Source organism: Embleya sp. NPDC050154, assembly GCF_044460165.1.
In the GTDB taxonomy this organism is placed as follows: Bacteria; Actinomycetota; Actinomycetes; order Streptomycetales; family Streptomycetaceae; genus Embleya.
This window is the reverse complement of the sequence record NZ_JBITJP010000024.1, coordinates 1-56538: the sequence shown is the minus strand read 5'-3', so window position 1 is coordinate 56538 and position 56538 is coordinate 1. Positions and strand designations below refer to the sequence as shown.

The following is a 56538-nucleotide window of genomic DNA, read 5'->3' as shown; positions in this document are numbered from 1 at the left end:
AAGGACCCCGACGGCCTCGAGTTCGAGGTCATGTGGCTGGTCCCGCCCGCGTATTGGGGCGACGAGGAGCACGAGGCGATCATCCGGCCGCTGGACCTGGACGCCGAGCGCGAGCGCTTCGCGGCCCTGGCGGGCGCGTAGTGCCCTTGCGGGCACCGGGGGACCGGATCCCGTTCGCCAAGGTCGCGCGCCGCACGATCTCCGAGGAGGTCCGTGACGCGCTCCTGGCGAGCGTGCGCGAGGGCGACCTGCGCCCCGGCGCCCAACTGCCCCCGGAACGAACCCTGTGCGAGCAGTTCGGGGTGGCCCGCACCTCGGTGCGGGAAGCGATCCAAGGACTCGTCTCGCTGGGTTGCCTGGTCAAGCGAGGCAACCGGTTCTACGTTGCCGAGCGACTGCCCGGGGTGTCCTTCGACGAGGACGACGGCCGCAAGCTGCGCGTGTCCGAACTGTTCGAGGTACGGCAGGTGACCGAGGTGGCCATCGCCCGCCTCGCCGCCATCCGGGCCGCACCCGACGAACGGGCCGAGATCAGCGAACTCGCGGCCGGCTTCGACGCACAGATGACCCTGGAGGCGTTCCGCCTCCAGGACCGCCGCTTCCACGCGGCGCTGGCCCGCGCGTGTGGCAACACCACACTGCGTGAGCTGTACGCGAAGGTGCTCGACGCGGTATTCGCGTCCGGCGACTTCGCCTCGCTCCTCGACGCCGAGGGCAACGCCGAGGCGGTGCGCCAGGTGATCGCCGAGTCCTGCCGCTCACACCGCGGCATCGCCGAGGCGGTCGCGGCCCGCGCCCCCGACGCCGCCGCACGCGCCGCCGCCGACCACCTCGGCGAGGTCGAGCGGCAGATGACCGCCCGGATGTTCTAGGACACGCCCTGGCGCGGTCGGCACGACGGCCGGCCCGTCCGAGGGAGCAATTGCGCGCATCTACCGGAGAGGACGGTCCTGACATGAGCGAGGTACAACGCGTCTGGGCCTTCGACGACAGCGAGTTCGTCGAGGTCAAGCCGGGATTCCGGCGCCGGGTCTACACCGGCGACGAGATGATGCTGACCCTGTGGCGGATCCGCGAGGGCTGCGGTCCCACCCCCTACGACGACCATCCCGAGCACGAGCAGTACGGCATGGTGCTCAAGGGCAAGCTGGACTTCCGGATCGACTCGGACGAGCGGCAGGTGCTCGGCCCGGGCGACGTCTACTGGGCGCCCAAGGGCTGCGATCACGGGGACAGCCTGTTCATCGGCGACCCCGAGCACGGCGAGACCTGGATCCTGGATATCTTCACCCCGCCGCGCGACGAATACCGCAACGGCTGATCCACGGCAGCGATCGCGGCACCGCACCCTCGCGGGATCGCGAACAGGCAACTCGGCACCACCACACCACTGTCGGACGGTAGCGGTCGCCCCAGGCGCCGCGCACCGACCCCCACCCGCTTCCGGGCCGCAATCCCCCGCGCAACCGGAACGGGCCCCTCCGCCGGACCGACATTCCACAACCCCGGCCCGCGGCACCGAACACCCGAGCCCGGCACGCCCACCGTGCCCGCCCGGGCCGCCGCGCACCCGTCGGTCCGTGTCGAACCAACGCGCCCTGATTCGTCTGGAGACCTTCCGATGAAGAACATGGTTCGAGTCATCGCGGCCTCGGTCATCATACCGGGACTGCTCGTCACCGCCTGTGGCGGTGGCTCCTCTTCCTCCTCCACCTCCGCCGGGGCGCCCGCCTCGGCCGGTGCGCCCGGCGCCGGCACCCTTCCCGCCAACGAACCCGACGTCAACAAGGACAAGAAGGTCGTCATCGGGGTGATGAGCCCCGGCGACACCAAGGACAAGGGCTACTACCAGAGCTTCGTCGACGAGGCGAACGGCTATGCCGACGCCAACGGGTGGAAGCTCGTCGTGGTCGACAAGATCAACCCGGCCAACGCGGTCCAGCAGGCCCGCAACCTGTGTCGGCAGAAGGTCGACATGATCGCGATCGGCGCCAGCGAGCTCAAGGACGCGCTCAGCGCGGCCAAGGAACCGCAGTGCAAGGGCATCGCCTGGTACATCAGCGGCGGCCAGGGCGTGACCCAGACCCCCGAGTTCACCCAGTCCCTCGACTACATCAACGAATCGCTCTACGTGGCCGGTTACGCGGCCGGCCTGATCCTCAAGGAGAACGGCGGCAAGAAGGCCGGCTACATCACCGGCCCCGACCTCCAGTTCGCCCGGGACGTGGCCAAGGCCTTCGAGGCGGGCATCAAGAAGGTCGTCCCGGACGCCGAGATGGTGCAGACCTACACCGGCGACTTCAACGACTCCGGCAAGGCCAAGGAGGCCGCCCAGGCGCAGATCAGCCAGGGCGTCAAGGTGATCTACCCCTACCTCGGCGGCGCCACCGACGTGGTCACCCAACTCGCCAACGAGAAGGGCGTCCCGGCGCTCACCCCCGGCACCGACCGCTGCTCGACGCCGGGCGCGCAGTACGCGGTGTCGGTGATTTTCAGCCCCGGCGCCTACTTCGCCGGCGCGCTGGAGGACTTCAAGAAGGGCACCCTGCGGATGGGCGTGGCCCGCGAATGGCACCTGGGCAAGGACCCGGTGCCCACGGTCAAGCTCTGCAAGCCCACCGGCGACCAGGAGCAGCAGCTCAAGACCCTGATCCAGGACATCGGCAGCGGGAAGGTGAAGGTCGATGAGGCCGTCGCCGCAGGCAAGTGACACCGCCGTGACCACCCCCGACCCACGACCCCGGGCCGCCCCCGAGCACCCGGCCGCGCCGTCCGTGCTCACCGTCCCCGTCGTGCAACTGCTCGGCATCGGCAAGCGGTTCGGCGCGGTGCGCGCGTGCGAGGACGTCTCGCTGCGGGTGCAGGCCGGCGAAATCCACGGCCTGCTCGGCGAGAACGGCGCGGGCAAGAGCACCCTGATGAAGATCCTGCTCGGCCTGGTCGTGCCGGACACCGGCCGCATCCTGCTGCGCGGCGAACCCGCCACGATCACCGACCCCTCGGCCGCCGCGGCACACGGAATCTCCATGGTGCACCAGCACTTCAGCCTGGTGGACCGGCTCAGCGTCTGGGAGAACGTGGTGCTCGGCGACCGGGGCCGGGTGGACCGGGACCGGGCCCGTGCGCTGGTGCGTGACGTGGGCGGGCGCTACGGCCTGGAGGTGGACCCCGACGCGTGTGTCGAGGACCTGTCCACCGGCCAGCGCCAACGCGTCGAGATCGTCAAGTGCCTGCGCCGCGACCCCGGTGTGCTGATCCTGGACGAGCCGACCTCGGTGCTGACCCTGGAGGAGTCGCGCGAACTGTTCACCGTGCTGCGCCGGGTGGTCGCCGACGAGGGCAAGGCGGTGATCCTGATCAGCCACAAGCTGGACGAGATCGTGCACGCCACCGACCGGGTCACCATCATGCGCCAGGGGCGCGTGGTGGCCCGGCGGGCCACCGCCGACACCGATGTGCGCTCACTGGCCCGGGAGATGGTCGGGCGCGAACTGTCCAAGTGGACCGCCGCGTCGGCGGTCGGCGCGCTGGACGCGCTGATCGAGCCCGGCACCGGCACCCCGACCGGCGGGGAAGCGCTGCTGGACGTACGCGAACCGGCCGCCGAGCCCGTCCCGGAGCCCAGGCCGCCGGCCGGCGAGGTACGGCTGCGGATCAGCGACGCGCACGCGAGCACCACCGACCGACGCCCGCTGCTGCGCGGGCTGACCCTGGAGGTGCGCGCCGGCGAGATCCTGGGCATCGCCGGCGTCGAGGGCAACGGCCAAGCGGCGCTGGGCGATCTGCTCTCCAGCCTGCTTCCGCTCAGCGCCGGCCGGGTGGAGGTGTGCGGCGCGCCGGTGGCCGCCGGCCGGCCCGGCGCGATGCACGCCGCCGGGGTCGGCATCGTGCCCGAGGACCGACACGTGTCCGGTTGTGTGCTGGACATGAGCGTCGCGGAGAACCTGGTCCTGGCCGACCTGGCCTCGGTCACCCGCAAGGGACTGCTGAGTCGGCGCCGGATGGCGGCGCGGGCCCGGCAGTTGATCGAGGAATTCGAGATCGCCACCCCCTCTCCGGACACCCCGATGCGACAACTGTCCGGCGGCAACCAGCAAAAGGTGGTGCTGGCCCGCGAACTTGCTGCCCAACCAGCGGTGTTGGTTGCCGCACAACCGACCCGCGGTCTGGACATCGGCGCGATCGAGTACATGACCGAACGGCTGCACGCCGCGGCGCGTTCCGGCATCGCGGTGCTGCTGCTGTCCACCGAACTGGGCGAGATCCTCACACTCTCGCACCGCGTCGCGGTCATCCACCGAGGCGCCGTCGTCGGCGAGATGGACCGCGCCGACGTCGACACCGAGCGATTGGGCCTGCTGATGGGAGGCCAGGCGGCATGACCTCGACCCTGACATCCGAACGCGCCCCGGCCGTCGCCGCCCCGTCGGCCGGCCCTCGTCGCCGACCCCGGATCGCCGATCTGGGCACCCCGCTGCTGTACGCGGCGTCGTTGTCCACCGCACTCGTCCTGGCCGGCCTGCTCATCGCACTGGTCGGCCAGTCCCCGTGGGACGCGGCGAGCGCGATGTACGACGGCAGCCTGGCCGACGGCGCGGCCATCGGGCAGAGCATCGACCAGGCCGCACCGCTGCTCCTGGTCGCGATCGGCTCGGTGATCGCTGCCCGCGCGGGCATCTTCAACATCGGCCAGGAGGGCCAACTCCTGGTCGGCGCGAGCGTCGGCGCCGCGATCGCCCTGTTCACCCCCGGCCCCGGCGCGCTCGTGCTGATCCTGGCCCTGCTCGGCGCGGCGGTCGGCGGCGCCCTGTGGGCGGCCATCGCGGCCCTGCTCTTCTACTGGCGCGGCGTCGCCGTGGTGATCAGCACCCTGCTGCTGATCTTCGTGGCGAACCAGGCCGTCTCGTACGCGGTCAACTCGCCGTCGTTGCTGCGCGAGAAGGCGGTGCCCGGCCAGGTCACCACGTCGCAGTCGGACATGCTGGCGGAGTCGGTCTGGTTGCCCCGGATCGGCGAGTACCCGAACTTCAACATCGGCGCGGGCATCTTCATCGCGCTCGTGCTCGCGGTCGGCACCTCGGTGGTCCTGGTGCGCAGCCGGCTCGGCTTCCGGGTGCGGATGCTCGGGCTCAACCCCAAGGCCGCGCATCGGGCCGGTGTCGGCGCGGTGCTGATCGGCGGCGGCGCGCTGCTCGCCTCGGGCGCGTTCGCCGGCCTGGCCGGCGGCGTGATGCTCACCGGCAGCGGCCACCGCATGCAGGACGGCTTCGCCGACAACGTCGGCTTCGACGGGCTGCTGGTCGCGCTGGTGGCCCGGGACAAGCCGATGCTCGCCGTGCCCGTCGCGCTGTTCTTCGGGGCACTGCGCGCCGGCGGCGGCTTCCTGTCCGCGACCGGCGTACCGCGCTACATCGTCGCCGTGGTCACCGCGCTCCTGGTGCTGGCCACGGTCTTTCCCGCCGCCTACGCCGAGGTGCGCCGCCGGCGCGCCGTCGGTGCGGCCTGAGACCGGGAGGTTGACATGATCGACGACCTTGCCATGGTCCTTGCCAGTTCGGTCCGCCTCACCGTGCCACTGGCCTTCGCCGCGTGCGGCGAGTACATCGCCGAACGGGCCGGCACGATCAACATCTCGGTCGAGGCGATGATGCTCGGCGGCGCGTTCAACGCCGTATGGGGCGCCTCGTTGACCGGATCCGCGTCCTTCGGACTGGCGTTCGGCATGGTCGCCGGACTGGTCATCGGGTTTGTGCACGCCGAGTTCAGCCACCGCCTGTCGGTCAACACCTACGTGGTCGGGCTCGCCCTGAACGCGCTCGTGCTCGGCCTGACCAGCTTCCTGCTCGACTCGGTCGATCTGACCGGGCATCAGGTGGACGCGGTGAACATCCCGATCCTGTCCGACCTGCCGCTGCTGGGACCGGTGTTGTTCGCCCACCGCTGGCCCGCCTACCTGCTGGTGGGGGTGATCCCGCTGGTGTGGTGGCTGGTCCAGCGCAGCCGATTCGGTCTGGAACTGCGCGCCGCCGGGGAGAACCCCCAATCGGCCGACGTGACCGGGATCGACGTGCGTCGCCGGCGCCGGCAGAGCGTGCTCCTGTGCGGCGTGCTCGCCGGACTCGGCGGCGCCTACCTCGCGGTCGGCGAAGTGGGCGCGTTCAACCAGAACATGACCGCGGGTCGCGGCTTCGTGGTGATCGCCGCGGTGATCTTCGGCGGCTGGACGCTGCGCGGCACGATGGCCGGCTGCCTCGTGTTCGGTGCCGCCGACGCGATGCGGCTGGCGCTGCCCGCGCTGGGCGTGCACCTCAACTCGCAACTGCTGATCGCCGCGCCCTATCTGTTGGCGTTGCTCGCGATGATGTTCCTGGCCAAGACGCACCGTCAACCGGCCGCACTCGGGGCCCCGTTCGTGCGGGGGATCGTGTGAGGGCCGTTCTACACCGGGGACACGGCGGCCCCGAGATCCTGGAAGCTGCAGCACTGCCCGATCCCGAACCGGGCCCGGGCGAAGTGCTGATCGCCGTCCGCGCCGCCGCGGTGAACCGGCTCGACCTGTTGCAACGCCGCGGTCCCGGCCTGCTGCCCGGCTTCACCCTTCCGCACGTGCCCGGGATGGACGTCTCCGGCGACGTGCTCGCCATCGGTGAGGGGGTGCGCGAACGCCGGGTCGGCGACCGGGTGTTGGTCAACCCGGCGCTGCACTGCGGTGGATGCGCCGCGTGCCGGGCGGGGGAGGACGCCTGGTGCGCGGCACTGCGTGTGGTGGGCGGCAACCGACCCGGCGGCTACGCCGAGTTGATGGTGGTGCCCGCCGGCCGCACCCACCCGATCCCGGCGCGTTGGGAACACGAGGCCGCGGCGAGCCTGCCGACCGCGTATGGCATGGCCTGGCAGGGCCTGGTCGTGCGCGGCGGCCTGCGCGCGGGCGAGACGCTGATGGTGCACGGCGCGGGCAGCGGGGTCAGCATCGCCGCGGTGCAGCTGGCCCGGGCCCTGGGCGCCCGCGTCGTGGTCACCTCCGGCTCCCGGGCCAAACTGGACCGGATGGCGGCGCTGGGTGCCGACGTGCTGATCGATACCCGCAGTTCGGATCCGGTTGCCCAGGCCCGGGCGGCGACCGGCGGGGCCGGTGTGGACCTGGTGCTCGACCATGTCGGCCCGGCGCTGTTCCAGGCGTCGCTGCACGCGCTGCGCCCGCGCGGCCGGTTGGTGTTCTGCGGGGACACCACCGGCACCGAGGCGACGTTCGACCTGCCGCACGCCTTCCACACCGGGGTCACGCTGCTGGGCGCGGGCTCGTGCGGCGCGGCGGACTTCGAGACCATGATCGGGTTCTGTCTGGAGCGGGGGCTGTTCCCGGTCCCGGACACCACCTACCCGCTCGCTGACGCCGCCGAGGCGCATCGCCGGCTGGCGGGCGGCGCCGCGTTCGGCAAGATCACCCTGCTGCCCGGCAGTTCGGCATGAGCCCCGCCGAGGCCCTGCTCGTGCTCGTGGCGGGCCTCGGCGCGGGCACGGTCAACACCGTGGTGGGCTCCGGCTCGCTGCTCACCTTTCCCGTCCTGCTCGCGCTCGGCTACCCGCCGGTGGTGGCCAACGTGTCCAACACGGTCGGGCTCACCCCCGGCTCGATCAGCGGCGCGCTCGGATATCGGCGCGAACTGGCCGCGCAGTCGGCGCGGTTGCTGCCGCTGTCGATCGCCGCGGTGCTCGGCGGGGCCAGTGGCGGCCTGCTCCTGCTCGGCCTGCCACCGGGCGCGTTCCGCGCGGTGGTACCGGCCCTGATACTGCTCGCCGCGCTGTTGATGGCCGTCCAGCCGTGGTTGTCCCGGCGCCTGCGCGCCCGTCGCGAACGACACGCGGACCCGGAGCACGACACGGGCACGGGTACCGGCGTCGGCCCGGCCCTCTCCGCCGCGGTGTTCACGGTCAGCGTGTACGGCGGCTACTTCGGCGCCGCGCAGGGCGTGTTGCTCCTGGCACTGCTGGCCACGGTGCTCGACGAGGACCTGAACCTGCTCAACGGTCTGAAGAACCTGCTCCAGGCCCTGGTCAACCTGGTGGCCGCGCTCCTGTTCACCCTCACCGCCGACGTGGCCTGGATCCCGGTCCTCCTGCTCGCCCTGGGCTCGGTGGCCGGCGGCCGCCTCGGCGCACTCCTCGGCCGCCGAGTCCCGGCCCCGGTCCTCCGCACCCTGGTGGTCGTAGTCGGCACAACGGTAGGCATCGCCCTGCTGCTCACCTGACCCCCAAACCCTTCCCCTTCACCCACCCCCCAGCCACATCCACCCGCCCGACCCGCCCCCACAAGGCTCCCGCCGCCCACGACACGCCCTCGCCCATAACCCGACCCGCCCGCCCGACCTCTCGCCCTCGCGAGCCGATCCGCCCCGCGCGCCCGACCCGGCCCCCACAGGGCTCCCGCCGCCCACGACACGCCCTCGCCCATAACCCGCTCCACCCCGCCGCCCGACCTCCAGACGCACCCGCGAGCCCATTCGCCCGTCCACTCCCCTTCCGACCCCATCCCACTCACCCGGGCCACCTCGCCTGCTCGAGCCGCCCACCCACCACGCGCCCCACCCACCACGCGCCCCGCCATTCACGATGCACCCCGCGACGACGCGCCGCGCCCACAACGCGCCCCGCCACCCGTAACGCTCACACCCCCCGCCCGCCCGACCTCTCGCCCCCACGAGCCCATCCGCCCCGCCCCCCGACCCGGCCCCGACAAGGCTCCTGCCGCCGACGACACGCTCTCGCCCGCAACCCGCTCCGCTCCGCGTGACGCGCACCCCCTGCCGTCCGACCGATCCGTCTCCCTGAAAGAAGGACTCCCATGCTCCGCTGGCTCACCGCAGGTGAATCGCATGGACCCGCGCTCACCGCCGTCCTGGAGGGACTGCCCGCCGGGGTGGAGATCTCCTCCGCCGATCTGGCCCGGGCGCTGGCCCGGCGCCGCCTGGGCAATGGTCGGGGTGCGCGGATGCGGTTCGAACGCGACGAGGTCGAGTTCAACGGCGGCGTCCGGCACGGGGTGACCCAGGGCGGCCCGGTCGCGCTGCGTGTGGCCAACACCGAATGGGCCAAGTGGGCCGAGGTGATGGCCCCCGACCCCACCGACGCCGACGGCCGGCGCTACGACGAACCGGGTCGGCTCCCGGACCGCGGTCGCGGCGCCGCGCTGACCCGGCCCAGGCCCGGGCACGCCGACCTCGCCGGCATGCAGAAGTACGGCTTCGACGACATCCGCCCGGTACTGGAGCGGGCCAGCGCGCGCGAGACGGCTGCCCGGGTGGCCATCGGTGAGGTGGCGCGCGCGTTCCTGGCCCAGACGCTGGGCGTGGAGATCCTCAGCCACGTGGTGCGGATCGGCGCGGTTGCGCTGCCCGGGGCGCTGGTGCCCGAACCCGGCAGCGGGGGCGCGATCGACGCCGACCCTGTGCGCTGCGTGGACCCCGACACCGCCGCCGCGATGAACGCCGAGATCGAGGCCGCGCACAAGGACGCCGACACGCTCGGCGGCGTGGTCGAGGTGGTGGTGTACGGCCTGCCGCCGGGCCTGGGCAGCCACGTGCACTGGGACCGGCGCCTGGACGCCCGGCTCGCCGCCGCGCTGATGGGCATTCAGGCGATCAAGGGGGTCGAGGTCGGCGACGGCTTCACGACCGCGACCCGGCGCGGCTCGGTCGCGCACGACGAGATCACCCCGGTCGCCCCCGGCCGACCCGGACCCGCCCGGGTGCGCCGCGAGACCGGACGCGCGGGCGGCATCGAGGGCGGCATGACCTCCGGCGAACTCCTGCGGGTACGCGCGGCGATGAAGCCGATCTCCACCCTGTCCCGGGCGCTGGCCACCTTCGACGTGCGCACCGGCGACCCGGCCAAGGCGATCGCCCAGCGCAGCGACGTGTGTTCGGTGCCCGCCACCGGCGTGGTCGCCGAGGCGATGGTCGCGCTGGTGCTCGCGGACGCGGTGCTGGAGAAGTTCGGCGGGGACAGCGTGGCCGAGACCCGCCGCAACGCCCAGGCGTACCTCGCGGCCCTGCCGGTGACCGTCGCCGACGCGTGAGCGCGGGTGTCGAGCCGCAGGCGACCGATGGGCTCCGGGGCGATCACCCCGGAGCCCATCGGCGGGTCAGCCCTCGGCCGGCGCGCCCGCGAGCAGCCGCTCGCGCAGGCCCGGGTCCAGCGCCGCGTCCACGCACGTCCAGGCCATCGCCAGACCACCGTCCAGCAGCGCCCGATCCGCGGCGGGCCGCACGGCGTACGCGGCGAACTCGGCCTGGTGCAGCCCGACGGTGCCCGAGTCGATCGAGACCAGTGGCTGGATGGCGGGAATCGCCAGCGACACGTTGGCCATGTCGGTGGAGCCCGCCTGCCGGTCGTCGACCGCGGTCACCGGTGGGAACTCGCGTCCCGCGGCCAGTGCGTTGCGCTCGTACGCGGCCAGCAGGTCGCCGTCGTGCCGGAACTCGGAGTACGCGGGCGAGGTCGAGGAGATGGTCAGCCGCGACCGGGTCGCCACCGCGCCCGCCTGGAAGCACTCGCGCACCCGCGCCTCCAGATCGGTCAACCCGGCCAGCGTCGCGGCCCGCACGTAATAGGCGGCCTCGGTGTGCTCGGGGATCACGTTCGGCACCTGACCGCCGGTCGTGGTGATCCCGTGCACCCGCTGATCCGGCGTCATGTGCTGGCGCAGCAGCCCGATCGCCACCTGGGCCACGGTCAGCGCGTCGGCGGCGTTGACGCCGTCCTCGGGACACGCGGAGGCGTGCGCGGCCCGACCGTCGTACTCGACGTGCAGTTGCGCGCGGGCCAGGCAGGTCGGGTCCAGGCGCTCGCGCGGCGAGGGGTGCACCATCATTGCCGCGTGCACCCCGGCGAACGCGCCGCGCTCGAGCATGAGCACCTTGCCGCCGCCGTTCTCCTCGGCGGGGGTGCCCAGCACCCGCACGGTGATGCCCAGGTCGTCGGCCAGCGCGCCGAGCGCGAGCGCGGCGGTGGTCGCGGCGGAGGCGATCACGTTGTGCCCGCACGCGTGCCCGATGCCCGGCAGCGCGTCGTACTCGGCACAGATCCCCAGCACCAGCGGTCCGCTGCCGCGTTCGGCGACGAAGGCGGTCGGCAAATCGCAGACCCCCGGGGTGACGGTGAAGCCGTGCTCGCTCAGTTGCTCGCCCAGCCAGCCGCACGCGCGTTCCTCGGCGAAGCCGAGTTCGGGGTGGCCGTGCAGTCGGTGACTGAGTGCAACCAGATCGGGGGCGGCGGCTTGCACCGCCGCCTGGGCAGCGGCCTTTGCGCCGGCCGCGAGGTCGAAGGCTCGCATGCGCGCATCCTGCCCCAGGAAAGACGTAACGGGAAGTGACCGATCGAAGTATCTATTCCGCGTAACAACGACCGGATAAGGTGCGGAAATCCATGATCGACAAGGTGGAAGTCACGGAAAACCGGACCCCCGTGCCGGACCGGGCGCAGGCGTTCGAGCGGGAACTGAACGTGCTTGCCCTCTCCGGCGACGGCTGGCTCGCGATCCTGCGTGCCCTGGCGCAACGCACCGGCAGGACCGCCCGGCTGGTGGGCGTGCACGGTGGAGTGCTCGCCGCGACCGACGACGGCACCGAGTCGATGACACCGGTCGCCGTCGCGCACGTGTTCGTCGACGACAAGGTGGTCGAGGTCACCTGCGACGAGGGCTGGCGGGCCTCCGCGCTCGCCGTACGGGTGGCGCAACGCCGGGTCGGGCTGCTGCTGTTGGGCGAGCCGGACGGCGCCGACGACGACGAACCGCTGTTGCGGGCGGCGGTGACGGCGGTGGCGATCGAGGCGATCCGCCGGGACGCGGTGGCCACCGCGACCGCCGAGACGGCCGGCCGCTTGATCGACGAACTGCGCTACGGCGCGCTGCGTAACCTCGGCGACGTGACCCGCACCGCCGCGCGCTTCGGCCTGCATCTGGATCGCCCGCACTCCGCCGTGGTGTTCGCCTACGCCGGACCCAACCAGCGCACCTGGACCACCGCGCTGTCGTGGTTGGAGATGCCGGTGCGCCAGGAGGGCGAGCTGGGCCTCGCGGTGCTCTCGGGCAATATCGAGCGGGAGATCAGCCGGATCCGGATCCGGCTCCAGGGCATGGTCGGCGACGTCCCCGTCCTGGCCGCGGCCGGTCCCACGGTCAGCGACCCGCGCGGGACCGCGCGCTCGTTCCACGACGCGGAGACGGTGCTCGGACTGCTGCGCCGACGCCCGGGCGAGGTGCAGCTGATGTTCTCCTCGCTGGGCCTGGCCCAGTTGTTGTTCGGGGTGCCGCCGGCCCGGCTCCAGGCGTTCGTGGACCAGCACCTGGGACCGATCCTGGAACGCGAGGAGTGGGTGGCCACGCTCAGCGCGTGGCTGGCCACCAACGGCAGCCGCGCCGCGGTCGCCGAACTGCTGCACCTGCACCGCAACTCGGTGGGCTACCGGATCGGCCAGATCCGCGAGCTCCTGGGCGCCAATCCGCTCGACCCGGAGGTCACCCTCCAACTCCAGGCGGCGCTGACCGCCCGCGAACTCCTCCTGGCCCTCAAGGAAGTGCCTTAGGCCCGCTCCTGCGCACCCCGGCGGATCCGCGCCACCCGGCACGGCGCGGCCCGCCATCGTGCGATTTGGTCCCGCGCCGCCCCGCCCTGTGCCGCCCGGCCCCGCGCCGGCGCCCGCCCGCCCCGCGGGTCTGCACCCATCCGGATGACTCCCGGGCGAGTCTTCGCCCGGACCGGCCGCGCCTCGGCGGCGGGTCGGCGAGTGTGGGTCACAGTCGTTGCAGCCCCGGCGCGGACCGCCGGGACGTCGGTGCGCGGGTCGTTGCGGTCGAGTTCCGCCGGCCCGGCCCGGATGGTCCACCGGTTGAGAGGCGATCAGCATGACCGAAACCGACGTCACCCGCTCCCCGCAGGCGGCCACCCGGCTGCGCGAGTTGGCGTTCAGCGCGATGTCCGCCGCCGCGGTGCGCGCCGCGCTGCGCCTGGGCCTGCCGGACGCGCTGGGCGAGAGCCCCGCCACCGTGGAGGAGTTGGCGACCGCGGTGTCCGCCCACCCGGGCGCGCTGCACCGGCTGCTGCGCGCGCTGGCGTGCCAGGGCATCTTCGCCGAGGAGCCGGACGGGCGGTACACGCACACCGAGGCGTCCCGGCTGCTGCGCGTCGACGCCCCGCGCAGCATGCGCGACGTCGCGCTGTGGACCACCGAGCCGTGGACGTGGGAGGTGTGGCCGCGTCTGGACGAGGCGGTCCGTACCGGCAAGAGCGTCTTCCCGGGCCTGCACGGCAAGCACTTCTTCGACTACCTGCACGAGGACGCGCCGGAATCGGCCGCCGCCTTCGACCGGGCGATGACCCAGTCCAGCCGGCAGTCCGCCCAGGACGTCACCGCGGTGCTCGACCTCACCGGCATCGACAGCGTCGCCGACATCGGCGGCGGCCAGGGACTCGTGCTGGCCACCCTGCTGGAGCGCAACCCCACCCTGCGCGGCACCCTGCTCGACCTGCCCGGCGTGGTGGCCGCGGCCGACCGCCGCCTCCGTGACGGCGGCGAACTCGCCTCCAGGGCAACCCTGGTGGGCGGCGACTGTCGGGTGGAGATCCCGGTCCGGGCCGACCTGTACATCATCAAGAACATCCTGGAATGGGACGACGACAGCACGTTGCGCACGCTGCGCAACGTCGTGGCGACGGCCGCCCCCGGCGCCCGGGTCGTGATCATCGAGAACCTGGTCGACGAGACCGCGTCGATGCGGTTCACCGCCGCGATGGACCTGTTGCTGCTGCTCAACGTCGGCGGCCGCAAGCACACCAAGGACAGCCTGCTGACCCTGATCGAGCAGGCGGGCCTGCGTGGTCGGGACGTCCGCGCGGTGAACCCGTCGCTACACATGTTCGAGTGCGCGGTGCCGGCCTAGCGGTCCGCCCGGCGCGGCCTGCCGAACCTCCGCACACGGCCGCGGAACCCCCGAAGAGCTACGTAAAGTGATACTCCATAACCCTGTGCTAAACCTCGGACTGCTCCCGGCGAGTGAAGCCGGCCGCGATATCCGCTCGGGAGGCCCAGGGGCGGCCCTCGAATGCAGTCACGCGGGTCGCGGGGTCACCGGGGTCGTTCGATGGTGATTGAGGCGCCTCGCCGATCCCCGTGTGCCGATGCCCGTCGGCAGTTCGCGAAGCGCCGGAAGGATTATCACGATGCGTCGTGCACGCGCTCTTGTCGCCGGTACCGCCCTCGGCTTCGCAGCCCTGACCCTGGCGGTTCCGTCCGCCTACGCCGACGCTCCGGCGCCGGTGAAGCCGGAGCCCGCCCCGGCGGCCGACTCGGAGAAGTCCTGGTCCGGCGAGGCGAAGTGGACGCCCGAGAAGGGCTCCGAACACAGCACTGAGAAGTCGGGCTCCGAAGAGAAGAGCTACGAGAGCAAGGGCAACGAGGGCTCCTCGCACGAGAAGTCCTGGAAGGACCACAAGAGCCCGCACGGTGGCGTGCACACCGGCATCGGTGGCGCCTTCCTCGACGACGGCGCCGCGCTCGGTACGGGCGCGGCCCTGATCGCGGGCGGCATCGGCATGGGCGTCTACGCCCTGCGTCGTCGTCCGGGTGCGGCGGCGGCCCAGGCCTGACCCGTCCTCGCCCAGGCAACACGCGCCGTGGCCACCACCCTCACCAGGGAGGTGGCCACGGCTGTCGTCGTCGCCGGCCGCCCGACCCGCGGCCCACGAGCGCCCAGGAGAGAGGCAACGTCTTGCGAGATCCGGCACCGTCCATGGACACGTCCGAACCACAACCGGCGCCCCGCCGCACCAGCGCCGGAAAACTGATGCTGATCGCCGCGACGGCCGTGCTGCTGGGCATCCTGATGATCAAGCACGACCTGAGCACCGACTCGGGCCCGCCGCCGCAGCCGATGCCCGCAGCCGCGCAACCGAGCACGCCCGCGCCGATGGTGCCCTCGGCGAACCCGAGCCCCGAGCAGGGGTCGCCGGTGATGAAGCGCTCGCAGCCGATGCGGATCAAGATTCCCAAGATCAAGGTGGACGCGCCGTTCATCGGACTGAGCCTGGACGACTCCGGCGTGTTGCAGGTGCCGCCCCCCGCGGACCGCAACCTGGCCGGCTGGTACCAGGACGGGGTCACCCCCGGCGCCCGGGGCAACGCGATCGTGCTCGGGCACGTCGACACGATGATGGGCCCGGCGGTCTTCTGGGGGCTCGGCAGTCTCAAGCCCGGCGACACCGTGGAGATCGAGCGATTCGACGGCAGCGTCGCGAAGTTCGCGGTGGACTCGGTCGAGGTATTTCCCAAGGACGACTTCCCGGACGAGCGGGTCTACGGCAAGACCACCGACGCCCAACTGCGGCTGATCACCTGCGGCGGGGTGTACGACAAGAAGTCCAAGGACTACAAGGACAACGTGGTCGTGTTCGCCCACCTGCTGCCCCCCCACGTAGGCGCCGGCCCGGTGCCGCGCGGGTAGGCACCCCGTCGCCGCACACGGGCCGCACCACGCGCGCAACGCGAACACACCGCGCGAAACGCCACGCCGACACCACGCGCGGCGCAACGAACACGCCGCGGCCGGCCCCGGATTCCTCTCCGGGACCGGCCGTTTCGGACGCCCGCCGGCTGCTGCGGTCGTCCCCGGTCGTGGCTGCCTACCGGTCGAGTTCGCCGCCCACTTCGGCGTCGGCCTCGGCCCGACACGCCACCGCGCGCAGCACCGTGACCATGGTTTCCTCGGGGTCCAACTCGACGGCCGGCACCCGCCACGCGACGAATCCGTCCGGTCGGATCAACACGGCCCCCTCGTCGGTGACACCGTGCAGTTGCGCCCAGTCGACATCGGGCGCGGTGACCAGGTCCACCATCGCGGACTCCGCCTCGGTGCCCACCCGGTGGACCGCCACCGGCACCCCGAGCAGCCCGCTCGCCCGCCGCGCCGCCTGCCGCCACACCTCGCCCGCCGTACCCGCGCCGACCAGCAGCACCAGTGAGGTCTCGTACAGGTCCAGCGTGGATACCCGGGTGTCGCCCCGGCGCAGCCATACGTGCGGCGCCCGGGTGCCGGGGTCGCCGCTGGGCGGGCGGAACCGCTCGGGCAGTACCGGGACTTCGGGATCCGCGCCGAGCACGGCGTCGGAGGCGTAGCGGTAGCCGAGCACCACGCCCAGCACACCGGGCTGCTTGCCGCCGCCGGCCACCGGGGGAGCGGCGTATCCCGGGTGGCTGTGTTCGGCCGAACGGGTGGACGCGCGGGCGGCCGTGGCCCTGGCCACCGGCCGGCGCTCGGCCTCGTAGGTGGCCAGCAGGTCGGCGCCCGCGTGCCCGTTCAGCACGGCCGCGAGCTTCCAGGCCAGGTTGTGCGCGTCCTGGATGCCGGTGTTGGAGCCGAACGCGCCGGTGGGGGACATCTCGTGCGCGGAGTCGCCCGCCAGGAACACCCGTCCCACGCGATAGCGCTCGGCCACCCGTTCGGCCGCGTGCCACGGGGCCTTTCCGGTGATTTCCACGTCCAGATCGGGCACGCCGGCGGCGGCGCGGATGTGTTCGACACAGCGCTCGTCGGTGAACGCCTCGATCGGCTCACCCCGCTCGGGGTGCCACGGCAGGTGGAAGACCCAGTGGTCGCGGTTGTCCACCGGGAGCAGTGCGCCCTCGCCGTGATGATTCGTCAGATAGCAGACGATGAACCGCCGTTCGCCGACGAACTCGGCCAACCGACGGGAGGAGAAGGTCACGCTCACGTTGTGGAAGAGGTCGCCGGGTCCGGTCACCTCGATGCCCAGTCGCTCGCGCACCGGACTGCGCGGCCCGTCCGCGGCCACCAGGTAGTCCGCGCGCACCGTCTGCCGCTCGCCGGTCGACCGGGTCTCCACGACCGCGGTGACCCCGTCCTCGTCCGGTTCGCAGGAGACCAGTTCGGTGCCGAAGCGCAACACGCCGCCGAGCTCGCGGGCGTAGTCGGCCAGCACCGGTTCCAGGTCGTTCTGGCTGCACAGGCACCACGAACTGGGGCTGAACTTGGCCAGGCCGCCGCCGGGGTCGATCTCCTTGAACAGCCATTCCTGGTCGTCCCCGGCGATCGTGTCCGCCTGCAGGATGCCGTGGTTGTCGGCCAGCACCGCGGACGCGGCGCGTACCCGGTCCTCGACCCCCGCGGTCCGGAACAGTTCCATCGTGCGCACGTTGTTGCCGCGTCCGCGGGGGTGCCGCGAGGTGTCGGCATGCCGCTCCACCAGCATGTGCGGCACGCCCAGGCGGCCCAGGAACACGGACGTGGACAGCCCGACCAGCGAGCCGCCCACGACCAGGACCGGTACCCGGTGTTCGATCTCGGGGTTCATCAGTTCTCTTCTCCTGCGTTGGCGAGGACGGCGGACGCGCCGACCGCCGCGGTGGACGGCCGATGGTCCGTGGGTGTCCTCCTGTTCCCGCTGATCCCGGGTGGTCCGTTCGCTGTGCCGAATGTCACTCATATGCCATCAAAAGATGCAGAGGGTGATGATTCGCCGCCACGCTCGAAGTCGAGGCCGGGTCCCGACGGAACGGATCGGTTGGTTGTCCGAGTGCTTCGCGCGACCGACGGGAGGCGTCCCGGCACCCTCGTATCCCCGTCCCCCGGGCGGCTTCGGCGCGGCCCGGTCCCTCCGGGATTGCCCGCATCGGGCAGCACCACGCAGGCCGAATCCCAAGAGCAAAGGAATGACATGGACACCCTCGTCCACTCCGCGGCGAATCCCACCGTCGACACTTCGTCCAAGCTCCGGGTGCTGCTCATGCTGGAGCTGCACGAAGACTCGGAGCAGCGCTTTCTGGAAGCCTACGAGCGCATCCGGCACCAGGTGGCCGCCGTACCGGGCCACCTGCGCGACCAGCTCTGCCAGTCGATCGAGGACCCGACCCAGTGGCTGATCACCAGCGAGTGGGAGGGCAGTTCCGAATACCTGGCCTGGGTGGACAGCCCCGAGCACCAGATGATGGTGCAGCCGCTGCACGGCTGCGTGCGCGGCACCCGTTCGCTGCGGTTCGCGGTGGCCCGCGAGACCGACCTGCACGCGGACCAGGGCGGCCAGGCGATCACCAAGGGCGCCCGGGGCGCGAAGGCGAAGGCGGGCTCCGGCGCCAAGGCGAAGGCGGGCGCGACCGACAAGGTCAAGGCGGGGAGCGCCAAGGCCAAGGCGGGCGCGAGCGACAAGGCCCGCGCGGCGGCTCCGTCGGTGCCCGGCGTGGTCCGCTGCGCGCTCACCTTCACCGTCAAGCCCGGCAGTGAGGCCGAGGTGGCGAAGATCCTCGCCGGCTACAAGTCGCCCGCGGCCCGGGTGAACGACACCACGTCGCTGCGCCGCACGTCGGTGTTCATGCTCGGGAACCGCGTGGTGCGCGCGATCGAGGTCGAGGGCGACCTGCGGGCCGCACTGCGGCACGTGGCCGAGCAGCCGCAGGTGCGGGCCGCCGAGGAGGCGCTGAACCCGCATCTGGAGGAGGCCCGGGACCTGAACGACTCCGAGGCCGCGCGGGCGTTCTTCATGCGCTCCTCGCTGGCCGAGGTGTACCACCTGACCGCGCCCGCCTCCGGCAAGTCGGCGAAGGCGCGGACCACCCGCCGCGCGCTGCTGTACCCGGTGCGGCACGGCTGCGGCGAATCCGCCGCCACCGTGCTCCAGCGGCACGATGAACGGGTGGTCGCGTCCGGCTCCGGGCCGATCGCGAGCAGCTCGGTCTTCCTGCGCGGAGACACCCTGGTGCGCGTGCTCGACCTGCGCGGCGACTCGAACGACCCGGCGATGGTGCTGGGCATCGACCGCGAGGAGTCCGCGGCCCGGCTGAGCCGGCTGCTCGACCTCGGGGAGGACGGCGCGCTGGAGTCCGACCAGGGCCTGCGGCACCTGCTGGCCTCGGCCGAGACGACCCTCGTCACCGACCGTCGCGCCGACCGCGACGCCTGACCCCCCGGGCGGCGCCTTCGGGCGCCGCCCGCCACTTGGAGGTGGCACACATGACCACGCAGACCGTACGCATCGTCGACGTCGACGAGGTCGAGCCCAACCGGCGCCGGGGCGGTGAGCTCCGGGTCACCCTCGGCCCGGCGACCGTGGGGTGCACCAGCGGCTTCATGGGCCTGGCCATCATCGAGCCCGGCGACATGATCACCGAGCACTACCACCCGTACTCCGAGGAGTTCATCCACGTCGTCACCGGTGCGCTGGAAGTGGACCTGGACGGCGTCACCTACGAACTCCGGCCCGACCAGGGCCTGATGGTGCCCAAGAACATGCGGCACCGGTTCCGCAACGTCGGTCGGACCCAGGCCCGGATGGTCTTCCAAATCGCCCCGTTGGCGCCCCGACCGGAACTGGGGCACGTCGACACGGAGGGGATCGAGCCCGCCGAGACCGTGGGCGCCGACTCTTGAGGCGCCGGGTGGCGGTCACCGGCGTCGGCGTCGTGGCGCCCGGCGGCGTGGGTGTCACCGCGTTCTGGGATCTGCTGATGGACGGCCGTACGGCGACCCGGGGGATCACCTTCTTCGACCCCACCGGGTTCCGCTCCCGGATCGCCGCCGAATGCGACTTCGACCCGGTCGCCTGCGGCGTCGACCGGGATCGGGCGCAACGCGCGGACCGCTACGTGCAGTTCGCGCTCGCGGCGGCGGCGGAGGCGGTCACGGACTGCGGCCTGGACCGGGACGGCGGGGACCCCTGGCGGTTCGGCGTCTCGCTGGGCACCGCGGTGGGTGGCACCACCCGGCTCGAACACGACTACGTCGCGGTCAGTGACTCGGGTCGGAACTGGGCGGTGGAGCCGAAGCGGGCCAACCCGTTCCTGCACCGGGCGTTCTCGCCGAGCACCCTGGCCTCCGAGGTGGCCGAGCAGTTCGGCGCCCGGGGCCCGGTGCAGACGGTGTCCACCGGATGCACCTCGGGACTGGACGCGATCGGCTACGCCGCGCACGCGATCGAGGAGGGCCGGGCCGACGTATACCTGGCCGGTGCCTCCGATTCGCCGATCTCGCCGATCACGGTCGCCTGCTTCGACGCGATCAAGGCGACCTCGACCCGCAACGACGACCCGGCGCACGCCTCCAGGCCGTTCGACGCGGACCGGGACGGCTTCGTCCTGGGCGAGGGCGCCGCCGTGCTCGTCCTGGAGGAACTCGAACACGCCCGGCGGCGCGGCGCCCGCGTCTACTGCGAGGTCGGCGGCTTCGCCACCCGGGGCAACGCGCACCACATGACCGGGCTGACCCGCGAGGGGCTGGAGATGTCCGAGGCGATCGACCGCGCGCTGGCCGATGCGGAGGTCGACCCCACCGCGATCGACTACGTCAACGCGCACGGCTCGGGCACCAAGCAGAACGACCGCCACGAGACGGCGGCGGTCAAGCGCTCCCTGGGCGAGCACGCGTACAAGACCCCGATGAGTTCGATCAAGTCCATGGTGGGCCACTCGCTCGGCGCGATCGGCGCGATCGAACTGGCCGCGTGTGCCCTGGCGATGGAGCACAAGGCGGTGCCGCCCACGGCGAACTACCAGACCCCGGACCCGGAATGCGACCTCGACTACGTGCCGGGGACGGCCCGGCCGATGGCACTGCAGACGGTGCTGTCGGTCGGCAGCGGGTTCGGCGGCTTCCAGTCCGCCGTGGTGCTGGATCGCCGGGAAAGGAGACCCCGGTGAAGACCTCAGCACCCAGACGCACCGTGGTGACCGGTGTCGGCGTCGTGGCGCCCAACGGCGTCGGCGTCGACGTGTTCTGGAAGGCCACCCGGGAGGGCCGCAGCGTCCTGGACCGGATCACCCGCGAGGGCTGCGGCGAACTGCCGTTGGCCGTCGCCGGCGAGGTGCGCGACTTCGATCCGGCCACCGTGGTCGAGGAGCGCTTCCTGGTCCAGACCGACCGCTTCACGCACTTCGCGATGGTCGCCGCGGATCAGGCACTCGCCGACGCCGCGCTCGGCCCGATGCCGACCTTCGGCGTCGGGGTGACCACCGCGAGCTGCTCCGGCGGCGGCGAGTTCGGCCAGCGCGAACTGCAGAACCTGTGGGGCCAGGGTCCGGGCTTCGTCGGGCCCTACCAGTCCATCGCCTGGTTCTACGCCGCCACCACCGGCCAGGTCTCCATCCGCGGCGGCTTCAAGGGGCCGTGCGCGGTGCTGGCCAACGACGAGGCGGGCGGCCTGGACGCGATCGCGCACGCGACCCGCACCATCCGGCGCGGCACCGACGCGGTCGTGGTCGGCGCGGCGGAGGCCCCGCTCGCGCCGTACTCGATGGTGTGCCAGCTCGGCTACGACGCGCTCAGCCTGGCCCGCGAACCCGCGCAGGCGTACCTCCCGTTCACCTCGGCCGCGTGCGGATTCGCGCCCGCGGAGGGCGGCGCGATGTTCGTCGTCGAGGAGGCGGAGGCGGCCCACCGGCGCGGTGCCCGCGTGCACGCCGAAGTGGCCGGACACGGCGCCACGTTCACCGGCACCTCGGGCTGGGGGCCTTCCCGGCACGGACTCGCCCGGGCGATCCGGGACGCGCTGGCCGAGGCCGAGTGCGCCCCGCAGGACATCGACGTGGTCTTCGCCGACGCGCTCGGCGTGCGCGAGGCCGACCACGCCGAAGTACTGGCCCTGTCCGACGCGTTGGGCCCGTACGCGGCCCGGGTGCCGGTCACCGCCCCCAAGGCCGGCATCGGACGCGCCTACTGCGGCGCACCCGTCCTGGACTGCGCCGCCGCGATCCTGGCGATGGAACACGGCGTACTGCCGCCCACCCCGGGCGTCTTCGACGTCTGCCACGACCTCGACCTGGTCACCGGTCGGGCGCGAACGGCCGAACTGCGCACCGCCCTGGTGCTCAGCCGCGGCCTGATGGGCCACAACGCGGCCCTGGTGCTGCGCCGCGGCGACGGTCGGCCCGGGACGCCCTTCCCGACCCCGTAGCCGTCCCCCCGAAAGGAAGTCTGCGATGAACGGTCCCTTCACCTACGAGGAACTCGCCGCGCTGATGAAGTCCTGCGCCGGCGTCACCGCCGATCCGGACCACATGAGTCGCCCGGACGCGACGTTCGAGGAGTTCGGGCTCGACTCGCTGGGCCTGCTCGGAATCGTCTCCGAAGTGGAGCGGCGCTACAAGTTCCCGCTCGGCGCGGACGCGGACCAGTGCAAGACCCCGCGCGAGTTCCTGGAAACCACCAACTCCCAACTGACCTCTGGAGTGTGACATGGCCGGGCATACCGACAACGACATCGTCATCGCGGCCCCGATCGACCTGATCTGGGACATGACCAACGACGTGGAGCACTGGACGGACCTGTTCAGCGAGTACGCGTCGGTGGAGATCCTCTCCCGCGAGGACGCCAAGGTCACCTTCCGCCTCACCATGCACCCGGACCAGGACGGCAAGGTGTGGAGCTGGGTGTCCGAGCGCGAGGCCGACCGCGATACCCGCACGGTGTGGGCCCGCCGGGTGGAGACCGGACCGTTCGCGCACATGCACATCCGCTGGGAGTACCACGAGGTCCCCGACGGCGTGCGGATGCGCTGGGTGCAGGACTTCGCGATGAAGGAGACCGCCCCGGTCGACGACGCGTGGATGACGGACAACATCAACCGCAACTCGCGCGTGCAACTGGAACTGATCCGGGACAAGATCCAGCAGCGCGCCCGGGAGATGGGCGGCGAGCCCGCCGCCGCGCGCACCTGGTGACCCGCGCGTCGTCGGCGGCCCGGCCGACGACGACGCGCCCCGTCGGCGGGGCCGCGCGCCCCGCGACCCCGCCGACCACCCCACGCACTCACCGGGAAGGACCCGTACGCATGCACCGCACCCTGATCGTGGCCCGGATGAAGCCCGACTCGGCAACCCGGATCGCGGACATCTTCGCCAACTCCGACACCGGCGAACTCCCGCACCTCGTGGGCGTCACCGGGCGCAGCCTGTTCCAATTCGGCGACCTGTACCTGCATCTGATCGAGGCCGACCGCCCGCCCGGGCCCGCGGTGGCCAAGGTCACCGGACATCCGCAGTTCCGCGACATCAGCGAACGACTGGCCATGCACGTGAACGCGTACGACCCGGAGACCTGGCGGTCGCCGCAGGACGCGATGGCCCGCGAGTTCTACCGCTGGGAGCGCAGCACGACCGAGTAGCGCCGCGACCCGGGGCCCGTACTCGAACTCCCGGTCCCGGAGCCCGCCTGCCGCGGGCCCCTGTCGCCCCGCAGCCCTTGCGTCCAAGGCCCCGCGCTGCACGGCCCCCTCGTCCAAGGCCCCTCCGTCCAAGGACCTGCCCCCATGATCGAGACCGACCTCGGGCCCGCCGTCCGTACCCGACCCGACTGGGTCAAGTGCGGGCGCTGCGCCGAACTCGTATACGGCAAACGCTTCACCCGGGACCTGCGGGTGTGCCCCGACTGCGGTGACCACGCCCGGCTGACGGCGCGTCAACGCCTGGACCAACTCCTCGACCCCGGTTCCGAGACACCGCTGACGGTCGGCCCCACCCCACCCGACCCGCTGGGCTTCGTGGACTCGCGCCCCTACTCGGAACGACTGGCCGAGGCCCGTGCCGAGACCGGGATGGACGAGGCGGTGCTGTGCGCGCGCGGCACCATCCACGGCCGGCCGGTCGTGGTGGCCGCGATGGACTTCCGCTTCATGGGCGGCAGTCTGGGCTGCGCCGTGGGCGCGCTGGTCACCGAGGCCGCCGACGAGAGCCTGCGCACCCGTACCCCCCTGCTGCTGGTCACCGCCTCGGGCGGCGCCCGCATGCAGGAGGGCGTGCTCTCACTGATGCAGATGGCCAAGACCGCGTCCGCCCTGGCCGAACTGCACGAGGCCGGCGTCCTGGTGTTGTCGCTGATCACCGACCCCACCTACGGCGGCGTGGCCGCGTCCTTCGCCACGCTCGCCGACGTCATCCTGATCGAACCCGGCGCTCGGCTCGGCTTCGCCGGCCCCCGGGTGATCGAACACACCATCGGCGAACGGCTGCCCACCGGCTTCCAGACCGCCGAGTTCCTGCTGGAGCACGGCATGGTCGACGTGATCGTGCCGCGACCGGCGCTGCGCGCGAGCATCCGGCAGTTCCTCGCCTTGGACGAGCCTCGCGAGGAGCGTCCCCACGACGTGCCCGCCGAGACACCCGCCCCGCCCGAGTCCTCGGCGCACGCGTCGGACGAGGGCGACCCCTGGGAGGCCGTCCGGCTGGCCCGGCACCCGGCCCGCCCCACCACGCTCGACTACGCGAGCCGCCTGCTGGACGACTTCCACGAATTGCACGGCGACCGGATCGGCGCCGACTGTCCCGCCGTGGTCGGCGGCATCGGCCGGCTCGACGGCCTGGCGGTGATGCTGATCGGACACCAAAAGGGCGGCGACAACCTCGCCGAACGCCAACACCGCAAATTCGGCATGGCCACCCCGGCGGGCTTCCGCAAGGCCGCCCGGCTGATGCGACTCGCCGCCAAGCTGGGCCTGCCGGTGATCACCCTGGTGGACACGCCCGGGGCCAACCCCGGGCCGGACGCCGAACGGGACGGACAGGCGGTCGCCATCGCGGAGAACCTGCGCCTGATGGCCCGGCTGCCCACCCCGATCGTCACCGTGATCACCGGCGAGGGCGGCAGCGGCGGCGCGCTCGCCCTGGCCGTCGCCGATCGGGTGCTGATCGGCGAGCACGGCGTCTACTCGGTGATCAGCCCCGAGGGCTGCGCGGCCATCCTGTGGAAGGATCCCTCGGCCGTACCCGCCGCGGCGGCCGCGCTGCGCATGCGTCCCCGCGAACTGCTGCGCCTGGGTGTGGTCGACCGCATCGTGCCCGAACCCCCCGGCGGCGCGCACACCGACCCGGGCCGGGCCGCCGCGCTGCTGCGCGCGGCGCTGATCCCCGTCGTCGAGGAACTGCTCGCGCTGGACAAGACCCGGCTCCTGCGCGAACGCGGCGAGCGATTCCGGAGCTTCGGCGTCACGCCGGATACCCGTGCCGAAGGAAGTGCGTCATGACCCCACCCCCCGGATCCCCCGAAGCGCGCGACGGCGAGCACCTCAACAATCACGCCGGCTACGCGGACGAACGATGGGTCAAGCCGCTGAACCCCGCGCAGCCGCACCCACAGTCACCCCCGCGGGTCTCGGGCGACGAGCCGCGGCAGGTGCGCACCGGCTCGGTGCCGCCGCGCTTGATCCGGTTGCGCTGTGGCGACACCACCCTCGAGATCGAGTGGCCCGAACCGGCCGCGACGGGCGGCGCGGCGCACACGGCGTCCGGTGCCCCCGTCGCCGCGGCGCCCGTCGAGGAGCGGGTCGAGCCGGACGGCGGACGGCGGTTCGTCTGCGCACCGATGGTCGGCACGTTCTACCACGCCCCCGAGGTGGGCGCGAAGCCCTTCGTCAGCGTCGGCGACACCGTCCGGCCCGGTCAGACGGTGGGCATCCTGGAGATCATGAAGATGATGAACACCATCACCGCCGACGTGTCCGGGCGGGTGGTGGAGGTGATGGTGCCGGACGCGCACCCGGTGGAGTACCAGCAACCGCTGATCGCGATCGAACCGCGCGCGGTGGGCCCGGACGGGAGCGCCGATCACGCCGGCGGTTCCGACCACACCCCCTGACGCGAGTCCCAGTCCGGGCCGTCGCGGTCCGAACACCCAGCGCCGACATCGACCGAGGTGGTCCACGTGTTCTCGACCGTGCTCATCGCCAACCGGGGGGAAATCGCCCTGCGGGTGGCCCGCACCTGCCGCGAACTCGGCATCCGCACCGTGGCCGTGTACTCGACCGCCGACCGCGATTCCGCCGTGGTGCGCTTCGCCGACGAGGCCGTGCACATCGGCCCGCCACCCGCCCGATCCAGCTACCTCAACATGCCGGCGATCATCGAGGCGGCCCGACGCACCGGCGCGGAGGCGATCCACCCGGGGTACGGATTCCTGTCCGAGGACCCCGACTTCGCCGAGATCTGCGAGGCGCACGGGATCACCTTCATCGGGCCGCCCCCGCAGGTCATGCAGCGCCTGGGCGACAAGAGCGAGGCGCGCGCGGTGATGGCCGCGGCGGGTCTGCCGGTATTGCCGGGCAGCGACGGCGCGTTGACGTCGCCGGTCGAGGCCGCCGAGGTCGCCGCCCGGATCGGCTACCCGGTGATCCTCAAGGCGGTCGCGGGCGGCGGCGGTCGCGGCATGAGCGTGGTGCGCGACCCGGACGAACTGGCCTGGGCGTACCAGGACACCCGCGCCCGTGCGCGGGCCGTGTTCGGTGACGAACGGCTCTACCTGGAGCGGTACATCGACGACGCCCGGCATGTCGAGGTCCAGGTGTTGTGCGACCGGCACGGCGGCGCGGTGCACCTGGGCGAGCGGGACTGCTCGGTGCAGCGGCGGCACCAGAAGCTGGTCGAGGAGTCCCCGGCCCCGCACCTGCCGGCCGAGGTGCGCGACGCGATGTGCGCGGCGGCGCTGCGCGGCGCGTCCGCCGTCGGCTATGTGGGCGCCGGAACCTTCGAGTTCGTGGTCACCCCCGCACACCATTTTCACCTGCTGGAGATCAACTGCCGGATCCAGGTGGAGCATCCGGTGACCGAGATGGTCACCGGCGTCGACATCGTGCGCGAACAACTCACCATCGCCGCCGGCGCGCCGCTGACGTTCGGTCAGGAGGAGGTGGTGCCGCGCGGGGTGGCGATCGAGTGCCGGATCAATGCCGAGGACCCCACCCGCGGGTTCGCGCCGACCCCCGGTCGGCTCACCGAGTTCGTGCCGCCCGGCGGGCCGTGCGTGCGGATCGACACGCACGCGTACCCGGGCTGGACGGTGGGGCCCGATTACGACTCGCTGCTCGCCAAGGCGATCGTCTGGGCGCCGGACCGGGAACGGGCCATCGCGCGCGCCGAGCGGGCGTTGAGCGAATTCCGAGTGGCCGGCGGCGGCGTGCACACCACCCTGGACTTCCTGCGCCGGCTGCTCGGCCACCCCGTGTTCCGCGCGGGCGAGCACACCACGGGGCTCGTCGAAACGATGACCTCCGATGTCGCCGAGACCGCCCCGGCTCGGCCGCCCGTACCCGTTTCCTGAACCGTTTCCCATCCCTCTCCCACGAAGGCAGATCAGCGCTCATGCACGTACAACGGCTGCTTCCCCTCGCCGGCGTCACCGCCCTGACCGTGCTGGGCTCGGTCCTGGCACCGGTCGCGCACGCGGACACCCGGCACGTGGTCCATCCCGGCGAATCGATCCAGGCGGCGGTGGACGCGGCCGCGCCGGGGGACACCATCCAGGTGTTGGCCGGCACCTATCCCGGCAGTGTGCTGATCGGCACGGACGGCTTGACGATCCGCGGCGCGGGCGAGCGTACGGTGATCACGCCCGGCGAGTCGACGGCGAACGCGTGCGCGGCGGCCGGCCACGGCATCTGTGTGTTCGGCACGGCCGAGGATCCGGTGTCCGAGGTGCGGATCCAGTCGTTGGCGGTCACCGGCTTCGGCAAGACCGGGGTGATGGGCAACGCGACCGAAGGCATGCGGGTGCGCCGGGTGTTCGCGCACGACAACGGCGAGCACGGGATCGGCCAGGAGAACTCCACCCGCGGCGTGTTCATCGACAACACCACGAACGACAACACCCAGGCGGGACTGTTCCTGGCCGACACCGCCGACGCCCTGGGCGCGAGCATCGCCCGCAACCACGCGTCGGGCAACCGGCTCGGCGTGCTGATCAGGCGCGGGCGCGAGTTGGTGATCGAGTACAACGAGCTGACCGGCAACTGCGCCGGGGTGTTCGTGGTCGGCGACGAGACGAAGCCGGTCGCCGGGTCGCTGGCGATCCGCCGTAACCGGATCGACGAGAACAACAAGTACTGCGAGGGGAATTCCAGGATCGCGCACATCCAGGGCTCGGGCATCGTGCTCACCGGTGCCCAGGAGACCCGGGTGACGGACAATCAGGTCCGGGACAACCGGGGCGAGTCGCCGATGTCCGGTGGCATCGTGATGGTGCCCAGCTTCTCCGGCGACCCGACCACGAACAACGTGATCCAGGACAACGAGGTGTTGCGCAACGAGCCGGCCGACCTGGCGAACCGGGACGGCAAGGCGGTCAACACGTTCACCGCGAACGTGTGTGGCCGCTCGGAGCCGGAAGGGCACTGCTGACCGGACGCGATGCCCGGCGTCGGCACCGGACTCGGTGGCGGCGCCGGGTTCGACCGTTCGCACTCCCGGCGCCGGGAGGGGACTTGGTGGCTGCCGGAATCAGCCCGTCCCCGACATGCCCCCCATGGACGAATCGGGAGCGGCGGGTGGGGTGTCGCCGTAGCCCAGGGTCGCCATCATGCCCAGCTCGCTGTGGTACAGGTTGTGGCAGTGCAACATCCACTCGCCCGGGTTCTCGGCGAGCACGTCCACCGTCACCCGTTCCCTCGGACGCACGATCACGGTGTCCTTGCGCGGGCCCCGACCCTCTTCGCCGCGCACCTGGAAGGTGTGCCCGTGCAGGTGGACCGGATGCCACATGCGCGTCGCGTTGGTGAAGGACAGTCGGACCCGCTCGCCGACGGAGACCGGTACCCGCAGCGGCGTCACGTCCCGCGCGGCGGCCGTCCCGAGCGTCCAACCCGTCCCGTTCCTGCCGCGGCCCAGCACGAGATCCACCGCGCGGGCGGGTGCGTCGCCCGGGTCCACCGACGGGTCGGCGACCAGGTCGGCGAGGGTGAGCAGGCGGCGATCCAACTCGGGTACCGAGACCGAGGGATCGGGGGCGTCCCCGCCCGAGGTACGCACCACCGCGAACGCCCGGGCGTCCTTGCCCTCGGCCTCGGCCACCAGCGGGAACACCCCGTCGGCCAGGGTCACCAGCACGTCGTATCGCTCGCCCATCCCGATCAGCAGCGCGTCCACGGTGACCGGCAGCACCGGGAATCCGTCGGTGTGGGTGACGGTCAGCCGGTGATCGCCCAACCCGACCCGGAACGCGGTGTCCGCCCCGGCGTTGACCAACCGCAGCCTGATCCGCCGACCGGGGCTGTCGGTGAACTCCTCGGGGGCCTGTGGTGTGCGGCCGTTGATCAGGTAGTGCGGGTAGTCGACGTGACCCGCCGTCCCGCCCAGCAGCCTGCTCCGCAGGGTGCGTGCGGGCCGGGGCGTGTCGCGGATCGTGCCCAGTTCGGTGTCCGGGTCGGTGCCGGTGCCGTCGAGCCAGTCGTCGAGGACGACCGTCCACTCCGCGTCGTAGCCGAGCGGTTCGGCCGGGTCCTCGACCACGAGCACCCCGTACATCCCGCGGTCGAGTTGGGTGCCCACGTGCGAGTGGTAGAAGAACGTGCCGGGATCGGGCGCGGTGAAGCGGTAGTCGAAGGTGTCGCCGGACGCGACCGGGACCTGGCTGAGTCCCGGGGCGCCGTCCATCGCCGGATCGATCCGCACGCCGTGCCAGTGCACCGTGGTCTCCTGCGGCAGGCCGTTGCGCAACCGCGCGGAGACCGTGCCACCCGCGGTGACCCGGATCTCCGGGCCGGGCGCCCGGTCGCCGTACGCCCACGTGCGCACGGTACGCGAGCCCAGATCGACGGTGACCGGCGCCGCGTCGAGCGGCACGGCGGTGTCGGCGACGGGGATCACGGGTCGCGGCGCGGTGCCGGTGCGCAGCGGCCCCCGGGTGCCGGCACCGAGCAGGGCGACGCTGCCCACCGCGCCGAACAGCAGGGCGCGGCGGGTCGGGTGGGACGGGACAGGCACGATGCGGCCCTGCTTCCTGGAGTCGGCTCGCGATGAGGCTTCGCCCGCCGGCGGGATCGGCGTGGTCCGGCGGTGAGTACCCCGCGCCGGCCGCGTCGAACACGCCGGTCGGACTCGGCACCCGGTGCGTCCGGGCGGGTGCCGCCACCTGGGTGAAACCCGGGAATCAGCAGTTGCCCGGGCGGGATTCGCGTCGTTGCACCGGACGTCGCGCCACCCGCGGCGCCATCCGAAACGGAGATCACATGAACACGTTCAAGAAGACCGCGGCCGTGGCCGTCGGCATCACCGCGCTCGTCGTGTCGGGCGCGGGCGTCGCCAACGCCGGCTCCGAGGCCAAGGGTGCGGCCGTCGGCTCGCCGGGCGTGCTGTCCGGCAACAACGTCCAGCTGCCGATCCACGTGCCGATCAACCTCTGCGGCAACAGCGTCAACCTGCTCGGCTTCTTCAACCCGACGATCGGGAACGTCTGCGCGAACATCGACGGCGACCACGACAATGGTGGTCACGACAATGGTGGCCACGAGGGTGAGCACGCCCAGCACCAGGCCCCGCAGCACGGCGGCGGCCACCAGGGCTGACGCGTCGGCGCGGCTCGTCCTCCGGCGATAGCGCTCGACACCGCTGCACCGGCGGCCCCTCCGATACGGACGGATCCGAGGGGCCGCCCGGCCGGACCGATCGACACCCTCCTCGACGGTCCGGCAGGTTCTCGCCGGCACATGGCCGGTGTGTTCGCGGCAACTACGGCTTGCGTCCCACCGCGCCGTACATGGCCACGTCCGGGGTCTTGTCGCCCGCATCGGGCCGCCACCGGGAGCAGGAGACGACGCCGGGTTCCAGCAACTCCAGGCCGTCGAAGAAGCGTTCGATGCCCTCGGGAGAACGCTGCTTGAGTTTGGGCGTGCCGTGCGCGTTCCAGAACGCCACCGCGTCGTCCACGTCCGGTGGTGCCGGTGGACTGGTCACCGTGTGCGACAGCGCGAGGTGGCTGCCGGAGGGAAGCGCGTCCAGCAGTCGACGGACTGTTCCGTACGCCTCGTCGTCGTCGTTGACGAAGATGATCACGCCGAGCAGGACGAGTGCGATGGGCTGGTCGAAGTCCAGCGTCTTGGCGGCGCGGGCCAGGATCTCGTCGACGTCGCGCAGGTCGGCGTCGATGTAGCGGGTCGCCCCCTCCGGGCTGCTGGTGAGCAGGGCCCGGGCGTGCACGAGGACCAGCGGATCGTTGTCGACGTACACGATCCGCGATTCCGGAGCCACGGCCTGGGCTATCTCGTGGGTGTTCCCGGCGGTCGGCAGTCCGGTGCCGATGTCGAGGAACTGACGGATGCCCAGATCCTTGGCCAGATGGCGGATCGCTCGGCCCAGGAACTGCCGGTCGGCGAGGGCGTAGTCGCGCGTTCCCGGGTGGATCGCGGCGATCTGATCGCCGGTCTCGCGGTCCACGGGGTAGTTGTCCTTGCCGCCCAGCCAGTAGTTCCACACGCGGGCGGTGTGTGCCACCTCGGTGTCGATCTTCCGCTCTGGTAAAGCCGATTCTGCGTCGAGTATGGACTCGGCCACGAACTCTCATCTCCGGATGCCGTGTGGGGTGGTCCAGGCCAATCTAGGGGCCCGTACGCCGGCCCGGCAGGCATCCCGGTGAACGTTCCATCACGTTGGGCAAACTTTCCGAGCGGCGACACCGGACGCGTGCCGTCCGGGTGGGGCAGGGGTCGTCGGGACGCGCCGGGTCGGCGGCGTCCGTCGTGGAGCGGCAAGGGCGCCGCCGAGCCGGTTCGGGTCGCGGAGGTCAGGCTCTATTCTTGGTGTAACGGAACTCCGGCCCGTAGGTGCGGGGTTCGGGTAGGTGCTGCTGGACGGGCAAGCGGATCCGCATGAGTTCCACCGCGGGGCCGCGCATGTTCCGCATGTGGGCGACGGCGGTGGCCAGGTCGGCGGAGGAGCCCTTGCACGTCGGACCTGGTGCGTCCGGTCGAGGCCACGTGTGAGCCTGTCGGAACGGGCATAGTCGGTCCGAGGACCACCGCCGGCCCGACGATGCCCCGGGGGGCGGTGTCGGGCCGGCGGTGGTCGGTGAATCCGGGGGTTCCCGGAGGTGATTCAGGCGCCGGGGCCGGCGAACAGGCCGCGACCGGCCTTGATCGCGCGACCGGCCTTGACCAGACCCTCCGTGGACGTACGCACGCTCTCCATGCGGCTCTTGGTGGCGGTCTCACCCAGTGCCTCGGTGAGCTGACGGACGTTCATGGGTTCGCCGGTGCCTTCCAACAACGCGGCGATCTCGTCGCGCAGGTGGGAGCGGACCGGGCGAGCCGCCGCAGGTTCGGGCGCGACCGGCTCGACCGGCGCGACCGGCTCGACCGCTGCGACCGACTTGGCCGCCTTGGCCGCCTTGGCCGGAGCCGCCTTCGCGCGGGTGGTCTTCTTCTTGGCGGCGGGCTTGGTGGCAGGCTTGGCCGCGGGGGCCTTGCGCGCCGACGCGGCCTGTATCCGCGTCTTTTCCTTCGTTGCCGGAACCGTCTTGCGCTTGCGACGCGTGGCCGGAGCCGGAGCCGGCGGTTCCTCCGCGACGACTTCCTCCGCCGGCGCCTCCTCGACCGGAGCCTCCTCGGCCGGGGTTTCCTCGACCGGAGCGACCTCGACCGGCGCCTCCGCGACGGGCTCGGCCTCGACCGGAGCGACCTCGACCGGAGCGACCTCGACCGGTGCGACCGGTTCGGCCTCGGCTCGGGGCAGCGGCACCAGCGGGCGGATCAGCGCGAGGTGCTCCACCGCGCTCAGCCGGGCCGCCAACTGCCTTTCCACATTTGCCAGTTCATCGCGGAGCCGGTCTCGCTGCCCGGCCAGTTCACTAGCCTCCTTTTCCAAAGAAATCCGCAGTTCGTCCACAGACGATGCGACCATCCGGCGACTCCTTCTCATGCCACTGGGACGCTGGAAGGGCGAACGCGACCCGTTGTCGGGGCGGCCATGTACCCTTCCGGCGGGTGGGGACTTCCCACCCGCACTGCGCCCATGATCCACCGAAACCCGTTTCCATGGGGCGGCGGTATCCAAGTGTGATGAACTCAGGCCCTCGATGGTGTAGGGAAGCCGGCTTCGTTGACGGGTTTTTCCGGGGCCGCGGCGACGTGTGTCCCGATGGATTCGGCGACTTCCGCAGCGGCCGGGGCGGATGCGCGTACGCCGTCGGCGAGCGATCTCGACGGGTGGCGGTTCCGATCAGGGCGCGCGGTGCGGGAACCGCTCGTCGACCCGGGTCGGTTCCGCCGCCGAGCCGGTAACGGTCCGGCGGGCGTTACAGGTGTCGGGAATGTATGCCGGCCGGATCCGGCGACGGTCGGACGTTGACGGTGGAGACGACCACCGCCCCGGGCGACGACCGGCCGCGGCGCTGTCGCGACGGCGCGCACATCGGCCGGCACGTACCCGGATGTGTCGATCACCACGTCCCACGGCCCTGCGGCGGACGGAGTCGCCGGGTCGCGTGCGTCGCCGACGGTCGCCCCGGATCAGCCGCGCGGTGCCGGCCGTCGGGTCGGTGCCGGTGTAGGCGCCGGTCGGTGGGTCGCCGGTGCCGCGCCGGAAGACGGTCACGTCCCGGGCGCGGACCCGGGCCTGTTCGGCGACGGCAGGCCGAGGAACCACGAGCCGCCGAGGATTCGCATGCCGCGAGGGTGAGGCGGGCCCGGCGGGTGCCCGCGCTGTCCCGAGCCGGACCCTCCGGGCGCGGTGGCCGTTCACTCGATGAGATGAACGCGGGCTGGTTGCCCCGGTCACGCTGGGCATGATGCGAGGCATGAAGGCTGAACGGACGACCCACGACCGGACGGGCCATGACCCGGCGAACCACGACCCGGCGAACCATGACCGGGGCGCCTCGCGCGCGGCCCGACCCGGGACGCCGCCTTGGTTGTCGGAGGTGGTCGCTGCGGCGCGGCGACCGGCGCCGCCGGCCGATTCCGACCGAGGACGGGGTTCGTGGTGACGCGGCTGGTCGAGCCTGATCCGTTGTCGCCCGGCGGGCAGGCGTTGCGTCGACCGCGTCGGCTGCGGCCGGGCGACCGGGTCGCGGTGGTGTGCCCGGCCGGTCCGGTCGAGGCCGAACGGTTGCGCGCCGGGTGCGCGGTACTGGCCGACCTGGGGCTGGAGGTGGTGCCGGGCGCGCACGTCCTCGACGGGCAGGGGCCGGGGTACCTCGCCGGCACCGACAGGGATCGGGCGCGCGACCTGGAGGACGCGTGGCTGGATCCCGATATAAACGCGATCGTCTGCGCGCGCGGTGGCTATGGTGCCGCACGGATACTCGACCTGCTGTGTTGGGAGTCGATGGCGGCGGTGGAGCCGAAGGTCCTCCTGGGATCCAGTGATGTCACCTCCCTGCACGCCGCGTTCGCCGCCCGGTTGGGGGTGGTCACCCTGTTCGGGCCGATGCCCGCCACCGCCGGATTCGGCGCGGTGGACGGCGTACCGCCCGACGCGACCACCCTCGCCCACCTGCGCGCGACCTTGTTCAGCCCGGAGGACGCGGTGGAATTGGGCTCCGCGGACGCCCGCTCCCTGGTGGCCGGTCGTGCCCGCGGGGTCACCACGGGTGGCACGCTGAGCCTGGTGGCCGGCTCGCTGGGATGCCCGGAGTCGTCGCCCGCCGGCGGCGCGATCGTGCTGTTCGAGGACATCGGGGAACAGCCCTATCGCATCGATCGGTTGCTCACCCAACTGCTGCGCTCGGGATGGTTCGCGGGAGTGGCCGGGATCGCGACCGGGAGTTGGGTGGGCTGCGGGCCGATCGAGCAGATCGAGGCCGTGCTGCGCGATCGATTGGCGCCGCTGGGCGTTCCGGTGCTGGCGGGGCTGGACTTCGGCCACGGTCCGCGCCAACTCACGATGCCCCTGGGCGTCGAGGCGGACCTGGACGCGGACGCGGGCACGCTGACGCTCACTTCGGCGGCGTTGCGGTGACCGCCGCGCCGGAGCCGCCCGCCCCCGACCCGGGGACGCTGGTACGCCTCGACGGAACCGTCGCCGACCGCGCCCGACCGGCGCTGCGGGCCGACGACTTGGGGGCGCTGCGCGGGGACGGCGTCTTCGAGGCGTTGTCGGTGCTCGACGGTCGACCCAGGCACCTGGACGAACACCTGGCCCGACTGGCCGACTCGGCCGCCGCGCTCGGGTTGGCGGCGCCGGCCGACGACGCGTGGCGGCACTGCCTGGCTGTCGCGATCGAGCGGCACGGCGCGGTGGGCGAGTGCTACGCGCGGCTGGTGCTGACTCGGGGACCGGAGGGCGGCGGTCCGGAGACCGGCTACGTGTTGGTCGACCCGATCCCGGCGAGCACCCGGCGGGCGCGTGCCGAAGGGGTGCGCACGGTGACCCTGACCCGGGGCGTCGTCACCGCCCCGCCCGCGCGGGCGCCGTGGTTGTTGGCCGGGGCCAAGACGTTGTCGTACGCGGTCAACATGGCCGCCGGGCGGTGGGCCCGTGCGCACGACGCGGAGGACGCGATCTTCCTGACCGAGGACGGCGCGGTCCTGGAGGCGCCGACGGCGGCGGTGCTGATGGCGAAGGGGCGCAGGCTGCTGACGCCGGCGCTCGACCTGGGCATCCTGCCGAGTATCACGCTGCGTCGGTTGTTCGACGCGGCGGCGGGCGCCGGATGGGAGTGCGGCTTCGCGCGATTGTCGGTGGCCGATCTGCGCGCCGGGGACGGCGTGTGGCTGATCTCCAGCGTCCGGCTCGCCGCCCGGGTGACCGCCATCGACGGCGTGCCGTGTCCGCCGTGCGCGCGGCACGACGAGATCGCCGAACTGGTGCGGGCCGGCTGACGGGGCCGCCCGGGCCGATTCGGTCCGGCCCCTCCCTCGCCTGCTCTGCCCGTGCGTGCTCCGCCCCTGCCCGACGCGGGCGGCGCCGGGCTGTTGCGGGCGTTTCGGGGTGGTTCCGGGCTGTCCCGGCGCGGCTCGATGACCACCATAACTGAAAACGACTTTCATTAGTCAAGTATTGATAATGAAAACCATTCCCGATACGGTGCGGCGGGTCGACGCTCTGCGAGAGAGCCGTCGCCGCAGTCGGAGAGGGAGTTCGGTGGGTCATCTGCTGGTTGTCGAAAGCTGGGTCGGGGCGATGAGCAGGCTGCTGCCCAGAGCGATCCACGAGGGCGGGCACGAGTTCACCTTCCTGACCCGAGACCTGCACCACTACCTGCGCTCGACGCCGAACGGAGCGCGCCCCGGGTCCGACGGTGCCCCCCATCCGCTGCTGTCCGCGCGCAACATCGTCACCGCCGAGACCAACGACACGGCCGAACTGCCGTCCCTGGCGGAGCGGCTGCACGAGGTGTTCGGCTTCGACGGGGTGGTGTCCGCGTGCGATTACTACCTGCCCGGCACCGCCCGGATCGCCGCTCGGCTGGGTCTGCCGGCCCCCGACCCGGTCGCGGTCGAAGCGGCCTGTCGCAAGGACCTGACCCGGATGCGGCTGGCCGAGGCGGGCGTGCCCGGCCCGCGCTTCGCGTTGTGTCGGGAGCGGGAGCAAACCCGGGCCGCCGCCCGGGAGATCGGCTATCCGGTGGTGGTCAAGCCGGTGGACCTGTGCGCCGGAATGCTGGTGCGCAAGGTGCACGACGACGCCGAGGCGGCGCACGCCCACCGGGCGTCGGTCGACTTCCCGGTGAACGCGCGCGGACAGGAACGCGTGCCCGTCGTGCTGGTCGAGGAGTTCCTCACCGGCCCCGAGGTGAGCGTCGAGACCGTCACCTTCGACGGGCACACCCACGTGGTCGGTGTCACCGACAAGAGCCTGGGCGGCGCGCCGTGGTTCGTCGAGACCGGGCACATGTTCCCGGCGGCGGTGGACCCGGACCTGGCCCGGGCCGCCGCGGACACCGCCGTGCGCGCCGTCGAGGCGCTCGGCCTGGACCACGTGGTCGCGCACACCGAGATCAAGCTGACCCCGGACGGCCCGCGTGTGGTGGAGGTCAATCCGCGACCGGCGGGCAACCGCATCACCGAACTGGTCCGGCACGTCACCGGCGTCGACCTGGTCGCGGCGTGCGTGGACGTCGCCCTCGGCCGGCGACCCGACCTCGCCGAACGCCCGACCGGGATGCGCAGCGCGGCGATCGGCCTGCTGCTGCCGAACGAGCGGGACCTGCCCGCGGGCGGCGAGGGCACGCTCGTGGGCATCGACGGCGCGGACGCGGTCCGCCACCGACCCGACGTGGTCGAACTGACCCTGACCGAACCGGGCCGCGCGGTGCGTGCCGCGACCAGCAACAACGACTACCTGGGCCATGTGATGACCGCCGACACCGAAGGCGGCGCCGCGCGCGAGTCGGCCGAGTGGCTGCTGTCCCGACTGCGTCCGCGCTACGCGGACCCGACGGTGGTGTCCGGATGAGCGCGCCCCGGTCCCGACCCGTGCGCACGTTGGACGAATTGTTCGCCCGGGTCGCCGCCGGCCGGTACGGACCCGACCCGGCCGGGGAGCGGGTGAGCACCGCGTTCCGCACCATCCAGGCGGTTCGGCACGCCGAGCGCTCCGGCGGCTATCGCAACGAAGTGCTCAGCCTGCGACTGGGCGCGGCGGTCGGCTCGTGCGCGGCCGAACCCGGCACACTGCCCGCCGACACGATCGACGACTGCGTGGGGGCGAGCGTGGCCGAACTCCTGGCCCACCCGCTCACACCGGTCCGGATCGCCGCGCTGGACGCCTACCTGATGCGCTGCCGTCCGCACGCCGCAGAACACGGCGCCCGTCCCCACCCGTTGCCCGCCGGCACCTCGTTGGAGAAGTCGCGGGCCCGGGCCCACGCGGTGGTGGAACTGCTGCCGGTGGAGCGGCCGGCCACGGTCCTGGTGGTGGGTGTGGTCAACTCGCTCCTGGAGCGGCTGCGCGCGCTCGGCCTGCGCTGCGTACCGTGCGACCTCAAGGGCGGCACGACCGAGTGGGGCGAGCCGATCCGCCGCGACGCGAACGCGGAACTGGCCTACTGCGACGCGATCCTGGCCTCGGGGATGACGCTGGGCAACGGAACCTTCGAGCCGCTGCGCGCGCATGCCGCGAGCACCGGCAAGCCGCTGGTGATGTTCGCCCAGACCGGCAGCGCGGTGCTGCCGCTGTTCCTCGGCGCCGGGGTGAGCGCGGTGTGCGCCGAGCCGTACCCGTTCTTCTGGCTGGACGGCGGCCCGGGAATCGTGCACCGGTACGGCGAGGGCGCCTCGTGAACACCGTTCCCGCACCGCGTCCCGCGCCCGGTCCTGCCGAGGCGGTCGTCGCGAACCCCGACCTGCTGGCGCTGCTCGGCCGTACGCCGCTCGTCCGGATCGGCACCGCGCTGCCCTGTCCGCAACCCGGCTTCTGGGCCAAGCTCGAATACCTCAGCGCGGGCGGGATGAAGGCGCGCGCCGCCGTGTCGATGCTGCGCGGCGCCCGGCGGCGCGGCGAACTGCGCCCCGGCGCGCTGGTGGTCGAGTCCACCTCGGGCACGCTGGGCGTCGGACTCGCCTTCGCCGGCCAGGCCCTGGGCCATCCGGTACGGCTCGTCTGCGACGGTGAACTCGAACCGTCCATGCGGCAGTTGCTGCGGGCCCACGGCGCCGCGCTGGAGGTGGTGGATCGACCCGCGAGCACCGGCGGCTGGCAGGCGGCCCGGCTGGCCCGGGTGCACGAGATCCTGCGCGGCACGCCCGACGCCTATTGGCCCGACCAGTACAACAACCCCGACAACCCCTCGGGGTACGCCTCGATGGCGGCCGAACTGGTCGACGGCCTGGAGCACGTGGACGTGCTCGTGTGCAGCGTGGGCACCGGCGGACACAGCGCCGGGCTGATCGGACCGCTGCGTCGGCGCTGGCCCGCGCTGACCGTGATCGGCGTCGACTCGGTCGGCTCGACCATCTTCGGGCAACCCGCGCGTCCTCGGCTGATGCGCGGACTGGGCAGCAGCATCCATCCGCGCAACGTCGCCCACCACGCGTTCGACGAGGTGCACTGGGTCGGCCCGGCCGCCGCCGTGGACACCTGCCGCAGGCTGGCCCGAGGCAGCTTCGTCAGCGGCGGCTGGAGCACCGGGGCGGTCGCCCTGGTCGCCGCCTGGGCGGCCCGGGTACACCGGGGCGCGACCGTGGTCGGCGTCTTCCCGGACGGGCCGCACCGCTACCTCGGCACCGTCTACGACGACGACTTCTGCCGCACCCACGGCCTGGACCATGCCGTCGTCCCCACCCATCCGGTGGAGATCCTGCACCCGCGCGCCGTCGAGGTGGCCGGCTGGGCCCGCTGCCGCAGGGTCGACGATCCGCGACCATCCCGGCGCACACCCGCGCCGCCGACCCCGCGCGCGCCGATGTCCGCGCCCGCACCCAAGACCGCGACCCGAGGAACGGCATGAGGCTCACGTGGCGCACCGCGCATCTGGAACTGGCCGAACCGCTGCGCATATCGCGCTCGGTGACGGCGAGTCGCGACGCGGTGTGGGTGACGATCGAACACGAGGGCGAGTACGGCAGTGGCGAGGCGCTCGGCAGCCCGCGACTCGGCCTGTCGGCGAGCACCATCGTGGCGGCGCTGGAGAGCGTGGCCCGGCCGTGGCTGGCCCGCTTCGCCGAACCCGAGAGCGCCTCGGCGCTCCTGGACACCGCCGCTCCCGACGGCCTGCCCGCCGGTGTCCTGGCGGCCCTGGACGCGGCCCTGTGGGATCTCGTCGGCAAGCGTGCCGATCGACCCGTCCACCGAATGCTCGGCGCCGACCGGGCGCCCGCCGCCGCGACCGCCCGCACCATCGGCATCGTCGAGCCCGAGTACGCCGCGACCCAGGCGGGCCGACTGGCCGCGCTCGGCTTCACCGTCCTGAAGATCAAGGCCGGCTCGCCCGACCCCGTCCACGACCTTGACCGGGTCGCCGCCGTGCGGGCCGCGGCCCCGCACGCCCGGCTGCTGCTCGACCCCAACGGCGGCTGGACCGAGGCCCGCACCCTGGACCTGCTCCCGCGCTTCGCCGCGCTCGGCGTCGAGGCCGTGGAACAACCCGTCGCACCCGGCCGACCCGACCTGCTCGCCCGGATCGCCCGACATGCGCCGATCCCGGTGATCGCCGACGAGGACGCGGTCACCCCCGAGGACGTCCTGCGGCTGGCCGGCCGGGTTCCCGGGGTCAACCTGAAACTCGCCGAATGCGGCGGCGCCCGCGCCGCGCTGCGCCTGGTCGAGGCGCTGCGCGGAAGCGGCACCGAGATCATGTTCGGCTGCCTGACCGGCAGTTCGCTCGGTCTGGCGCCGGCCGTGCAGATCCTGGACCGGGCCCGCTGGGTCGACCTGGACGGCCACCTGCTGCTGGCGCACGACCCGTGGACCGGGATCGGCGGCCTCGACGGCACCGTACGCGCCCCCGATGCCGCCGGCCTGGGCGTGCGACCCGCGCCGGCCCGGGAGCGCCGATGAGGACCCTGCGCGCGGTGGCGAGCTTTCCGCTCGCGGTGCGCCTGCTCCTGGTCAACCAACTCGGCGTGAACACCGGCTTCTACCTGCTGATCCCCTACCTCGCCACCCATCTCACCGACGACCTGGGGCAATCGGCGGCCGTGGTCGGCATCGTGCTGGGCGTCCGCAACCTCAGCCAACAGGGCCTGTTCGTGCTCGGCGGCTCCGCGGCCGATCGACTCGGCGCACGCGGGGTGATCATCGCCGGATGCGCGCTGCGCACCGTGGGATTCGCGTTGTTCGCGCTCGGCGACGGCCTGCCGATCCTGATCGCGGCGGCCGTGCTCAGCGGCCTCGCCGGGGCCTTGTTCAACCCCGCCGTACGCACCTATCTGGCGCAGGAGGCGGGCGAACGCAAGGCGGAGGCGTTTGCCCTGTTCAACGTGTTCGCCACCACCGGCGCGCTGCTCGGCCCGCTGCTGGGCAGCCTGCTGCTCCTGGTGAACTTCACCACCGCGGCGCTCACCGCGGCGGCGCTGTTCGCCGTACTCACCCTCGCCCAGGCCGCCGTTCTGCCCGCCCGGCCGGTCCCCGCGCCACAGGGATCGGTGGCCTCCGACTGGCGCGAAGTCCTGGGCAACCGCGCGTTCGTGGCGTTCTCGATCGCGATGGCAGGGATGTACGGCCTGCAGACGCAGTTGTACCTGCTGCTCCCGGACGGTGTGCGGCACGCCACCGGGCGCGAGAGCGCGGTCGGACTGCTCTTCGTGATCGGCACCGCGGTCAATCTGCTCCTGCAACTGCGGATCACCCGGTACCTACAGGCGCGCGGCGACCGGGCCCGCTGGATCGCCGCCGGAACCGCGCTGATGGGCCTGGCCTTCCTCCCGCCGATCCTGGTGGCCGGCGGCACCGGACCGGACGGGACCGCGGACGCGGTACTGCGCCTGCTGCCGCTGCTCGCGGGCGCGCTGCTGCTGCACGTCGGAGTGATGATTGCCCAGCCGTTCGTGCTCGAACTCATTCCCGCGTTCGGCCGCGAGGGGTTGACCGGGACCGGCTTCGGGCTGTTCTACGGGGCGTCCGGGATCGCCGCCGCCGTGGGCAACGCCGGGATCGGGTGGGCGATGGACAGCGGCGCGCGCACCGACCGCGCGTGGTTGCCGTGGGTGTGCTGCGTGTTGCTCGGGCTGGGCTCGGCCCTCGCGGTCGCCTGGCTGCGCCGCAGGGGCGCGCTGCCCACACCGCCCACCATCGCCGCCGAGGGGCCGGCGACCCCGCCCGCGGGCGCCGCCGAGGAGCCCACCACCGCGCCCGTCGGCGACCGCCCCCGGGCCGAGAGCGAGCCGCGATGAGCACCCGCAACCTCCTCACCGACACGCCGGAACTCTACGAACGACGCTTCCCCGATCCGGACCGGGTCGCCGCCCGCTGGACCGAGGAGACGCTGCGCCGCCACGGGGCAGGGCCGCGCGTGCTCGACGTCGGCTGCGGCACCGGGCGGGACGCGGCCTGGCTGCACCACCACGCGGCGCGCGAGGTGGTCGGCATCGACACCTCGGCGGCGATGCTCGACCACGCCCGCGGTCGGCACCCCGGCCCCGACTACCGCCTCGCCGACATGCGCGACTTCGACCTCGGCCGCACCTTCGACGCCGTCGTCTGCCTGGACAGCGCTCTGCTGTACTGCCACGACAACGCGGAACTGACCGCGTTCCTGGACCGGTCCCGGCGACATCTGGCGCCGGGGGGCCTGCTGATCGCCGAACTGCGCAACGGCGCCTACTTCCTGCGCGGCGCGGACGGTGCCCGACAGCCGGCGACACCCCGCGTGGACACCGTCGTCCACGACGGCGTCACCCACACCTCGCACACCACGCTGTGGGTCGACCACGCGGCGCAACTGCTGCGCCGACGCCGGGTGTGGACCTCGGACCGGGGCACCCCGCCCCGCGCGCAGTACTCCGCGTGGCGACTGCTGTTCCCGCAGGAACTGCGGTACTTCCTCACGGTCGCCGGGTTCGAGGTGCTCGCCCTGTACGACCGCCCGGGGCCGCGCACCGACCCGCCGTGGACCGAGGGCGCGCCACCGGCGGACAGCGCCGACTCGGACCGCCTGCACGTGGTCGCCCGCCGGCTCGACTGACGCACCGGCACAAGCCCCACCACCATCCCCATCACCATCACGGAGAGCACGACCCATGAGTCGCACCAGTCCTGCCATACCGATCGGCGACCGCCCGCCCGGCACCTCGCGTCGCGTCCTCCTCGCCGCCGGCGGTGCCGGAGCACTGACCCTGGCGGTGAGTTGCGCGGGCGGCGGATCGGCCGATTCCGGCCCGCGCGCCGGCGGCGCCCAAGCCGAGGGCACCCCCAGGCGGGGCGGCCGACTGCGCGCGGCCTTCCCCGGGGGTGGCGCCAACGAGAACCTCGATCCGCACCTGGCCAATCTGTTCGTCGACGTGGCCCGGGCCAAGGCCCTGTTCGACAAACTCGCCGACTACGGCGCGGATCTGGCCCCGGTGCCCCGGCTGGCCGCCGGCTGGGAGGCGGACCCCGGCCTGGTCACCTGGCGGGTCCGGCTGCGCCCGGCCGCCTTCCACGACGGCCGGCCGGTCACCGCCGAGGACGTGCTGTACAGCTTCCGCCGCATCGCCGACCCCAAGCGGGCGTTCCGCGCGAAGGCGTCACTGGAACCGATCGACCTGGACGCCAGTCGGGCACCGGACCCGAGCACGGTGGAGTTCCGCCTCAAGCGGCCCTACGCGGAATTCCCCAACACCCTGGCCGCGTTCGGCGCCTACATCGTGCCCAAGGACGCGGACTCCTTCGAACGACCGGTGGGCTCGGGACCCTTCACCTTCGTCTCGTTCAAGCCCGGAAGCTCGCTCCTGCTGCGGCGCAACGAGAGGTACTGGGAAGGTGCGCCGCACCTGAACGAACTGGAATTCGTGGTGGCCGGCGAGGAGTCGGCGCGCACCAACGCGCTCCTGGGCGGACAGGTCGAGTACGCACACGAGTTGAACCCGGCCACCGCGCGCGTACACGAGGGCAAGGGCCGGATCACCGTGCTGCGGCTGCGCAACAGCGCGATGCAGGGCTTCGTGATGAAGACCGACCGGCCGCCCTTCCACGACCCCAGGGTCCGGCAGGCGTTCTTCCTGATCGCCGACCGTCGCGAACTCGTCGACGGCGCACTGTCGGGCGCCGGCGAGGTGGGCAACGACCTGTTCGGCAAGGGATACCGCTACTACGCGGCCGGCATCCCGCAACGCACCCAGGATCTCGCCAAGGCCCGCGACCTGTTGCGCGAGGCGGGCGCGGAGGGACTGCGGGTCACCCTGGACACCGCGCCGGCCGCCACCGGATTCGTCGAGGCGGCCGGCATCTTCAAGGAACAGGCCGCCAGGGCCGGGGTGACCGTCGAGGTCCGGGTCGGCAACAAGGACACCTACTGGAAGGACATCCTCACCGGCGGCACCCTGGCCTCCTACCGCTCGGGCGCGATGCCCATCGAATCCCACATCTCCCAGCGGCTGTTGAGCGGGTCCACCACCAACGCCACGCAGTGGCACGCGAAGGACTTCGACGACCTCTACCAGCAGATCCAATCCACCCACGACGAGGGATTGCGCACCGCGCTCTACGAGCGCATGCAGCGCCGACTGCACGCCGAGGGCGGCTTCCTGATCTGGGGGTTCGCGGACTGGATCGTGGCCACCGCGAACCGGGTGCGCGGGGTGGCGGTGACCGCGCCCGCCAACACCCTGGACTGGGCCCGATTCGACCGGGTCTGGCTCGCGTGAGCCCGGACCGGACCTGGCTGAGCCGCCGACTGCTCCTGGGCGTGGGGCAGACGGCGGCGCTGGTCGTACTGATCTTCGCGCTCACCGAGGCGCTGCCCGGCGACGCGGCGGTGGCCCTGGCCGGCGACCAGCCCGATCCGGAACGAATCGCCCGGATCCGGGAGTCCATGGGCCTGGACCGCTCCGCCGCCGAGCGACTGCTCGACTGGTGCGGCGCCCTGGCCCGCGGCGATCTGGGTACGTCGCTGATCTCCGGTCGTCCCGTCACCGACCTGCTCGCCGACGGGTTCGGCCCGACCCTGACGCTGGCCGGTGTCACCGCGATCCTGCTGGTGCCGCTGTCGGTGGGGCTGGGCGTGCTCGCCGCGCGCCGCGAGGGCGGTCCGCTGGACCGGACCGTGAGCGCGCTGACATCGGCCGTGCACGCGGTCCCGGAGTTCGCCCTGGGGGTGCTGCTGACCACGCTGTTCGCGCTGCGCCTGGGCTGGTTGCCGCCCACCGCCGTCGGCACCGGCGGCGATCCGTGGGCGCACCCGGCCGTGTTGGTGTTGCCGGTGCTGGTGTTGCTCTCCCGGCCGGTGTGCACGATCAGTCGTCTGGTGCGTGCGGGCATGATCGACGCGATAGCGTCGCCGTACGTCGCGCACGCCCGGCGGCAGGGCCTGTCCGCGGCCCGGGTGCGCTGGGCCCATGCCCTGCCCAACGCGCTGGCCCCGGCGGGCCAGCAACTCGCCCGGACCTGCGACTGGTTGCTCAGCGGCGTGATCGTGGTCGAGGCCCTGTTCGTGATCCCGGGACTGGGCACGGTGCTGATCGACGCGGTCGCGGCGCGCGACATCCCGGTGATCCAGGGTCTGGCGGTGGTGTTCGGGGTGATCACCGTCGTGGTCAACCTCGGCGCCGACCTGGTCACCCGCCGACTCGCCCCGCGCGCGGAGGCCGCGGCATGAGCGACCCGGCCGCCCGGGACGGGCGTCGCGACGGAATCGACTCCCGCCGGCGGATGGCGTGGCGGTACGCGCTCGCGCTGGGACTCATCGCCGTGCCGCTGCTGTTCGCGGTGCTCGGGCCACTGTTCGCGGGAGCGCCCGAATCTCGGGCCGTGTCCTTCACCACCGGCCGAGGGCACTGGCTGGGCACCGACTTCGCCGGTCGCGACGTCTGGCGACAGGTGTTGCTGGGTGGGCGCTCGGTGGTGGTCGTGGCGGTCGCCGCGACCGTGCTGGCCTATCTGGTGGCGATCCCGCTGGGGTTGGCCGCCGCGTTGACCGGACGGAGTTGGCTCGCGGAACTGCTGATCCGCCCACTGGACGTGCTGCTCGCGGTGCCCTCGCTGCTGTTCGTGCTGCTGGTGGCCGCGCTGTTCCGGCCGGGACCGGGCGAACTGGTCCCGGTGGTGGCCCTGGTGACCGTTCCCGACGCGGCACGCGTGGTGTTCTCGGCGGCCACCGAGATCGCCTCGCGTCCGGTGGTGGAGGCGCTGCGCATGCAGGGCGAGTCGTGGTGGCGGATCGCCGTCGGCTACGTGGCCCGATCGATGCGGCGTACCCTCGCCGCCGACCTGGGCACGCGGCTGACGGGAGCGCTGTACCTGGTGGCGACCGCCGCCTTCCTGGGCGTGGGCGTGGCACCGGACGCCTCGGACTGGGCGGTGATGGTGGACCGCAACCGGGTCGGCCTGTTCCTCCAGCCGTGGGCGGTGGTGGTACCCGCGGCGCTGATCGTGGCGCTGTCGATGGGCACGAATCTGCTGTTCGACGCTGCGCTGCAAGGACCCCGAGAGCGGACGGGAGAGCACCGATGAGTGATCCGGAACCGGTGGTGTCGGTATCCGAGTTGCGGGTGGAGGTCGGCGGTCGGGCGATCGTGGACGGGGTGAGCCTGACCGCGCGCGCCGGGCGGATCACCGCGCTCGTGGGCGCGTCCGGCAGCGGCAAGACCACCACGGGACTGGCCCTGCTCGGCGAATTCCCGCCCGGCGCCCGGGTGACGGGCGAGATACGGGTCACCGGCGAGGGTCCCGTGGGCTACATCCCGCAACATCCCGCCGCCGCGCTCAACCCGGCCCGTCGGGTCGGGGCGCTGCTGCGCGACATCGCCCGGCCCGCGGGAGGCGGGCGCGCGGCGATCCGGACACGGGTATACGACGCGCTGCGGGCGGCTCGGATCCCGGATCCGGAGGAGATGGTGCGGCGTTTCCCGCATCAGCTCTCCGGCGGGCAACAGCAGCGGGTGGTGCTGGCCCAGGCTCTCCTGCTCGGGGCCCGCGCCGTGGTCGCCGACGAGCCCACCACGGGGCAGGACGCGCTCACCAAGCAGGGGGTGGTCGAGCGGTTGGCGGCGGTGGCCGGACAGGGCATCGCCGTGATCCTGCTCAGCCACGACCTCGACGTGGTGCGCCGACTGGCCGACGACGTGGTGGTGTTGGCGCACGGGCGGGTGGTCGAGTCCGGTCCACCGGCCCGGGTGTCGCTCACCGCGCGGCGGCCGGACGGGCTCGCGGATCGGCCGAACCGGCCGGTGCCCTCGACCCGGACGGCGGCCGTGCCCCGCCTGGAGGTGCGCGACGTGGTCGCCCGGCACCGCGCGGGCGGGGCGAGCGCCGTCCTGCACGGGGTGAGCGTGTCGGTGGAAGCGGGGGAATGCCTGGCCCTGGTCGGACGTTCCGGCAGTGGCAAGACCACCCTGGGACGCTGTGTGACCGGGCTGCACAGCCGCTACGACGGGCGGGTCCTGCTCGACGGTACGCCGCTGCGACGCAGCCTGCGCACCCGTACCCGCGCCGAACTGGCCGCCGTGCAATATGTGTTCCAGGACGCGCGGGCCTCCTTCGACGAATATCGGCCGGTGTTCGAGCAGGTGGCCCGCACGGCGGTCCGGTTGCGCGGTGTCGAGCCGGACGAGGCCCGCGCGCAGGCGCTGGGCACGCTGGGCGAGTTGGGGCTGCCGGCCGACACCGCGGGCCGCCGGCCGGGCGCGTTGTCCGGAGGCGAGGTGCAGCGCGCCGCGCTGGCCCGCGCGCTGCTCGCCCGGCCCCGGGTGCTGGTCTGCGACGAGATCACCTCGGGTCTGGACGCTCCGACCCGGATCGCGATCCTGGACCTGCTCGGGCGATTGCGCGAACACGCCGAGCTGAGCCTGGTGTTCATCACCCACGACCTGGCCGCCGCGGGCCTGCTCGGCGATCGCATCGCGGTCCTGGAGCACGGGCGGGTGGTCGAACACGGCCCGACGCGGCGAGTCCTGACCGAGCCGGCGCACGCTTTCACCGGCCTGCTGGTGCGGGCCGCCGCCGATGTCGGGTCAGTGCAGGGTGCCCAGGAGGGGCCGGGTGAAAGGGGTGACCTGGTCGGGTCTCCCGGTACGGATCTTCTCGGCCCATCCCGGGTCGGCCAGGAGTGAGCGGCCGACGGCGATCAGGTCGAACTCGTCGCGATCGAGGCGGACGAGCAGGCCGTCCAGGTCGGTGCGCCCCTCCCGCCGTGCACGGCCCGCGCGACCTGTTGCCGGCCCGCGAGGGCGTCCTCGCCGTGGAAGCGGGGCACACGCTCGCCCCATCCGGCGGTGGCGTGGTCGATGTACGTGCCCTCGGTGACGATCAGCGCGGTGCCACCGGCGGCGCGGCGGGCGTAGTAGTCGGCGACATCGGCCCCGGGTACCCCGCCGGGCGAGAACCCGCGGGTCATCGGGGCCATCACGATGCGATTGGACAGTTCCAGACCGCCAACGGCGAACGGGCGGAACAGCGGTTGGACCTGATCGACGGTCGTGGTCGGCGGGTGGCTGGTCACGTGTTCTCCCTGGGCCGGCGACACGGTGGCCGACGTATGGCTGACGGCGTCGACGGCCGGTGGCACCCCGTGGTCGACGGAACCTGTGGCGGACGACTCATGGCCGGCGACAACTGTGCGTACGTTGTATCCGTAGTAGACAATGTACACATTGAATACGGTGTATCGGCAAGACCTCGCACACGCACGACGCACCGCATGGACGAATGGGTCACGTCGGTGGCGGGCCGTGCCGAGGGCGCCGACGATGAGGGGACGGGGGCGTTCCTTGTCGGTTTCTCTGGAGGTTCACGTCATGCCCGTGGTCACCAAGCCCTACGTGCCCGGCACCCCCTGTTGGGTCGACCTGATGGTCCCCGACCAGCAAGCCGCCCTCGACTTCTACCGCGATCTGTTCGGCTGGCAGGGCGAGGTCGGGCCGCCGGAGACCGGCGGCTATTCGGTGTGCCTGCTGAACGGGAAGCCGGTCGCGGGCATCATGGCCGCGATGTCCCCGGACGGCGGGGAGGTTCCGCCGCCCGCGTGGACCACCTACCTGGCCACCACCGACGCGGACGCCACCCAACAGGCGGTCACGAAGGCCGGCGGCACGGTGGTGATGCCGGTGATGGACGTGATGACGCTCGGCCGGATGGGCGTGATCGCCGACCCCACGGGCGCCGTGTTCGGGATCTGGCAGGCACGGGACTTCGGCGGCGCGGAGGTGGTCAACGAGCCCGGCGCGGTGATCTGGAGCGAGCTCAACACCGGCGACACCGCCGCCGCGTCCTCGTTCTACTCGGCCGCGGTGGGCCTGGAGGCCGCCGAGATGGAGGGTGCCGAGGGCTACTCGTCGCTGAGTGCGAGCGGCCGGGTGATCGGCGGCATGCAGGGGCTGGACCGGTTGCCGCCCGGTACGCCCGCGCACTGGCTGACGTACTTCTCCGTCGACGACACCGACAGCACGGTGGACGCGCTGATCCGGGCCGGCGGCAATGTGCTCAAGCCGCCGTTCGACATGATGGCGGGTCGGATGGCCGTGGTCCAGGACCCGCAGGGCGGCGCCTTCGCGGTGATCAACGCGACGGCTCCCGCACCGTCCTGACCGTCACCCCCTCATGCGCTCGGCATCCGCAACGGATGCCGAGCGCACGGCTGTTCGGTCGGTGTGCTGCCGGCAGCGGAGGTCACCGAGGGCCGCGGTGGTGTGGGCGGCCGGTCGAAGGATCCGGACCCCGGCGCCCACCCGACCCCCGCCGACCCAGGCCGACCCCCGCCGGCGGGGGTCGGGTCGTGCAGGTGGTTCAGGCCGCGTTCGTGGCGGGGCCTTCGTCGGCGAGTGCCTTGAAGCCGCGCAGGCGAAGGCTGTTGCTGATCACGAAGACCGAACTGAAGGCCATCGCGGCACCGGCGAGCATCGGGTTGAGCAGGCCGGCGGCGGCGAGCGGTAGGGCGGCGACGTTGTAGGCGAACGCCCAGAACAGGTTGGACTTGATGGTGGCCAGGGTCTTGCGGGCGAGCCGGATGGCGTCGGCGGCGGCCCGCAGGTCGCCGCGGACCAGGGTCAGGTCGGCGGCCTCGATCGCCACGTCGGTACCGGTGCCCATGGCCAGACCGAGGTCGGCCGTGGCCAGCGCCGCGGCGTCGTTGACGCCGTCGCCGACCATGGCCACGATCCGGCCCTCGGCCCGGAGCCGGGTGACCACGTCGACCTTGTCCTGCGGCATAACCTCGGCGTACACGTGCTCCGGATCGATACCCACCTGCGCGGCGACGGTGCGGGCGACGGTGGTGTTGTCGCCGGTGAGCAGGATCGGGGTCAGGCCCAGCTCGCGGAAGCGGCGGATGGCCTCGGCGGAAGTGGGCTTGACCGCGTCGGCGACGACCAGGACGGCGCGGGCCTTTCCGTCCCAGGCCACCGCGACGGCGGTCCGGCCGAGCGCCTCGGCGTCGGCCATGGCGCGTTCGAGGTCGACGGGAAGGTCCAGGGCCCACTCGGTGAGCAGCCGGGTGCGGCCGACCAGCACCGCGTGGCCCTCGACGATGCCCTGGACGCCGAGCCCCTCGACGTTGGCGAAGTCCTCGGGGTCGGGCAGGTCGCCGACGCGCTCGCTCGCGCCCTTGGCGATGGCCTGGGCGATCGGGTGCTCGGAGGCGTTCTCCAGGGCACCCGCGAGCCGCAGCACCTCCTCGATCCGCTCGTCGGCGGCGAGGTGGGTCTCCAGCAGGGTCATCCGGCCGGTGGTGACGGTGCCGGTCTTGTCCAGGACGACGGTGTCCACGCGGCGGGTGGACTCCAACATCTCGGGGCCCTTGATCAGGATGCCCAGTTGCGCGCCGCGCCCGGTGCCGACCATGAGCGCGGTCGGGGTGGCCAGGCCCAGGGCGCACGGGCAGGCGATGATCAGCACGGCGACGGCGGCGGTGAACGCGCCGGCGACGCCCTGCCCGGTGCCCCACCAGAAGCCGAGAGTGGCGGCGGCCAGCGCGATGACGATCGGCACGAAGATGCCGGAGACCTTGTCGGCCAGGCGCTGCACCTGCGCCTTGCCGTTCTGCGCGTCCTCGACCAGGCGGGCCATCCGGGCGAGTTGGGTGTCGGCGCCGATCCGGGTGGTGCGGACCACCAACCGGCCGCCGGCGTTGACGGTGGCGCCGGTGACGACGTCGCCGGGGCGTACCTCCACGGGGACGGATTCGCCGGTGAGCATCGAGGCGTCCACGGCCGAGGTGCCCTGCTCGATCACGCCGTCGGTGGCGATCTTCTCGCCCGGGCGCACCACGAACAGGTCTCCGACGACCAACTCCTCGACCCGGACCCGTTCCTCGCGCCCGTTCCGCAACACGGCCACGTCCCGGGCGCCGAGCTCGAGCAGTGCCTTGAGCGCGGCGCCGGAGCGGCGCTTGGCGCGGGCCTCGAAGTAGCGGCCGGCGAGGATGAACGTGGTCACCCCGGCGGCGGCTTCGAGGTAGATGTTGCCCGCTCCGTCGCCGCGTTCGATGGCGAAGGAGAACGCGTGGGTCATTCCGGGCGTGCCGGCGGTGCCCCAGAAGAGGGCGTACACCGACCACGCGAGCGCCGCGAGGGTGCCCATGGACACCAGGGTGTCCATGGTCGACGTGCCGTGCCGCAGGTTGGTCCACGCGGCCTTGTGGAACGGCCAGGCGCCGAAGGCGACGACCGGCCAGGCCAGGGCGAGGGACAACCACTGCCAGTTGGTGAACTGCAGGGCCGGGACCATCGCCATCGCGATCACCGGCACGGTCAGCACGACGGAGACGAGCAGCCGATCGCGCAGGGCGCGGACCCTGCCCCCGTCCGGGTCCGCGTCCGGCGCCGGTTCGCCGGTGCTGCCGGCGGTCTTGGGCGGGGCGGGCAGCTCGGCGGTGTAGCCGGCGGCCTCGACCTGGGCGACCAGGTCGGTCGGCGCGATGTCGCCGGCGTAGGTGACCTTGGCCTTCTCGGTGGCGTAGTTGACCGTCGCGGTCACGCCGTCGAGCTTGTTGAGCCGCTTCTCGATGCGCATCGCGCACGAGGCGCAGGTCATGCCGCCGATCGACAACTCGATCTGCCCGGTGTCCTGCGGCGCCGAGGTCTCGGTGCTCGAACTCATCGCCCTCTCCTTCTCGTGTCGTGGTGCGGTGTGGCCGTCGCGGGCCCGGGGCGGTGGCGGCCGGTGCAGGCCCGCGATCACACTCCCAATATACCCCTAGGGGGTATATGGAGTGCAAGTGTCGGCCTCGGCTTCGCCGCTCGGTGGATCCTTCGGTGCCCCGGCTTACCGGCATGGTGCGCGTCTTTGCCCGGCTCGGTGCGCGCACTCGTGGTGCTCGGTCAGTGCGCGTGTTCGCCGTGTTCCGCTTCCGGGGCGGGCGACGAGGTCGGGGCGATCGGGGGTGCCTGCGCGACGGTCGCAGCGCCCACGGTCACGGTGAACTCGGCGGTGCGGACCGTTCCCTCGTGCCGGAAGTCCAGGTAGAGCCGGTAGTTGCCCGCGCTGGGGGCCTGGGCGTGGAAGCCGATGCCGGGACCCGCGGGGGTCTTGCCGTCGCCGGGCGCGCCCTGGGGATGTACGTGCAGGTAGGCGAGGTCGCCTTGGCGCAGGGCGACCAGGTGGCCGTACGCGCCGAGGTAGGGCTGGAGGTCGGTGACGGGGCGGCCGTCCCTGCTCACGTTCAGGGTGAGCGCGGAGGAGCCGGTCGCGGACAGGTCGCCGGCCAGGGTCACGGTGTATCCGTCGACCGTCGCGGTGCGAGTGGGCGCGGGGAGCGCGGCCGGTTGGTAGGAGCCGGCCACGACCACGTCGGCGCCGAGAGTGAGCGGGCCGCCGGGGTCCCCGGTGGGGGCGAAGTCGGCGAACACGCGGTACGTGCCGGCGGTCGCGAAGGTCAGCGGGACGCTCCAGGTGCCGTCCGGCCCGAGTGTGGGGTGCACGTGCTGGAAGCCGGACAGGTCGCGGCGGGCCACGATCAGGTGCAGGTCCTGCTCGTGGGCGCGGTCGTAGCGGGTCCACGGGCGGCCGTCCGGGCCGAGCACGCGGAATCGGAAGTCGGTTCGGGTGCCGACCGGAAGCGGTTCGGCGGGCGCGGCGAGGGTGTAGCCGCGTTCGGACACCTGGAGTCCACCGGGCGCTTCGGCGGCGGCGGGCTTGACGCCGGTCGCACCGGGGGCCTGCTCGCCGCCGCGTGCGTCGGCGCCGTGTCCGCCGTGCGCGGGCGCCGGGTCGGAGTCGATCGGGCCGACCGCGTGGCCCACGCCGAACGCGGCGCCGAAGGCCAGGACGATGCCGGCGCCGAACGCGCCGACCTTGACTGCCGTGTTCATGGTCTCTCCTCGGTCGATCGGTCGGTCGGGACCGAAGCCGGGTTCGGGATCGGAATCCGGTTCGGGGTCGCGTCGGGCCGCAGGGCCCGCTCGTCGGTGGTTGCCGGCCGCACCGGCCGGGAGGGCGCCGTGGGCGGGCGCCCTCCCGGGCCGGTCAGTGGCAGCTGCCGCAGCAGCTCGCGCCCGCCGCCGGCGCCGCCGTCGCGGGGGCGACGAGCTCGTAGCCGGCCTCGTCGATCGCCGCCGCGACGGCCGCGTCGTCGATCGTGGTACCTGCGGTCACGGTGACGGTGCCGCTCGCGAGGTCGACCCCGACGTCGGTGACGCCGTCGATCCGACCGACCTCGGTCCGGACCGACGAGACGCAGTGCCCGCAGGTCATGCCGGTGACGGTGTAGGTCGCGGTGACGGTGGACGTGGACGTGCCCATGGCGAAGCCTCCAGGTTCTCGGATCCGCCGCACCGGATGCGCTCCGGTCGGCGGCTTCGGTTAACAACATACCCCCCCTAGGTATGTAGTCAACCCGTCGAGGCCGATCCGGAGTGGGTTCTCGGTGGTGGCGAGCGCCTCGTCGGCACGTTGCCGCAGATGTCGGGCAAGACGTTTCGGGCCTGTCGGGGCGTCTCGGACAGGGGTCGGCGCAGGTCCGTTCGACATTGCCGATGTTCGGCAACCCGGGGCGCGTCAGGGTGCCGAGAACAAGGGTGTCGCCGAGGGGACGAAACCTGTGAGTCTGGTGATCGTCACGGGGACGGTGTGGCCCGCCGAAGCGGCCGGGCGACCGCCCCTGCTTCAGATCGCGTCAAGGAGCACCATGCGCATGATCCGTACGGCCGTTGTCTCGGCCGTCGTCGCTCTCGCCATCGCCGGTCTGGCGGCCTGCGACGGCGGCTCGGAGAAGTCCAACGCGGACAAGGACGCGAAGGCGCTGGCCGACGACGCGCTGGCCCGGCTGCGCAAGGCCGACGATGTGAAGATGGTCGGCGGTGGCGACAACCAGGGCAAGAAGCAGGACGTGGACGTCTGCCTGCGGAACGCCGACCTGCAGGGCACGATGAAGGTCGACGGATCGCCCGTGGACATCGTCCTGATCGGCACGTTCGTCTACATGAAGGCCGAACCCGACTTCTGGGCCGCGGCCTTGGCGGAGCAGGGCCCGCAGGCGGTTCTGATGAGCAAGCTGTTCGCGGGCCGGTACGTGAAGACTCCCGCCAAGGGCGAGGACGGCCAGGACGGGAGCGTCGGTGGAATGAGCGACTTCTTCCAGGGCTCCGCCGAGGGTGTGGTCAAGGGCGAGGTCGTCACGGTGGACGGCAGGAAGTTGGTCCCGCTCAGCAAGAAGAACGCCAAGGGCAACACGGTGACGCTGCACGTCCCGGAGAAGGGCGAGCCCTTCCCGACGCTGGTCACCGTCTCGGGCAGTGTGACGATGAAGCTGAACCTCACCAGGGGCGCGCAGAAGTGCACGCCCACCGCGCCGCCGGCCGATCAGGTGATCGACCCGGAGGCGCTGGAGCGCGGTGGAGCCCCTACGGCTCCCACCGCGAACACGCAGACCTGAGGCCCGGACCCGAGGCCGAGGCCGGAGATCCAAGCCCGAGATCCAAGCCCGAGACCCAGGCCCGAGACCCAGGCCCGAGACCCAGGCCCGAGACCCAGGCCCGAGCGACGGGCCTGGGCCTCGGGCCCGGCGATCGCCGGCGTCAGTCGCGCAGCATCAGGATGACGCCGGCGGTGACCGCACCGACGGCGACGGCGGCGATGCCGTAGGCGAGACGGTGCGCGCGCAGGACCGGCAGGAAGCGGTCCACGGCCAGTCGGCCCGGGCCGGTGAGGGCGAGCGCGGCGGCGGCCGAGGTGAGCAGCAGTTCGTACTCGACGCCGCTCGGCGCGAAGAAGCCGCCGTCCCACTTGACCGCGACCGCGTTGATCATGGTGCCCACGATCGCGGCGGCGGCCAGTGGGGTGCACAGGCCGGCGACCAGGGCCAGGCCGCCGAAGGTCTCGGTGAGTCCGGCCACCGTGGCCATCGCCTTGCCGGACGGGTAGCCGCTCATCGTGAAGAACTGGCCGGTGCCGTCGAGGCCGGCGCCGTCGAACCAGCCGAAGAGCTTCTGGGAGCCGTGCGCGGCCATGGTCAGGCCGACCACGACGCGCAGCAGGAACAACCCCAGGTCGTATCCGTGCAGGGACGGGCCGGGCGCGGTCGGCGACGCGGTGCCGGTGGACCGGTCGAGGCTGCGGAGGGTCGTCTCGGCGGGGGAGGACATGCGGGTGTCTCCTGTCGATGCGAGGTCGTCGGACGATAGGCAGTTCAAATTTGAACTACTTCGACGCTACAGCCCGACCCCGGCTTCGACAAGCTCAGTAGGCTGGCGCGCATGAGTGAACCGCGGTGGTTGGACGACCTCGAGATGGCGGCGTGGCAGAGCTTCGTCGAGGCCGGCCACCGCGTGGACCGGGCACTGGAGCGCCAACTCAAGGACGAGGCCGGCCTCTCCCATCCGCAGTACGAGATCCTCGTGCACCTGTCCGCCGCGTCCGACGGGGAACTGCGGATGGCGGAGCTGGCCGAACGCCTGATCACCTCCAAGAGCGGGATCACCTATCAGGTCGCCCAACTCGAGAAGCTCGGCCTGGTCCGTCGGCGGCAGTGTCCCGACCAGGCGCGCGGCGTCTTCGCGGTGCTCACGGAGCAGGGATCCGAGCGGTTGCGCGGCGCCGCGCCCGCGCATGTGGAGCGGGTCCGCGAAGTCCTCATCGATGTGTTGGATCGCGAGCAACTCGCGCTCCTGGCAGAGGCGTTGGGCACGGTCGGCCGGCGACTACGGGCACACGACCGCGGCTGAGCGGCGCCGCGACCGGGTTCGCACGACGAGGCGCCCCGCTCCCGGATGAGGTGTCGGGAGCGGGGCGCCGATCATCGGACGAGCGATCGGGGACGGGTCAGGAGATGCTGACGTCGTCCACGTAGAAGGTGGTCGTGGCGGATTCGTCCTCGGAACCGGCGAACCGGAGAGTGACCGTCTGGCCCGCGTAGGCACTCAGGTCGACAGTCTTCTGGACGTAGGTGCCGGTGGCGTTGGCGTTGGAGTAGGTGGCCAGGGTCGTGCCGTTGACCTGGACCTTGAGCGTGTCGTAGACCGTCGAGCCGACTTCCTGTGTGGTGATCTTGACCCACAGGCGGAGCGAGGTGCCGGCCGGGACGGTGATGTTGGACTGGGTGACGTTCTCGGTGGCCGTGCGGCCGTAACCCATCATCCAGGCGTACCAGCTGCCGCCGTGCGCGGTGGCCTGGCTGCTGTTGGTGATGATGGTGGCGTCCTGCGTCCAGTTGGCGGTGCCCTGCTCGAAGCCGCCGTTCTGGAGCGCGTTGCCCGGGTTGGTGTTGCCGACGGTCAGCGTGTAGGTGGTCGAGTGCACGACCGAGCCGGTGCCGGTGATGGTGATCGGGTACGTGCCGGGCGTGGTGCCGGCCGCGACCGTGATGGTGGCGGTCGAGGATGCCCCGGACTGTACGGACGTCGGGTTGAAGGTCACCCCGACGCCGCTGGGCGCGCCATTGGCGCTCAACGCCACGGTCTGCGCGGTGCCGCTCGTGGTGGTCGTGTTCACGGTCGTCGTGGCGCTGCCGCCGGCGGAGGGCACGTTGCCCGCGCCGGGCGTGACCGCGATCGAGAAGTCGTTGGTGGGCGCGGGTCCGCCGACTGCCGTCTTCCAGATGGTGTAGGCGACACCGTCGGCGCTGCGGTCGAGGACCGTCGCGTTGATGTTGGCGGTGGTGTCACACGCGGAGTGGTAGCAGGAGTCGTAGGAAGTGTTCGCCTGGCCGCCCCACTTCGTGGCCTGTGCCGAGGTCTTGCGGGCGTCGGCGCCGGCCGCGTAGCCGGAGGTGGGGATGCCGCCCTGCTGGAAGGAGTAGTCGTCGGATCGGCCCTGGCCCTCGACGTTCTCCTCGGGACGCA

General features: G+C 72.5%; 51 protein-coding genes and 1 pseudogene (1 of these 52 only partly in view). 41 read left to right on the top strand and 11 right to left on the bottom strand.

The annotated features are described in order from the left end of the window. From ACIBSV_RS37990 to aroC, 10 genes are all read left to right on the top strand, one after another. Window positions 1-141: the 3' end of a VOC family protein gene (locus tag ACIBSV_RS37990; RefSeq protein WP_395871391.1), read on the top strand. It extends 345 nt beyond the left edge of the window; 141 of the gene's 486 nt are visible here — the last part of the coding sequence; its start codon lies beyond the left edge, outside the window; the stop codon is at window positions 139-141. Window positions 142-146: 5 nt separating this feature from the next. Continuing rightward, window positions 147-872, top strand: a complete 726-nt coding sequence (locus ACIBSV_RS37985; protein ID WP_395871389.1) for a FadR/GntR family transcriptional regulator — start codon at window positions 147-149, stop codon at window positions 870-872. An 83-nt stretch (window positions 873-955) separates the two neighbouring features. Next, window positions 956-1321 carry a cupin domain-containing protein gene (locus tag ACIBSV_RS37980; protein WP_331771510.1) on the top strand — a complete coding sequence of 122 codons (366 nt, stop codon included), beginning with the start codon at window positions 956-958 and terminating at the stop codon, window positions 1319-1321. A 309-nt stretch (window positions 1322-1630) separates the two neighbouring features. Further along, window positions 1631-2710, top strand: a complete 1080-nt coding sequence (locus tag ACIBSV_RS37975; protein WP_395871386.1) for a BMP family ABC transporter substrate-binding protein — start codon at window positions 1631-1633, stop codon at window positions 2708-2710. Beyond that, on the top strand, window positions 2685-4382 hold the full coding sequence (locus ACIBSV_RS37970; RefSeq protein WP_395871384.1) for an ABC transporter ATP-binding protein: 1698 nt from the start codon (window positions 2685-2687) through the stop codon (window positions 4380-4382). The genes ACIBSV_RS37975 and ACIBSV_RS37970 overlap by 26 nt, the downstream gene beginning before the upstream one ends. Then, window positions 4379-5506 (top strand): ABC transporter permease, encoded by a 1128-nt coding sequence (locus tag ACIBSV_RS37965; RefSeq protein WP_395871382.1) that lies wholly within the window; start codon window positions 4379-4381, stop codon window positions 5504-5506. Before ACIBSV_RS37970 ends, ACIBSV_RS37965 begins: the two co-directional genes overlap by 4 nt. 15 nt (window positions 5507-5521) lie before the next feature. Continuing rightward, a complete protein-coding gene (locus tag ACIBSV_RS37960; RefSeq protein ID WP_395871380.1) occupies window positions 5522-6430 on the top strand; it encodes an ABC transporter permease in 909 nt (302 codons plus the stop codon). Further along, window positions 6427-7470 carry a zinc-binding dehydrogenase gene (locus ACIBSV_RS37955; protein WP_395871378.1) on the top strand — a complete coding sequence of 348 codons (1044 nt, stop codon included), beginning with the start codon at window positions 6427-6429 and terminating at the stop codon, window positions 7468-7470. The genes ACIBSV_RS37960 and ACIBSV_RS37955 overlap by 4 nt, the downstream gene beginning before the upstream one ends. Beyond that, window positions 7467-8249, top strand: coding sequence for a sulfite exporter TauE/SafE family protein (locus tag ACIBSV_RS37950; RefSeq protein WP_395871376.1), 783 nt, complete (start codon window positions 7467-7469; stop codon window positions 8247-8249). Before ACIBSV_RS37955 ends, ACIBSV_RS37950 begins: the two co-directional genes overlap by 4 nt. Before the next feature lie 593 nt (window positions 8250-8842). Continuing rightward, a complete protein-coding gene (aroC, locus tag ACIBSV_RS37945) occupies window positions 8843-10075 on the top strand; it encodes a chorismate synthase (RefSeq protein ID WP_395871374.1) in 1233 nt (410 codons plus the stop codon). A gap of 66 nt (window positions 10076-10141) precedes the next feature. Here the strand turns inward: aroC and ACIBSV_RS37940 are convergent, their stop codons facing one another. Next, complete coding sequence (locus ACIBSV_RS37940; protein ID WP_395871372.1) at window positions 10142-11332, bottom strand: M20 family metallopeptidase; 1191 nt, start codon at window positions 11330-11332, stop codon at window positions 10142-10144. A gap of 92 nt (window positions 11333-11424) precedes the next feature. Here ACIBSV_RS37940 and ACIBSV_RS37935 point away from each other — a divergent pair, with 92 nt between their 5' ends. The 4 genes from ACIBSV_RS37935 (at window position 11425) to ACIBSV_RS37920 (ending at window position 15499) form a co-directional block, all read left to right on the top strand. Continuing rightward, window positions 11425-12585, top strand: a complete 1161-nt coding sequence (locus ACIBSV_RS37935) for a helix-turn-helix domain-containing protein (RefSeq protein ID WP_331771519.1) — start codon at window positions 11425-11427, stop codon at window positions 12583-12585. Between the two features lie 319 nt (window positions 12586-12904). Further along, window positions 12905-13939, top strand: coding sequence for a methyltransferase (locus tag ACIBSV_RS37930; RefSeq protein ID WP_395871370.1), 1035 nt, complete (start codon window positions 12905-12907; stop codon window positions 13937-13939). Between the two features lie 280 nt (window positions 13940-14219). Next, the gene (locus ACIBSV_RS37925) at window positions 14220-14645 is read left to right on the top strand and encodes a hypothetical protein (RefSeq protein ID WP_395871368.1); all 426 of its coding nucleotides are present in this window, start codon (window positions 14220-14222) and stop codon (window positions 14643-14645) included. Window positions 14646-14788: 143 nt separating this feature from the next. Then, window positions 14789-15499: a class F sortase gene (locus tag ACIBSV_RS37920; protein ID WP_395871366.1), complete on the top strand. Its 711-nt coding sequence runs from the start codon at window positions 14789-14791 to the stop codon at window positions 15497-15499. A 178-nt stretch (window positions 15500-15677) separates the two neighbouring features. On the opposite strand, the gene ACIBSV_RS37915 is transcribed toward ACIBSV_RS37920, so the two are convergent. Next, window positions 15678-17366: an FAD-dependent oxidoreductase gene (locus ACIBSV_RS37915; RefSeq protein ID WP_395871364.1), complete on the bottom strand. Its 1689-nt coding sequence runs from the start codon at window positions 17364-17366 to the stop codon at window positions 15678-15680. Window positions 17367-17729: 363 nt separating this feature from the next. Between ACIBSV_RS37915 and ACIBSV_RS37910 the strand changes: the two genes are divergently transcribed. The 11 genes from ACIBSV_RS37910 (at window position 17730) to ACIBSV_RS37860 (ending at window position 28162) form a co-directional block, all read left to right on the top strand. After that, window positions 17730-18968 carry a SchA/CurD-like domain-containing protein gene (locus tag ACIBSV_RS37910; RefSeq protein WP_395871362.1) on the top strand — a complete coding sequence of 413 codons (1239 nt, stop codon included), beginning with the start codon at window positions 17730-17732 and terminating at the stop codon, window positions 18966-18968. 50 nt (window positions 18969-19018) lie between these two features. Further along, complete coding sequence (locus ACIBSV_RS37905; RefSeq protein WP_395871360.1) at window positions 19019-19435, top strand: cupin domain-containing protein; 417 nt, start codon at window positions 19019-19021, stop codon at window positions 19433-19435. Beyond that, the gene (locus tag ACIBSV_RS37900; RefSeq protein ID WP_395871358.1) at window positions 19432-20700 is read left to right on the top strand and encodes a beta-ketoacyl-[acyl-carrier-protein] synthase family protein; all 1269 of its coding nucleotides are present in this window, start codon (window positions 19432-19434) and stop codon (window positions 20698-20700) included. The genes ACIBSV_RS37905 and ACIBSV_RS37900 overlap by 4 nt, the downstream gene beginning before the upstream one ends. Then, window positions 20697-21953, top strand: a complete 1257-nt coding sequence (locus tag ACIBSV_RS37895) for a beta-ketoacyl synthase N-terminal-like domain-containing protein (protein ID WP_395871356.1) — start codon at window positions 20697-20699, stop codon at window positions 21951-21953. Before ACIBSV_RS37900 ends, ACIBSV_RS37895 begins: the two co-directional genes overlap by 4 nt. Window positions 21954-21978: 25 nt before the next feature. Beyond that, window positions 21979-22233: an acyl carrier protein gene (locus tag ACIBSV_RS37890; protein WP_331771528.1), complete on the top strand. Its 255-nt coding sequence runs from the start codon at window positions 21979-21981 to the stop codon at window positions 22231-22233. A gap of 1 nt (window position 22234) precedes the next feature. Further along, on the top strand, window positions 22235-22720 hold the full coding sequence (locus tag ACIBSV_RS37885; RefSeq protein WP_395871354.1) for an SRPBCC family protein: 486 nt from the start codon (window positions 22235-22237) through the stop codon (window positions 22718-22720). A gap of 110 nt (window positions 22721-22830) precedes the next feature. Further along, a complete protein-coding gene (locus ACIBSV_RS37880) occupies window positions 22831-23163 on the top strand; it encodes a TcmI family type II polyketide cyclase (RefSeq protein WP_395871352.1) in 333 nt (110 codons plus the stop codon). A 144-nt stretch (window positions 23164-23307) separates the two neighbouring features. Then, on the top strand, window positions 23308-25017 hold the full coding sequence (accD, locus tag ACIBSV_RS37875; RefSeq protein WP_395871350.1) for an acetyl-CoA carboxylase, carboxyltransferase subunit beta: 1710 nt from the start codon (window positions 23308-23310) through the stop codon (window positions 25015-25017). Beyond that, a complete protein-coding gene (locus tag ACIBSV_RS37870; protein ID WP_395871348.1) occupies window positions 25014-25628 on the top strand; it encodes an acetyl-CoA carboxylase biotin carboxyl carrier protein in 615 nt (204 codons plus the stop codon). The genes accD and ACIBSV_RS37870 overlap by 4 nt, the downstream gene beginning before the upstream one ends. Window positions 25629-25694: 66 nt before the next feature. Then, window positions 25695-27086, top strand: coding sequence for an acetyl/propionyl/methylcrotonyl-CoA carboxylase subunit alpha (locus tag ACIBSV_RS37865; protein ID WP_395871346.1), 1392 nt, complete (start codon window positions 25695-25697; stop codon window positions 27084-27086). A 41-nt stretch (window positions 27087-27127) separates the two neighbouring features. Beyond that, window positions 27128-28162, top strand: a complete 1035-nt coding sequence (locus ACIBSV_RS37860) for a nitrous oxide reductase family maturation protein NosD (protein ID WP_395871343.1) — start codon at window positions 27128-27130, stop codon at window positions 28160-28162. A gap of 99 nt (window positions 28163-28261) precedes the next feature. Here ACIBSV_RS37860 and ACIBSV_RS37855 read toward each other — a convergent pair whose 3' ends face one another. Continuing rightward, the gene (locus ACIBSV_RS37855) at window positions 28262-29743 is read right to left on the bottom strand and encodes a multicopper oxidase family protein (protein WP_395871341.1); all 1482 of its coding nucleotides are present in this window, start codon (window positions 29741-29743) and stop codon (window positions 28262-28264) included. A 245-nt stretch (window positions 29744-29988) separates the two neighbouring features. Between ACIBSV_RS37855 and ACIBSV_RS37850 the strand changes: the two genes are divergently transcribed. Then, entirely contained in the window at window positions 29989-30324 is a 336-nt protein-coding gene (locus ACIBSV_RS37850) for a chaplin (RefSeq protein WP_395871339.1), read from the top strand. Between the two features lie 163 nt (window positions 30325-30487). On the opposite strand, the gene ACIBSV_RS37845 is transcribed toward ACIBSV_RS37850, so the two are convergent. After that, window positions 30488-31309 carry an SAM-dependent methyltransferase gene (locus ACIBSV_RS37845; protein ID WP_395871337.1) on the bottom strand — a complete coding sequence of 274 codons (822 nt, stop codon included), beginning with the start codon at window positions 31307-31309 and terminating at the stop codon, window positions 30488-30490. 540 nt (window positions 31310-31849) lie between these two features. Next, window positions 31850-32653: a hypothetical protein gene (locus tag ACIBSV_RS37840; RefSeq protein ID WP_395871335.1), complete on the bottom strand. Its 804-nt coding sequence runs from the start codon at window positions 32651-32653 to the stop codon at window positions 31850-31852. Window positions 32654-33733: 1080 nt separating this feature from the next. Between ACIBSV_RS37840 and ACIBSV_RS37835 the strand changes: the two genes are divergently transcribed. The 12 genes from ACIBSV_RS37835 (at window position 33734) to ACIBSV_RS37780 (ending at window position 47379) form a co-directional block, all read left to right on the top strand. Next, window positions 33734-34711, top strand: coding sequence for an LD-carboxypeptidase (locus ACIBSV_RS37835; protein ID WP_395871596.1), 978 nt, complete (start codon window positions 33734-33736; stop codon window positions 34709-34711). Beyond that, window positions 34708-35574: an aminodeoxychorismate lyase gene (locus ACIBSV_RS37830; protein ID WP_395871333.1), complete on the top strand. Its 867-nt coding sequence runs from the start codon at window positions 34708-34710 to the stop codon at window positions 35572-35574. The genes ACIBSV_RS37835 and ACIBSV_RS37830 overlap by 4 nt, the downstream gene beginning before the upstream one ends. A 262-nt stretch (window positions 35575-35836) precedes the next feature. Further along, window positions 35837-37150, top strand: coding sequence for an ATP-grasp domain-containing protein (locus tag ACIBSV_RS37825; RefSeq protein WP_395871331.1), 1314 nt, complete (start codon window positions 35837-35839; stop codon window positions 37148-37150). Continuing rightward, window positions 37147-37977 carry a Rossmann-like domain-containing protein gene (locus ACIBSV_RS37820; protein ID WP_395871329.1) on the top strand — a complete coding sequence of 277 codons (831 nt, stop codon included), beginning with the start codon at window positions 37147-37149 and terminating at the stop codon, window positions 37975-37977. Before ACIBSV_RS37825 ends, ACIBSV_RS37820 begins: the two co-directional genes overlap by 4 nt. Beyond that, window positions 37974-39143, top strand: coding sequence for a PLP-dependent cysteine synthase family protein (locus tag ACIBSV_RS37815; protein WP_395871328.1), 1170 nt, complete (start codon window positions 37974-37976; stop codon window positions 39141-39143). The genes ACIBSV_RS37820 and ACIBSV_RS37815 overlap by 4 nt, the downstream gene beginning before the upstream one ends. Continuing rightward, window positions 39140-40192 (top strand): dipeptide epimerase, encoded by a 1053-nt coding sequence (locus tag ACIBSV_RS37810; protein ID WP_395871327.1) that lies wholly within the window; start codon window positions 39140-39142, stop codon window positions 40190-40192. Before ACIBSV_RS37815 ends, ACIBSV_RS37810 begins: the two co-directional genes overlap by 4 nt. Further along, window positions 40189-41526: an MFS transporter gene (locus ACIBSV_RS37805; protein ID WP_395871325.1), complete on the top strand. Its 1338-nt coding sequence runs from the start codon at window positions 40189-40191 to the stop codon at window positions 41524-41526. Before ACIBSV_RS37810 ends, ACIBSV_RS37805 begins: the two co-directional genes overlap by 4 nt. After that, complete coding sequence (locus ACIBSV_RS37800) at window positions 41523-42317, top strand: class I SAM-dependent methyltransferase (RefSeq protein WP_395871322.1); 795 nt, start codon at window positions 41523-41525, stop codon at window positions 42315-42317. The genes ACIBSV_RS37805 and ACIBSV_RS37800 overlap by 4 nt, the downstream gene beginning before the upstream one ends. A gap of 55 nt (window positions 42318-42372) precedes the next feature. Continuing rightward, the gene (locus ACIBSV_RS37795) at window positions 42373-43977 is read left to right on the top strand and encodes an ABC transporter substrate-binding protein (protein ID WP_395871320.1); all 1605 of its coding nucleotides are present in this window, start codon (window positions 42373-42375) and stop codon (window positions 43975-43977) included. Further along, on the top strand, window positions 43974-44927 hold the full coding sequence (locus ACIBSV_RS37790; RefSeq protein WP_395871318.1) for an ABC transporter permease: 954 nt from the start codon (window positions 43974-43976) through the stop codon (window positions 44925-44927). Before ACIBSV_RS37795 ends, ACIBSV_RS37790 begins: the two co-directional genes overlap by 4 nt. Continuing rightward, window positions 44924-45781, top strand: coding sequence for an ABC transporter permease (locus tag ACIBSV_RS37785; protein ID WP_395871317.1), 858 nt, complete (start codon window positions 44924-44926; stop codon window positions 45779-45781). Before ACIBSV_RS37790 ends, ACIBSV_RS37785 begins: the two co-directional genes overlap by 4 nt. Further along, complete coding sequence (locus tag ACIBSV_RS37780) at window positions 45778-47379, top strand: ABC transporter ATP-binding protein (RefSeq protein ID WP_395871315.1); 1602 nt, start codon at window positions 45778-45780, stop codon at window positions 47377-47379. Before ACIBSV_RS37785 ends, ACIBSV_RS37780 begins: the two co-directional genes overlap by 4 nt. A 65-nt stretch (window positions 47380-47444) precedes the next feature. Here ACIBSV_RS37780 and ACIBSV_RS37775 read toward each other — a convergent pair. Beyond that, window positions 47445-47768, bottom strand: a pseudogene (locus ACIBSV_RS37775) (12-oxophytodienoate reductase); the annotation flags it as partial. 295 nt (window positions 47769-48063) lie between these two features. On the opposite strand from ACIBSV_RS37775, the gene ACIBSV_RS37770 reads away from it, so the two are divergent. Further along, window positions 48064-48852 (top strand): VOC family protein, encoded by a 789-nt coding sequence (locus ACIBSV_RS37770; RefSeq protein WP_395871313.1) that lies wholly within the window; start codon window positions 48064-48066, stop codon window positions 48850-48852. Between the two features lie 199 nt (window positions 48853-49051). Here the strand turns inward: ACIBSV_RS37770 and ACIBSV_RS37765 are convergent, their stop codons facing one another. From ACIBSV_RS37765 to ACIBSV_RS37755, 3 genes are all read right to left on the bottom strand, one after another. Further along, window positions 49052-51361 carry a heavy metal translocating P-type ATPase gene (locus ACIBSV_RS37765; RefSeq protein ID WP_395871311.1) on the bottom strand — a complete coding sequence of 770 codons (2310 nt, stop codon included), beginning with the start codon at window positions 51359-51361 and terminating at the stop codon, window positions 49052-49054. A gap of 221 nt (window positions 51362-51582) precedes the next feature. Then, complete coding sequence (locus ACIBSV_RS37760; protein WP_395871309.1) at window positions 51583-52572, bottom strand: hypothetical protein; 990 nt, start codon at window positions 52570-52572, stop codon at window positions 51583-51585. Between the two features lie 154 nt (window positions 52573-52726). After that, the gene (locus ACIBSV_RS37755) at window positions 52727-53002 is read right to left on the bottom strand and encodes a heavy-metal-associated domain-containing protein (RefSeq protein WP_395871307.1); all 276 of its coding nucleotides are present in this window, start codon (window positions 53000-53002) and stop codon (window positions 52727-52729) included. A 391-nt stretch (window positions 53003-53393) separates the two neighbouring features. Here ACIBSV_RS37755 and ACIBSV_RS37750 point away from each other — a divergent pair, with 391 nt between their 5' ends. Continuing rightward, window positions 53394-54134, top strand: coding sequence for a hypothetical protein (locus tag ACIBSV_RS37750; RefSeq protein WP_395871305.1), 741 nt, complete (start codon window positions 53394-53396; stop codon window positions 54132-54134). 142 nt (window positions 54135-54276) lie between these two features. On the opposite strand, the gene ACIBSV_RS37745 is transcribed toward ACIBSV_RS37750, so the two are convergent. Then, complete coding sequence (locus tag ACIBSV_RS37745) at window positions 54277-54843, bottom strand: DoxX family protein (protein ID WP_395871303.1); 567 nt, start codon at window positions 54841-54843, stop codon at window positions 54277-54279. A 111-nt stretch (window positions 54844-54954) separates the two neighbouring features. On the opposite strand from ACIBSV_RS37745, the gene ACIBSV_RS37740 reads away from it, so the two are divergent. After that, window positions 54955-55422 carry a MarR family transcriptional regulator gene (locus ACIBSV_RS37740; RefSeq protein ID WP_331771555.1) on the top strand — a complete coding sequence of 156 codons (468 nt, stop codon included), beginning with the start codon at window positions 54955-54957 and terminating at the stop codon, window positions 55420-55422. Between the two features lie 97 nt (window positions 55423-55519). Here ACIBSV_RS37740 and ACIBSV_RS37735 read toward each other — a convergent pair. Continuing rightward, the coding region (locus ACIBSV_RS37735; protein WP_395871301.1) for a M28 family peptidase at window positions 55520-56538 on the bottom strand (1019 nt) is incomplete at its 5' end.

Excerpts from the sequence above, each read along its gene's own strand:
- ACIBSV_RS37980 (WP_331771510.1), top strand. The coding sequence starts at position 956 with ATGAGCGAGGTACAACGCGTCTGGGCCTTCGACGACAGCGAGTTCGTC.
- ACIBSV_RS37975 (WP_395871386.1), top strand. The coding sequence starts at position 1,631 with ATGGTTCGAGTCATCGCGGCCTCGGTCATCATACCGGGACTGCTCGTC.
- ACIBSV_RS37970 (WP_395871384.1), top strand. The coding sequence starts at position 2,685 with ATGAGGCCGTCGCCGCAGGCAAGTGACACCGCCGTGACCACCCCCGAC.
- ACIBSV_RS37965 (WP_395871382.1), top strand. The coding sequence starts at position 4,379 with ATGACCTCGACCCTGACATCCGAACGCGCCCCGGCCGTCGCCGCCCCG.
- ACIBSV_RS37960 (WP_395871380.1), top strand. The coding sequence starts at position 5,522 with ATGATCGACGACCTTGCCATGGTCCTTGCCAGTTCGGTCCGCCTCACC.
- ACIBSV_RS37950 (WP_395871376.1), top strand. The coding sequence starts at position 7,467 with ATGAGCCCCGCCGAGGCCCTGCTCGTGCTCGTGGCGGGCCTCGGCGCG.
- aroC (WP_395871374.1), top strand. The coding sequence starts at position 8,843 with ATGCTCCGCTGGCTCACCGCAGGTGAATCGCATGGACCCGCGCTCACC.
- ACIBSV_RS37940 (WP_395871372.1), bottom strand. The coding sequence starts at position 11,332 with ATGCGAGCCTTCGACCTCGCGGCCGGCGCAAAGGCCGCTGCCCAGGCG.
- ACIBSV_RS37935 (WP_331771519.1), top strand. The coding sequence starts at position 11,425 with ATGATCGACAAGGTGGAAGTCACGGAAAACCGGACCCCCGTGCCGGAC.
- ACIBSV_RS37930 (WP_395871370.1), top strand. The coding sequence starts at position 12,905 with ATGACCGAAACCGACGTCACCCGCTCCCCGCAGGCGGCCACCCGGCTG.
- ACIBSV_RS37925 (WP_395871368.1), top strand. The coding sequence starts at position 14,220 with ATGCGTCGTGCACGCGCTCTTGTCGCCGGTACCGCCCTCGGCTTCGCA.
- ACIBSV_RS37920 (WP_395871366.1), top strand. The coding sequence starts at position 14,789 with ATGGACACGTCCGAACCACAACCGGCGCCCCGCCGCACCAGCGCCGGA.
- ACIBSV_RS37915 (WP_395871364.1), bottom strand. The coding sequence starts at position 17,366 with ATGAACCCCGAGATCGAACACCGGGTACCGGTCCTGGTCGTGGGCGGC.
- ACIBSV_RS37910 (WP_395871362.1), top strand. The coding sequence starts at position 17,730 with ATGGACACCCTCGTCCACTCCGCGGCGAATCCCACCGTCGACACTTCG.
- ACIBSV_RS37905 (WP_395871360.1), top strand. The coding sequence starts at position 19,019 with ATGACCACGCAGACCGTACGCATCGTCGACGTCGACGAGGTCGAGCCC.
- ACIBSV_RS37890 (WP_331771528.1), top strand. The coding sequence starts at position 21,979 with ATGAACGGTCCCTTCACCTACGAGGAACTCGCCGCGCTGATGAAGTCC.
- ACIBSV_RS37885 (WP_395871354.1), top strand. The coding sequence starts at position 22,235 with ATGGCCGGGCATACCGACAACGACATCGTCATCGCGGCCCCGATCGAC.
- ACIBSV_RS37880 (WP_395871352.1), top strand. The coding sequence starts at position 22,831 with ATGCACCGCACCCTGATCGTGGCCCGGATGAAGCCCGACTCGGCAACC.
- accD (WP_395871350.1), top strand. The coding sequence starts at position 23,308 with ATGATCGAGACCGACCTCGGGCCCGCCGTCCGTACCCGACCCGACTGG.
- ACIBSV_RS37870 (WP_395871348.1), top strand. The coding sequence starts at position 25,014 with ATGACCCCACCCCCCGGATCCCCCGAAGCGCGCGACGGCGAGCACCTC.
- ACIBSV_RS37860 (WP_395871343.1), top strand. The coding sequence starts at position 27,128 with ATGCACGTACAACGGCTGCTTCCCCTCGCCGGCGTCACCGCCCTGACC.
- ACIBSV_RS37850 (WP_395871339.1), top strand. The coding sequence starts at position 29,989 with ATGAACACGTTCAAGAAGACCGCGGCCGTGGCCGTCGGCATCACCGCG.
- ACIBSV_RS37840 (WP_395871335.1), bottom strand. The coding sequence starts at position 32,653 with ATGGTCGCATCGTCTGTGGACGAACTGCGGATTTCTTTGGAAAAGGAG.
- ACIBSV_RS37820 (WP_395871329.1), top strand. The coding sequence starts at position 37,147 with ATGAGCGCGCCCCGGTCCCGACCCGTGCGCACGTTGGACGAATTGTTC.
- ACIBSV_RS37810 (WP_395871327.1), top strand. The coding sequence starts at position 39,140 with ATGAGGCTCACGTGGCGCACCGCGCATCTGGAACTGGCCGAACCGCTG.
- ACIBSV_RS37805 (WP_395871325.1), top strand. The coding sequence starts at position 40,189 with ATGAGGACCCTGCGCGCGGTGGCGAGCTTTCCGCTCGCGGTGCGCCTG.
- ACIBSV_RS37800 (WP_395871322.1), top strand. The coding sequence starts at position 41,523 with ATGAGCACCCGCAACCTCCTCACCGACACGCCGGAACTCTACGAACGA.
- ACIBSV_RS37795 (WP_395871320.1), top strand. The coding sequence starts at position 42,373 with ATGAGTCGCACCAGTCCTGCCATACCGATCGGCGACCGCCCGCCCGGC.
- ACIBSV_RS37785 (WP_395871317.1), top strand. The coding sequence starts at position 44,924 with ATGAGCGACCCGGCCGCCCGGGACGGGCGTCGCGACGGAATCGACTCC.
- ACIBSV_RS37780 (WP_395871315.1), top strand. The coding sequence starts at position 45,778 with ATGAGTGATCCGGAACCGGTGGTGTCGGTATCCGAGTTGCGGGTGGAG.
- ACIBSV_RS37770 (WP_395871313.1), top strand. The coding sequence starts at position 48,064 with ATGCCCGTGGTCACCAAGCCCTACGTGCCCGGCACCCCCTGTTGGGTC.
- ACIBSV_RS37765 (WP_395871311.1), bottom strand. The coding sequence starts at position 51,361 with ATGAGTTCGAGCACCGAGACCTCGGCGCCGCAGGACACCGGGCAGATC.
- ACIBSV_RS37760 (WP_395871309.1), bottom strand. The coding sequence starts at position 52,572 with ATGAACACGGCAGTCAAGGTCGGCGCGTTCGGCGCCGGCATCGTCCTG.
- ACIBSV_RS37755 (WP_395871307.1), bottom strand. The coding sequence starts at position 53,002 with ATGGGCACGTCCACGTCCACCGTCACCGCGACCTACACCGTCACCGGC.
- ACIBSV_RS37750 (WP_395871305.1), top strand. The coding sequence starts at position 53,394 with ATGATCCGTACGGCCGTTGTCTCGGCCGTCGTCGCTCTCGCCATCGCC.
- ACIBSV_RS37745 (WP_395871303.1), bottom strand. The coding sequence starts at position 54,843 with ATGTCCTCCCCCGCCGAGACGACCCTCCGCAGCCTCGACCGGTCCACC.
- ACIBSV_RS37740 (WP_331771555.1), top strand. The coding sequence starts at position 54,955 with ATGAGTGAACCGCGGTGGTTGGACGACCTCGAGATGGCGGCGTGGCAG.